57 protein-coding genes and 3 tRNA genes (2 of these 60 cut by a window edge) are annotated in these 56,145 nt (G+C 70.0%); 22 read left to right on the top strand and 38 right to left on the bottom strand.

Annotated elements, in window-relative coordinates:
- The 5 genes from AB0L64_RS05345 to AB0L64_RS05325 all read right to left on the bottom strand — a co-directional run.
- Nucleotides 1-1,152 carry the 5' portion of a peptide ABC transporter substrate-binding protein gene (locus AB0L64_RS05345; protein ID WP_363707916.1) on the bottom strand. 630 nt of this gene lie to the left of the window's left edge, so 1,152 of the gene's 1,782 nt are visible here — the first part of the coding sequence; its start codon is at nt 1,150-1,152; the stop codon falls past the left edge of the window.
- A gap of 134 nt (nt 1,153-1,286) precedes the next feature.
- Entirely contained in the window at nt 1,287-2,867 is a 1,581-nt protein-coding gene (gene aceB, locus AB0L64_RS05340; protein WP_363707914.1) for a malate synthase A, read from the bottom strand.
- A 49-nt stretch (nt 2,868-2,916) separates the two neighbouring features.
- Entirely contained in the window at nt 2,917-3,777 is an 861-nt protein-coding gene (locus AB0L64_RS05335) for an LLM class F420-dependent oxidoreductase (protein WP_363707912.1), read from the bottom strand.
- Nucleotides 3,774-4,331: a TetR/AcrR family transcriptional regulator gene (locus AB0L64_RS05330; RefSeq protein ID WP_363707910.1), complete on the bottom strand. Its 558-nt coding sequence runs from the start codon at nt 4,329-4,331 to the stop codon at nt 3,774-3,776. Before AB0L64_RS05330 ends, AB0L64_RS05335 begins: the two co-directional genes overlap by 4 nt.
- Nucleotides 4,332-4,374: 43 nt before the next feature.
- On the bottom strand, nt 4,375-7,254 hold the full coding sequence (locus AB0L64_RS05325) for a S8 family serine peptidase (protein ID WP_363707908.1): 2,880 nt from the start codon (nt 7,252-7,254) through the stop codon (nt 4,375-4,377).
- Nucleotides 7,255-7,358: 104 nt separating this feature from the next.
- On the opposite strand from AB0L64_RS05325, the gene AB0L64_RS05320 reads away from it, so the two are divergent.
- The 6 genes from AB0L64_RS05320 (at nt 7,359) to AB0L64_RS05295 (ending at nt 13,756) form a co-directional block, all read left to right on the top strand.
- Nucleotides 7,359-9,899: a LuxR C-terminal-related transcriptional regulator gene (locus AB0L64_RS05320; RefSeq protein ID WP_363707906.1), complete on the top strand. Its 2,541-nt coding sequence runs from the start codon at nt 7,359-7,361 to the stop codon at nt 9,897-9,899.
- A 103-nt stretch (nt 9,900-10,002) separates the two neighbouring features.
- A complete protein-coding gene (locus AB0L64_RS05315) occupies nt 10,003-10,662 on the top strand; it encodes a hypothetical protein (protein WP_363707904.1) in 660 nt (219 codons plus the stop codon).
- Nucleotides 10,659-11,288, top strand: coding sequence for a DUF2306 domain-containing protein (locus AB0L64_RS05310; protein WP_363707902.1), 630 nt, complete (start codon nt 10,659-10,661; stop codon nt 11,286-11,288). Before AB0L64_RS05315 ends, AB0L64_RS05310 begins: the two co-directional genes overlap by 4 nt.
- The gene (locus AB0L64_RS05305; protein ID WP_363707900.1) at nt 11,264-11,485 is read left to right on the top strand and encodes a hypothetical protein; all 222 of its coding nucleotides are present in this window, start codon (nt 11,264-11,266) and stop codon (nt 11,483-11,485) included. The genes AB0L64_RS05310 and AB0L64_RS05305 overlap by 25 nt, the downstream gene beginning before the upstream one ends.
- A gap of 77 nt (nt 11,486-11,562) precedes the next feature.
- A complete protein-coding gene (locus tag AB0L64_RS05300; protein WP_363707898.1) occupies nt 11,563-12,615 on the top strand; it encodes a glycosyltransferase in 1,053 nt (350 codons plus the stop codon).
- Nucleotides 12,533-13,756: a hypothetical protein gene (locus tag AB0L64_RS05295; protein WP_363707896.1), complete on the top strand. Its 1,224-nt coding sequence runs from the start codon at nt 12,533-12,535 to the stop codon at nt 13,754-13,756. The genes AB0L64_RS05300 and AB0L64_RS05295 overlap by 83 nt, the downstream gene beginning before the upstream one ends.
- A gap of 79 nt (nt 13,757-13,835) precedes the next feature.
- Here the strand turns inward: AB0L64_RS05295 and AB0L64_RS05290 are convergent, their stop codons facing one another.
- Nucleotides 13,836-14,405 carry a TIGR03086 family metal-binding protein gene (locus AB0L64_RS05290; protein ID WP_363707894.1) on the bottom strand — a complete coding sequence of 190 codons (570 nt, stop codon included), beginning with the start codon at nt 14,403-14,405 and terminating at the stop codon, nt 13,836-13,838.
- A gap of 185 nt (nt 14,406-14,590) precedes the next feature.
- On the opposite strand from AB0L64_RS05290, the gene AB0L64_RS05285 reads away from it, so the two are divergent.
- On the top strand, nt 14,591-15,541 hold the full coding sequence (locus AB0L64_RS05285) for an aldo/keto reductase (protein ID WP_363707892.1): 951 nt from the start codon (nt 14,591-14,593) through the stop codon (nt 15,539-15,541).
- The gene (locus AB0L64_RS05280; protein ID WP_359937207.1) at nt 15,538-15,882 is read left to right on the top strand and encodes a YciI family protein; all 345 of its coding nucleotides are present in this window, start codon (nt 15,538-15,540) and stop codon (nt 15,880-15,882) included. The genes AB0L64_RS05285 and AB0L64_RS05280 overlap by 4 nt, the downstream gene beginning before the upstream one ends.
- Here AB0L64_RS05280 and AB0L64_RS05275 read toward each other — a convergent pair.
- From AB0L64_RS05275 to AB0L64_RS05235, 9 genes are all read right to left on the bottom strand, one after another.
- Complete coding sequence (locus AB0L64_RS05275; RefSeq protein WP_363707889.1) at nt 15,879-16,310, bottom strand: GNAT family N-acetyltransferase; 432 nt, start codon at nt 16,308-16,310, stop codon at nt 15,879-15,881. The genes AB0L64_RS05280 and AB0L64_RS05275 overlap by 4 nt on opposite strands.
- Before the next feature lie 40 nt (nt 16,311-16,350).
- Complete coding sequence (locus AB0L64_RS05270) at nt 16,351-16,638, bottom strand: hypothetical protein (RefSeq protein WP_359937204.1); 288 nt, start codon at nt 16,636-16,638, stop codon at nt 16,351-16,353.
- Between the two features lie 13 nt (nt 16,639-16,651).
- A complete protein-coding gene (locus tag AB0L64_RS05265) occupies nt 16,652-17,800 on the bottom strand; it encodes a VWA domain-containing protein (RefSeq protein ID WP_363707887.1) in 1,149 nt (382 codons plus the stop codon).
- Nucleotides 17,797-19,965 carry a DUF5682 family protein gene (locus AB0L64_RS05260; protein WP_363707885.1) on the bottom strand — a complete coding sequence of 723 codons (2,169 nt, stop codon included), beginning with the start codon at nt 19,963-19,965 and terminating at the stop codon, nt 17,797-17,799. The genes AB0L64_RS05265 and AB0L64_RS05260 overlap by 4 nt, the downstream gene beginning before the upstream one ends.
- Nucleotides 19,962-21,041: an AAA family ATPase gene (locus AB0L64_RS05255; RefSeq protein WP_363707883.1), complete on the bottom strand. Its 1,080-nt coding sequence runs from the start codon at nt 21,039-21,041 to the stop codon at nt 19,962-19,964. The genes AB0L64_RS05260 and AB0L64_RS05255 overlap by 4 nt, the downstream gene beginning before the upstream one ends.
- Nucleotides 21,038-22,441: a DUF5691 domain-containing protein gene (locus AB0L64_RS05250; RefSeq protein ID WP_363707881.1), complete on the bottom strand. Its 1,404-nt coding sequence runs from the start codon at nt 22,439-22,441 to the stop codon at nt 21,038-21,040. Before AB0L64_RS05250 ends, AB0L64_RS05255 begins: the two co-directional genes overlap by 4 nt.
- Nucleotides 22,442-22,466: 25 nt before the next feature.
- A complete protein-coding gene (locus AB0L64_RS05245) occupies nt 22,467-23,756 on the bottom strand; it encodes an SWIM zinc finger family protein (RefSeq protein ID WP_363707879.1) in 1,290 nt (429 codons plus the stop codon).
- Between the two features lie 183 nt (nt 23,757-23,939).
- Nucleotides 23,940-26,252 carry an MFS transporter gene (locus AB0L64_RS05240; protein ID WP_363707877.1) on the bottom strand — a complete coding sequence of 771 codons (2,313 nt, stop codon included), beginning with the start codon at nt 26,250-26,252 and terminating at the stop codon, nt 23,940-23,942.
- A 287-nt stretch (nt 26,253-26,539) separates the two neighbouring features.
- Nucleotides 26,540-27,391, bottom strand: coding sequence for a LysR family transcriptional regulator (locus AB0L64_RS05235; RefSeq protein WP_363707875.1), 852 nt, complete (start codon nt 27,389-27,391; stop codon nt 26,540-26,542).
- A gap of 88 nt (nt 27,392-27,479) precedes the next feature.
- Between AB0L64_RS05235 and AB0L64_RS05230 the strand changes: the two genes are divergently transcribed.
- Complete coding sequence (locus AB0L64_RS05230; RefSeq protein WP_363707873.1) at nt 27,480-28,391, top strand: TIGR03564 family F420-dependent LLM class oxidoreductase; 912 nt, start codon at nt 27,480-27,482, stop codon at nt 28,389-28,391.
- On the opposite strand, the gene AB0L64_RS05225 is transcribed toward AB0L64_RS05230, so the two are convergent.
- The 4 genes from AB0L64_RS05225 to AB0L64_RS05210 all read right to left on the bottom strand — a co-directional run bounded on the left by AB0L64_RS05225 (nt 28,370) and on the right by AB0L64_RS05210 (nt 31,717).
- Nucleotides 28,370-29,086: an amidohydrolase family protein gene (locus AB0L64_RS05225; RefSeq protein WP_363707871.1), complete on the bottom strand. Its 717-nt coding sequence runs from the start codon at nt 29,084-29,086 to the stop codon at nt 28,370-28,372. The genes AB0L64_RS05230 and AB0L64_RS05225 overlap by 22 nt on opposite strands.
- The gene (locus AB0L64_RS05220; RefSeq protein WP_363707869.1) at nt 29,083-29,961 is read right to left on the bottom strand and encodes an SDR family oxidoreductase; all 879 of its coding nucleotides are present in this window, start codon (nt 29,959-29,961) and stop codon (nt 29,083-29,085) included. Before AB0L64_RS05220 ends, AB0L64_RS05225 begins: the two co-directional genes overlap by 4 nt.
- On the bottom strand, nt 29,958-30,689 hold the full coding sequence (locus AB0L64_RS05215; RefSeq protein WP_363707867.1) for an SDR family oxidoreductase: 732 nt from the start codon (nt 30,687-30,689) through the stop codon (nt 29,958-29,960). Before AB0L64_RS05215 ends, AB0L64_RS05220 begins: the two co-directional genes overlap by 4 nt.
- A gap of 95 nt (nt 30,690-30,784) precedes the next feature.
- Complete coding sequence (locus AB0L64_RS05210) at nt 30,785-31,717, bottom strand: LysR family transcriptional regulator (protein WP_363707865.1); 933 nt, start codon at nt 31,715-31,717, stop codon at nt 30,785-30,787.
- Between the two features lie 63 nt (nt 31,718-31,780).
- Here AB0L64_RS05210 and AB0L64_RS05205 point away from each other — a divergent pair, with 63 nt between their 5' ends.
- A complete protein-coding gene (locus AB0L64_RS05205; protein ID WP_363707863.1) occupies nt 31,781-32,842 on the top strand; it encodes a serine hydrolase domain-containing protein in 1,062 nt (353 codons plus the stop codon).
- A 22-nt stretch (nt 32,843-32,864) separates the two neighbouring features.
- Here the strand turns inward: AB0L64_RS05205 and AB0L64_RS05200 are convergent, their stop codons facing one another.
- Nucleotides 32,865-33,047, bottom strand: coding sequence for a hypothetical protein (locus AB0L64_RS05200; RefSeq protein WP_359937165.1), 183 nt, complete (start codon nt 33,045-33,047; stop codon nt 32,865-32,867).
- 248 nt (nt 33,048-33,295) lie between these two features.
- Between AB0L64_RS05200 and AB0L64_RS05195 the strand changes: the two genes are divergently transcribed.
- Entirely contained in the window at nt 33,296-33,787 is a 492-nt protein-coding gene (locus tag AB0L64_RS05195; RefSeq protein ID WP_363707861.1) for a DNA polymerase ligase N-terminal domain-containing protein, read from the top strand.
- Here AB0L64_RS05195 and AB0L64_RS05190 read toward each other — a convergent pair whose 3' ends face one another.
- The 5 genes from AB0L64_RS05190 to AB0L64_RS05170 form a co-directional block, all read right to left on the bottom strand.
- Complete coding sequence (locus tag AB0L64_RS05190) at nt 33,788-34,435, bottom strand: nitroreductase family protein (protein WP_363707859.1); 648 nt, start codon at nt 34,433-34,435, stop codon at nt 33,788-33,790.
- 13 nt (nt 34,436-34,448) lie between these two features.
- A complete protein-coding gene (locus AB0L64_RS05185) occupies nt 34,449-35,408 on the bottom strand; it encodes a penicillin-insensitive murein endopeptidase (RefSeq protein WP_363707857.1) in 960 nt (319 codons plus the stop codon).
- 79 nt (nt 35,409-35,487) lie between these two features.
- Nucleotides 35,488-36,105, bottom strand: a complete 618-nt coding sequence (locus AB0L64_RS05180; protein WP_363707855.1) for an L-threonylcarbamoyladenylate synthase — start codon at nt 36,103-36,105, stop codon at nt 35,488-35,490.
- A gap of 11 nt (nt 36,106-36,116) precedes the next feature.
- A complete protein-coding gene (locus AB0L64_RS05175) occupies nt 36,117-36,779 on the bottom strand; it encodes a class F sortase (protein WP_363707853.1) in 663 nt (220 codons plus the stop codon).
- An 11-nt stretch (nt 36,780-36,790) separates the two neighbouring features.
- A complete protein-coding gene (locus tag AB0L64_RS05170; RefSeq protein ID WP_363707851.1) occupies nt 36,791-37,606 on the bottom strand; it encodes a DUF4397 domain-containing protein in 816 nt (271 codons plus the stop codon).
- Nucleotides 37,607-37,824: 218 nt separating this feature from the next.
- On the opposite strand from AB0L64_RS05170, the gene AB0L64_RS05165 reads away from it, so the two are divergent.
- Nucleotides 37,825-38,589, top strand: a complete 765-nt coding sequence (locus AB0L64_RS05165) for a hypothetical protein (protein WP_363707849.1) — start codon at nt 37,825-37,827, stop codon at nt 38,587-38,589.
- Nucleotides 38,590-38,593: 4 nt separating this feature from the next.
- Nucleotides 38,594-40,072 (top strand): MFS transporter, encoded by a 1,479-nt coding sequence (locus tag AB0L64_RS05160; RefSeq protein WP_363707847.1) that lies wholly within the window; start codon nt 38,594-38,596, stop codon nt 40,070-40,072.
- 9 nt (nt 40,073-40,081) lie between these two features.
- Here AB0L64_RS05160 and AB0L64_RS05155 read toward each other — a convergent pair whose 3' ends face one another.
- Complete coding sequence (locus AB0L64_RS05155; RefSeq protein ID WP_363708099.1) at nt 40,082-40,789, bottom strand: DNA alkylation repair protein; 708 nt, start codon at nt 40,787-40,789, stop codon at nt 40,082-40,084.
- A 14-nt stretch (nt 40,790-40,803) separates the two neighbouring features.
- Entirely contained in the window at nt 40,804-41,547 is a 744-nt protein-coding gene (locus tag AB0L64_RS05150; protein ID WP_363707846.1) for an SDR family oxidoreductase, read from the bottom strand.
- 197 nt (nt 41,548-41,744) lie between these two features.
- Here AB0L64_RS05150 and AB0L64_RS05145 point away from each other — a divergent pair, with 197 nt between their 5' ends.
- Nucleotides 41,745-42,128: an STAS domain-containing protein gene (locus AB0L64_RS05145; protein ID WP_363707844.1), complete on the top strand. Its 384-nt coding sequence runs from the start codon at nt 41,745-41,747 to the stop codon at nt 42,126-42,128.
- 43 nt (nt 42,129-42,171) lie between these two features.
- Complete coding sequence (locus tag AB0L64_RS05140) at nt 42,172-42,900, top strand: polyprenol monophosphomannose synthase (RefSeq protein ID WP_363707842.1); 729 nt, start codon at nt 42,172-42,174, stop codon at nt 42,898-42,900.
- A gap of 2 nt (nt 42,901-42,902) precedes the next feature.
- On the opposite strand, the gene AB0L64_RS05135 is transcribed toward AB0L64_RS05140, so the two are convergent.
- The 3 genes from AB0L64_RS05135 to AB0L64_RS05125 form a co-directional block, all read right to left on the bottom strand.
- Complete coding sequence (locus AB0L64_RS05135; RefSeq protein WP_363707840.1) at nt 42,903-43,874, bottom strand: hypothetical protein; 972 nt, start codon at nt 43,872-43,874, stop codon at nt 42,903-42,905.
- Nucleotides 43,875-43,971: 97 nt separating this feature from the next.
- Entirely contained in the window at nt 43,972-44,322 is a 351-nt protein-coding gene (locus AB0L64_RS05130; protein ID WP_363707838.1) for a metallopeptidase family protein, read from the bottom strand.
- 17 nt (nt 44,323-44,339) lie between these two features.
- Nucleotides 44,340-45,290: a hypothetical protein gene (locus AB0L64_RS05125; RefSeq protein ID WP_363707836.1), complete on the bottom strand. Its 951-nt coding sequence runs from the start codon at nt 45,288-45,290 to the stop codon at nt 44,340-44,342.
- Between the two features lie 125 nt (nt 45,291-45,415).
- Here AB0L64_RS05125 and AB0L64_RS05120 point away from each other — a divergent pair, with 125 nt between their 5' ends.
- From AB0L64_RS05120 to AB0L64_RS05105, 4 genes are all read left to right on the top strand, one after another.
- Nucleotides 45,416-46,570: a hypothetical protein gene (locus AB0L64_RS05120; RefSeq protein WP_363707834.1), complete on the top strand. Its 1,155-nt coding sequence runs from the start codon at nt 45,416-45,418 to the stop codon at nt 46,568-46,570.
- Nucleotides 46,571-46,737: 167 nt separating this feature from the next.
- Nucleotides 46,738-46,810 (top strand) — tRNA-Glu (locus AB0L64_RS05115).
- 59 nt (nt 46,811-46,869) lie between these two features.
- Nucleotides 46,870-46,946, top strand: a tRNA-Asp gene (locus tag AB0L64_RS05110).
- A 46-nt stretch (nt 46,947-46,992) separates the two neighbouring features.
- Nucleotides 46,993-47,065: transfer RNA gene (locus AB0L64_RS05105), tRNA-Phe, on the top strand.
- 327 nt (nt 47,066-47,392) lie between these two features.
- On the opposite strand, the gene AB0L64_RS05100 is transcribed toward AB0L64_RS05105, so the two are convergent.
- Entirely contained in the window at nt 47,393-47,653 is a 261-nt protein-coding gene (locus AB0L64_RS05100) for a hypothetical protein (protein ID WP_363707832.1), read from the bottom strand.
- A 117-nt stretch (nt 47,654-47,770) separates the two neighbouring features.
- Between AB0L64_RS05100 and AB0L64_RS05095 the strand changes: the two genes are divergently transcribed.
- Entirely contained in the window at nt 47,771-48,346 is a 576-nt protein-coding gene (locus tag AB0L64_RS05095) for a hypothetical protein (protein WP_363707830.1), read from the top strand.
- Between the two features lie 119 nt (nt 48,347-48,465).
- On the opposite strand, the gene AB0L64_RS05090 is transcribed toward AB0L64_RS05095, so the two are convergent.
- The 4 genes from AB0L64_RS05090 to AB0L64_RS05075 all read right to left on the bottom strand — a co-directional run bounded on the left by AB0L64_RS05090 (nt 48,466) and on the right by AB0L64_RS05075 (nt 53,369).
- Nucleotides 48,466-48,801 carry a hypothetical protein gene (locus tag AB0L64_RS05090; RefSeq protein WP_363707828.1) on the bottom strand — a complete coding sequence of 112 codons (336 nt, stop codon included), beginning with the start codon at nt 48,799-48,801 and terminating at the stop codon, nt 48,466-48,468.
- 46 nt (nt 48,802-48,847) lie between these two features.
- Entirely contained in the window at nt 48,848-49,078 is a 231-nt protein-coding gene (locus AB0L64_RS05085) for a hypothetical protein (RefSeq protein WP_363707826.1), read from the bottom strand.
- A 411-nt stretch (nt 49,079-49,489) separates the two neighbouring features.
- The gene (locus AB0L64_RS05080; protein ID WP_363707825.1) at nt 49,490-50,107 is read right to left on the bottom strand and encodes a GNAT family protein; all 618 of its coding nucleotides are present in this window, start codon (nt 50,105-50,107) and stop codon (nt 49,490-49,492) included.
- A gap of 229 nt (nt 50,108-50,336) precedes the next feature.
- Nucleotides 50,337-53,369, bottom strand: coding sequence for a choice-of-anchor D domain-containing protein (locus tag AB0L64_RS05075; RefSeq protein WP_363707823.1), 3,033 nt, complete (start codon nt 53,367-53,369; stop codon nt 50,337-50,339).
- Nucleotides 53,370-53,747: 378 nt separating this feature from the next.
- On the opposite strand from AB0L64_RS05075, the gene AB0L64_RS05070 reads away from it, so the two are divergent.
- The gene (locus AB0L64_RS05070) at nt 53,748-54,782 is read left to right on the top strand and encodes a hypothetical protein (protein ID WP_363707821.1); all 1,035 of its coding nucleotides are present in this window, start codon (nt 53,748-53,750) and stop codon (nt 54,780-54,782) included.
- On the opposite strand, the gene AB0L64_RS05065 is transcribed toward AB0L64_RS05070, so the two are convergent.
- On the bottom strand, nt 54,772-54,933 hold the full coding sequence (locus AB0L64_RS05065; RefSeq protein WP_363708097.1) for a phosphoenolpyruvate hydrolase family protein: 162 nt from the start codon (nt 54,931-54,933) through the stop codon (nt 54,772-54,774). The genes AB0L64_RS05070 and AB0L64_RS05065 overlap by 11 nt on opposite strands.
- Between AB0L64_RS05065 and AB0L64_RS05060 the strand changes: the two genes are divergently transcribed.
- Nucleotides 54,853-55,056 carry a hypothetical protein gene (locus tag AB0L64_RS05060; RefSeq protein ID WP_363708101.1) on the top strand — a complete coding sequence of 68 codons (204 nt, stop codon included), beginning with the start codon at nt 54,853-54,855 and terminating at the stop codon, nt 55,054-55,056. The two genes, AB0L64_RS05065 and AB0L64_RS05060, sit on opposite strands and share 81 nt — an antisense overlap.
- Before the next feature lie 121 nt (nt 55,057-55,177).
- On the opposite strand, the gene AB0L64_RS05055 is transcribed toward AB0L64_RS05060, so the two are convergent.
- The gene (locus AB0L64_RS05055) at nt 55,178-55,834 is read right to left on the bottom strand and encodes a response regulator transcription factor (RefSeq protein ID WP_363707819.1); all 657 of its coding nucleotides are present in this window, start codon (nt 55,832-55,834) and stop codon (nt 55,178-55,180) included.
- On the bottom strand, nt 55,831-56,145 hold the 3' end of the coding sequence (locus AB0L64_RS05050) for a sensor histidine kinase (protein ID WP_363707817.1). Its footprint extends 828 nt past the window's final position; only the last 315 of its 1,143 coding nucleotides appear in the window; its start codon lies beyond the right edge, outside the window; its stop codon occupies nt 55,831-55,833. Before AB0L64_RS05050 ends, AB0L64_RS05055 begins: the two co-directional genes overlap by 4 nt.

The raw sequence follows: 56,145 nt of genomic DNA, 5'->3' as shown, positions 1-56,145 counted from the left end.
CTTCGCCTCGGCGAGGTCTTCCTTGATCGCGATGCTGTCGTCCCAGCCCGCGGTCCGGCTGGTGACCAGCGAGACGCCCGGCTGCTGGCCCGGCTGCACACCGGCCAGCGTCTTGCGGTCGAGCGCCAGCGAGAGGGCCTTACGGACCCGGACGTCCTCCATCGCCTTGTGCTGGCTGCGGAGCTTCGCCAGGTAGAGGATGCTGTAGTTCTCGGTCTGCTTGAGCTGCTTCGACAGGTCCGCGTCCTTCTGGAACCGCAGTACATCCGGTCCGGAGAGCTGGACCAGATCGGTCTCGCCGTTCTCGTACGGGACGGTGGCGGTCGCGGCGGCGCTCGGCTCGACCAGGTTGACCTGGATCCGGCCCAGCTTGACGTTGTCGCGGTCCCAGTACTTCGCGTTCGGAGTCAGGATCAGCCGCGAGTTCGCCACCCACTCGGTCACGGTGTAGGGCCCGTTGGACACGTAGTTCGGCGGGTTCTGCCAGTCCTTCGGCTTGCTCTCGACCAGGTCCATCGGCAGCGGCAGCATCGCCGGGTGGGTCAGCGCGAGCAGGAAGTCCGGGTTCGGGTTGGACAGGGTCAGCACGAGTTCGTGCTCCCCGGTCGCCTTCACGCCCACCTGCGCCCAGTCGGTCAGCACACCGGCCAGGAAGTCCTGGGCGCCCTTGATGCCGGTGGCGGTCTGATAGCTGTTGGCGCCGAGCGTCGTACCGCCCGCGGAGCCGCCGGCCGGAGTGAACAGCCGCTTGTACGTCCGCTCGAAGTCCTGTGCGACGACCGGCTTGCCGTCCGACCACTGGGCGTTGTCGCGCAACGTGAACGTGTAGGTCAGGTGATCGTCGGAGACCTTCCACTCGGACGCGACGGCCGGTACGACGCCGTCGCCCTTCTCGTTCTGGGCGACCAGACCCTCGGAGATCCCACGGCTGAGGATCCACATGCCGTTGGTGATCACCTGCGGGTCGAGCACTTCGACGGGTACGTAGTCGATCTTCAAGGTGGACTGGCCGTCGGCTGCCTTGCTGTCGTCGCCGAACAGGCCGCAGCCGGTCAGCGACCAACTGCCGCCGATCGCGGCCAGGGTCAGTCCGGACAGTCGCAGGAAGTCACGCCGGGTCTGACCGGCCAGGGGAACCGAGCTCGCGCGCAATGGAGTGCCGCCTTTCTGGCGTCCTCAACTCGACTTATGGCGCGACCGTAGGGCCGTCGGAGCGTCGATGTCAACGCTTTACGGCCATTACCGTAATTGATCCAGACCGGTCCTGCCTGCGCACGGCCTGCTGGTCAGCTGAAGCGTTCGTACGCCGGCAGTGTCAGGAAGTCGACGTACTCGTCGGCGAGCGCCACCTCCAGGAACAGCGCACGCGCCGCGTCGTACCGCTCCGGCGTACCGAGTTTGCCGATCTCCTCGTCGGCGATCCGCTCGACCAATTCGGTGCTGACCGTTTCCCCGGTGTCGATGGTGACCTGGTTGCGGCGCCACTGCCAGATCTGCGAGCGCGAGATCTCGGCGGTGGCCGCGTCCTCCATCAGGTTGAAGATGCCGACGGCGCCGGTGCCGTCGAGCCAGGCGGCCAGGTACTGGACGGCGACGCTGACGTTGCTGCGCAAACCGGCCTCGGTGATGTCACCCGGCGTGGCCGCAACATCGAGCAGTTGGTCCGCGGTGACCGCGACGTCCTCGCGGAGCTTGCCGACCTGGTTCGGCTGGTCGCCCAGGACCGCGTCGAAGACCTTCCGGCAGGTGTCGACCATCCCGGGGTGCGCCACCCACGAGCCGTCGAAGCCGTCGCCCGCCTCGCGGGTCTTGTCGGCCTCGACCTTCGCGAAGGCCTGTTCGTTCACCGCCGGGTCCTTGCTCGGGATGAATGCCGCCATCCCGCCGATCGCGTGCGCGCCGCGCTTGTGGCAGGTCCGCACCAGCAGCTCGGTGTAGGCCCGCATGAACGGCACCGTCATCGTCACGCTGTTGCGATCCGGCAGCTGGAAGTCCGTGCCGCGGGTCCGGTGCGTCTTGATCACGCTGAACATGTAGTCCCAGCGGCCCGCGTTCAGCCCCGCCGAGTGCTCGCGCAGCTCGTACAGGATCTCCTCCATCTCGAACGCGGCCGGGTACGTCTCGATCAGCACGGTCGCGCGGATCGTCCCGCGCGGGAGGCCGAGCACCTCCTGCGCCGTCACGAACACGTCGTTCCACAGCCGCGCCTCGAGGTGCGACTCCATCTTCGGCAGGTAGAAGTACGGCCCCTGGCCGCGGTCGAGCTGCAGCTGCGCGCAGGCGCTCAGATAGAGCGCGAAGTCGACCAGCGAGCCGGACGTCCGCTCGCCGTCGACGAGGATGTGCTTCTCCGGCAGGTGCCAGCCGCGCGGCCGGACGACGATCGTGGCCAGCTCCGCGTCCGGCTTCAGCGCGTAGCTCTTCGTGTCCGTGCTGAAGTCGATCCGCCGGGTGATCGCGTCCAGCAGGTTCAGCTGGCCGCCGACGACGTTCTCCCAGGTCGGCGTGTTGGCGTCCTCCTGGTCGGCCAGCCACACCTTGGCGCCCGAGTTCAGCGCGTTGATCGTCATCTTCCGGTCGGTCGGCCCGGTGATCTCCACCCGCCGGTCGACCAGCCCCGGGGCGGCGGTCGCGACCCGCCACTCCGGGTCGTCCCGGACGTCCTTCGTGTCCGCCAGGAATCCCAGCGAGGCCCCGGCCGCGATCTCCGCGACCCGCTGCTGGCGGCGCTCCAGCAACTCGCGGCGCCGCCCGTCGTACGCACGGTGCAGCGTCTCGATCAGGCCGAGCGCGCGCTCGGTGAGGATCTCGTCGTACCGCTCGCCCATCGGGCCGGTGACCTCGACTGCCACTGGGAACTCCTTCATCAACTACGTGATCGGTGATCCGGTCTACCCCGACCGTACTGCGGCGCCGTCAGTCGTGCAGGCGCGGTAGGACGTCGCGGAGGACCTGGGCGTGCTCCTCCGGCCGGGACAGCCCCATCTTCATCGTGTTCACGCCGAGGTGGGTCGCACCGAGGTCGCGCCAGCCGTCGGCGAACGCGCGCCAGTCCTGTTCCGGCACCGCCCCCAGGGTGAGGCGCGCCTCGATGCCGATCGAGGCGGGGTCGCGGCCGGCCTCTTCGGCTGCTTGCCGGATGCGGGCGATCTGGTCGCGCGCCGTCTCGTCCGGCGCCGACTGCGGCATCCAGCCGTCGCCGATCCGCCCGGTCCGTCGCAGTACGGCGTCCGCGCTGCCGCCGAACCAGATCGGGATCTCCCGGCCGGGCAGCGGGTTCAGGCCGGCCTCCTCGATCTCGTGGTACTTGCCGTCGTACGAGATCACCGGATCCGCCCAGAGCCTGCGCAGTACGTCGACCTGCTCCTCCAGCAGCGCGCCGCGCTGCCGGAACGGCACGCCCAGGGCCTGGTACTCGACGTGATTCCAGCCGATGCCGACACCGAGGCGAAGACGTCCGCCGCTCAGTATGTCGACCTCGGCCGCCTGCTTCGCCACCAACGCGGTCTGGCGCTGCGGCAGCACGAGCACGCCGGTCACGAGTTCGAGCTCGGTGGTGATGCCGGCCAGGTAGCCGAACAGTACGAGAACCTCGTGGAACAAGGACTTGTCGGTGTACCCGGTCCATCCGGGGCGGTTCGCCGGATCCGCGCCGAGCACGTGGTCGTAGGCGAGGACGTGGTTGTAGCCCGCGTCCTCCACCGTCGTCGCCCAGTCCCGCACGACCCTCGGGTCCGCGCCGATCTCGAGCTGCGGAAACACCGCACCGATCTTCATTTCGCTCCCAGCAGGTCGATCAGGCCCTGGACGGCGAGCTCGAACGGCTCGGTCGAGTCCGCGGCACGGGCGAGCACATACCCGCCCTGCAGTACGGCGGCGATCGTCGCGGCGGTCGGCCGCGGGTCGAGCCACTCCGGGAACTCGCCCGTACGCTTGCCGTCAGCAACCACCTCGGCCAGCCGGTCGCGCAACCACGCGAACGTCTCCGCGACCGGCGCCCGCAAGTCCGGATCCGCCACCACGTCGGGATCCGCCGCCAGCCGCCCGATCCGGCAGCCGCGCAGCACGTCCCGCTCCCGCCCGAGATACGCGCTGATCCGCTCGGTCGCGGTCCCGTCGGCCCCGAGTTGCTCCTCGGCCGCCGCCCGCAGCTCCGCTCCCGACCGCTCGATCGCCACCTTCGCCAGGTCCGCCTTGCCGGTGAAGTGGTGGTACATACTCCCCTGCCCGGCGTCGGCGGCCCGCTGGATCGCCTTGGGCGAGGTGCCGACGTACCCGCGCTCCCACAACAACTCCTGCGTGCTGCGAATCAACCGCTCCACCGTCTCCACCCACCTAACTGTACCCAGAGGTACAGTCAGGTGGGCGGGCCGCTCAGCTGACGGTGAGGATCTTGTTGACCGTGTACGCCGGGGCGTGGTCGGCGTCACCCGGGAAGTAGACGCGGTAGGCGATCTGCCCGCGCACCGCGGGCTTGATCCCGAACGCGTACTTCCCGGAGGTGCTCAGCTTGACCGACGCGATCGACTTCCACACCTTGCTGCCGTACTGCTGCAGGTAGACGGTCTGCCCGGCGTGCGCCGGAGTGACGTAACCGCTGAACGCCGTCGTGCCGCCGAGGCGGATCGACGCCGGCGACAGCGCGGCCGAGATCACCGGCCTGACCTGGACGGTGACGTCGGCGGTGCGGGTGCCCATCAGCATCCCGTTCCCCGGGAACGTCAGCATGTAAACCGACGACACGAGCGGCTTGTGCGTCAGCGACAGCGTCCCGGTCGACGAGGTCTTCAACGCCGCGAGCAGCGAGAACTTGGTCGAGTTCTTCGGCCGCACGTACACGTTCACCGGCAACCCGGCGTACGCCAGATTGTCGATCCGCACCGTGCTGCCCTTGATCGTGATCGCACCGCCGTAGCTGAGCAGCGTCGACGACACGCTGATGCCGGACTTCATCCCGAGCAGCTGCTTGACCGCGACCGGGCTGTAGTGACCCGCTCGGTCGACGACCCAGCCCGCGTACGTGTACGTCGTGCCCTGCGCCAGCCCGGTGTTCTTCACCGAGGTTCCGGTGCCCGCGTACACGAGCGTCCCGGTGGTCGGCGTCGGCGCCTTGCTGCCGACGTTGCGACGGATGATCACCTGGTCGAGGTCCGTGGTTGGCGGGATCGTCCACGTCAGGTTCGCTGCCAGGTAGGCGCCGACACCGACGAGCTGCACCGGTCCCGGAACCCGGTCCTCCGTACTGAACACCGAGCTGAACGGCACCATCGGCACCGTGGGATCGAGCGAGACGACACCGTCGGCGACGATCCGGAACGGCGTCGCCTCGGCCAGCGGGGCCGCGGGCGAGATCTCCGCCCGGCGGATGTCGTGGTCGTAGGTGACGGTCGCCGGGATCACCGCACCGGTCTTGCCGTTGACCAGTTTCACGCCGCCGTTGACGACGCTGTTCTCGTCGACGTTGCGCGGGAAGGTGAGCGTGGGCTTGGCCAGGATCGAGACACCGGAGGACAGGTCCCCGGGCACCGCGTCCAGGACCGGGTACGCGTTGATCGGCGCGGTGCCGACGGTCCCGTCCGCGTTGGTCACCTTCAGCGAGTACGCGCGGCTGTCCCGCGAGCCGTTGGCGTTCCGGACGGCGACGTACAGGGGCCCGGCCGGCACCGTGACGTACGTCGAGGCGGTCAGCGGCTGCGGGATCTCGTAGCCGGCGCTGTCGGTCGGAGGCTCCGGCTTCTGCACGAAGGCGAGCGGCTTGAGGTTCTCGTCGTACGCCGACACGACCGGACCGAAGTTCTGCGCGTAGGTTCCGGAGTCGAACATCGGCCCGGTGACGTCGATGCGCACCTGGTGGGCGTAGTCGGTCGGCAGCTTGTACCAGTCGACGTCGCCTTCGACGCTGATCGTCGAGGAGACAGCGACCCCGGCGATCAGCTCACCCGCGCGGGACGGCTGGTCGTTCTTGTCCGCGACGCCCTGGGCGAAGTCCGTGGTCCAGCGGCCGCCGAGGGCCTGGTAGGCGTCCAGGATGCCGGCACCGTAGTACGGGTCGTTGCCGCGCGGACCCGCGTCGCGGGCGGTGGCCTTCAGGCGGGCCATCACCTGGGCGGGAGTGAACGACGGCCACTTGTTGCGGACCTGGGCGGCGACGGCGGCGACGATCGGGGACGAGAACGACGTACCGGCGAGGCCTAGCCAGTACGGCTCGTACCCGCTCGGGGTCTGTGCGCGCGGCGCGGTGCTCGTGATGTCGTAGCCGGGGGCGGCGATGTCGACCGCGTCGCCGTAGCTGCTGAAGCTGGTCAGGACGCCGCCCGGGGTGGTGGCACCGACCGAGAGGACCTCGGGGTAGGCGCCCGGGAAGTGGTTCGACGAGTCGCCGCCGGTGTTGCCGGCCGCGGCGACCAGGACGACGCCCTTGGCGACGGCGTTCTGGATCGCCTGGTGCAGGACCGGGTTGTCGCCTTCGCCGCCGAGCGACATGTTGATCACCCGGACGCCGTTCTTGACCGCCCAGTTGATGCCGTTGATCAGGTTCGCGTCGTCGCCGCTGCCGTTGTCGTCGAGCACCTTGACCGGGCGGACCTTCGCGTTCCAGGCCACACCGGCGATCCCGATCCCGTTGCCGGTTCCGGCGGCGATGATCCCGGTGACCGCCGTACCGTGGCCGTCGCCGTCGTTCGGCGCCAGCGCCGTGTTGAAGGTGTTGTAGCCCGGCAGCAGGTGACCCGCGAGGTCCGGGTGACCGGCGTCGACACCGGTGTCCAGGACACCGATCGTCTGGGTCCCCGCGGTCTTCGAGAGGTCCCAGGCGCTGTTGACGCGGACGGTCGCCAGGTACTTCTGGTAGTTCGTGTAGAGCCAGTCGTTCGGCGTCGCGGACTTCTGCCGGATGTAGTTGAGCGAGGCAAGCTCGACCGACGGGTCGGCCTTGACCTTCTTCAGCAGGTCGGCCGCACCGGTGTCGCCGGTCACGGTGACCACGTCCGAGGTGACGGACACGTCCGGCACGCCCTTGACCTTGGCGAGCGCGGCCTTCCGCGCCGAGGTGGTTGCCTTCGGCTTGAACTTCACGATCACGGACTTCGCGTCGTACGCGGGTTCGTGGGCGGTGCTCGGCCGGAACTTCGCGTGCAGCACGTTCGGCTCGGCGGACTGGGCGGCGGTACCTGCCGAGCCGGACACGGTGACGAGACCTGCCGCGACCACGGCCGCGGGCACGGCCAGGCGCAGCAGTTGGGTGGGACGGGACAACGGGGGACCCCCAAGATCCTGAGCGGACCGACCACTTTCGGTCCTTGCCCTAAATCGTTGGAGCGGCCCTCGGCGTTACAGGTCGCCGGATCTATCATCCAGAGGTGTCGACGACAGTGCTCGCCACGAAGCTGTTCCCGCCCGCTCGGCGGTCCGGGCTGGTGGCACGACCGTGGCTGCTGGAGCGTCTGGACGGCGTCCTGACGCCCGGTCATCGGCTCGCTCTGGTCTCCGCACCGGCCGGGTTCGGCAAGACGACCCTCGTCGGTGAGTGGGCGGCGCGGCACGAGCGGGTGGGCTGGTTGTCGCTCGACGACGGGGACAACGCGCTGCCGCGGTTCCTGGCGTACCTCTGGGCGGCCCTGCCCGGTCTCCGGGTCGCACCGCCCGCGGCCGACGTACCGACGGTGGCCGCGCTGACCGCGGTCGTCAACGACTATGCGGACCGGGCCGACGGGCCGACCGTGCTCGTGCTGGACGACTATCACGCCATCGAAGCGCTTGACGTGCATGAGGCGGTGGCGTTCCTGCTCGACCACCTTCCGGATCAGCTGCACCTGGTCCTGTCGACGCGCGCGGACCCGCCGTTCCCGATGGCTCGGCTGCGTGCTCGCGGGCAGTTGACGGAGATCCGGGTCGACGACCTGCGGTTCGCCGAGCCGGAGGCAGGCGCTTTCCTCAACGACGTCATGGGGCTGCGGCTGGCCGGGGACGACGTACGGGCGTTGGAAGGGCGGACGGAGGGCTGGGTCGCAGGGCTTCAGATGGCCGCGCTGTCGCTGCGTGGCGCGCCCGACGTCGCGGGGTTCATCGACGCTTTCACCGGCAGCCATCGGTTCGTCATCGACTACCTGGCCGACGAGGTGCTGGCGCGGCAGCCTGCCGACGTCCGCGACTTCCTGCTGCGTACGGCGGTTCTCGACCGCCTCACCGGCCCGCTGTGCGACGCGGTCACCGGCCGCACCGGGAGCAGTCAGGTGCTGGACGAGCTGGACCGCGGCAACGTCTTCGTGGTCGCGCTGGATCCGGACCGGGTCTGGTACCGCTACCACCACCTCTTCCGGGACGTCCTGCGAGCCCGCCTGCTCGCCGAACACCCGGAGGAGCTGCCGCGCCTGCATCGTGCCGCGAGCGACTGGTACGCCGCGCAGCACCTGGCCCCTGAGGCAGTACGGCACGCGCTGGCGGCTGACGACCACGAGCGGGCCGGACGGCTGATCGAGGAAGCCCTGCCCGAGGTACGGCGGGCGCGGCAGGACGCCATGCTCCTCGGGTGGATCAGGTCGCTGCCGGAGTCCGTCGTCCAACGGAATCCGGTGCTGTGCATCGCGGCCGCCTGGTCGTCGATGATGGCCGGCGAGCTGGACCGGATGGCGCGTTGGCTCGACGCCGCGGAGGCCGCGCTGCAGGCCGGAGCGCGGGATCCGGAGCTGGCCGCGACCTGGGCGGACACCGAAGATCTGCGGACCGCCCCGGCGATGCTCCTGATCTACCGGGCCGCGCTGGCACAGGCACGGGGCGAGGTGCAGGCCACGGTGGAATCCGCGCGGGGCGCGCTGGATCTGGCCGCGGCCGAGGACCACTTCGTTCGGGGGGCCGCCGGCGGGTTCCTGGCGCTCGCGGCGTGGGCGGCGGGTGATGTGGAGGAGGCGCTGGCGACGTTCTCGACGGCGGTTCGCGAGCTGCACTCGGCGGGCAACCTGGTCGACGAGCAGGACAGCACGGTGGTGATGGGCGATCTCTGGCTCGCTGCCGGGCGGCCGTCGCGCGCGCGGCAGGGGTTCGAGCAGACGCTGGCGGCGGCGACCCGCAACGGTGAGCCGTATCCGCGGGTCACGGCGGACCTGCACGTCGGGCTGGCCGAGCTCGACCGGGAGCTGGACGATCTCGACAGCGCGGAGGCTCATCTCGAGACCGCGCGTGGCCTCGCCGCGCAGGGCTCGATCACCGAGAACCGGCACCGCTGGTACGTCGCGATGGCGCAGGTCAAGGTCGCGCGCGGCGACTTCACGGCCGCCCTGCAGTTGCTCGACGAGGCCGAGAAGCTGTACCGGCGCGGCTCGTATCCCGAGCTGCGGCCGATCGCGGCGATGCGCGCCCGGGTACACCTCGCGGCGGGCGATCTGGTCGCGGCCGAGGCGTGGGTCCGCGACATCCCGGACACGGTGTCGTACCTGAACGAGTACGGCCAACTCACCCGGGCGCGGCTCATGATCCGCCGCGGTGAGGACGTACAAGAGCTGCTCGATCGGCTCCAGGCCGATGCCGACGGCCGGCGCGCGGGCAGTCTGCTCGAGATCGGCGTACTGCGGGCCCTTGCCCACCAGACGCGCGGCGATCACGCGGCGGCTCAGGCCGTCCTGCGCGAGACGTTGGACGCGGCGCCGGAGCCGGAACAGTACCGTCGCCTGCTTCTCGACGAGGGGCTGGCGACTGCCCAGACCACCTTGATCGAACCGCTGACCGAGCGAGAGCTCGACGTACTACGTCTGCTCGACACCGAGCTCACCGGTCCGGAGATCGCGCGACGGCTGTACGTGTCGCTGAACACGCTGCGCACGCACACGAAACGCATCTTCACCAAGCTCGGCGCGACCAACCGCTCGGGCGCCGTACGCCGGGCCCGCGAACGCGGTCTGCTCTAGCTGTCACCACGTGAATCACCACATGTTGTGACGCCGGCTCACCATCTCGCGACCTACGTTCCGAACATCCGCAAGATCAAGCGCGAGCAGGGGGAGTTCGGACATGACCATCACCACCACCACACTGACCAAGGCCTCCGCGGCCGCCGCTGCCGCCGCCGGGCTGACCTTCATCGGCGTCCAGATCGGGCACCCGCACCTGGACCTCACCTCGATCGTCACGACCGAGCTCGCCGTCCGGAACACGCTGAAGCTCGTGATGGCGGCGCTGGCGCTGGCCGGGATCAGCGGGTTGTACCTGAGCCAGATCCGCCGTAACGGTCTCCTCGGGCTGATCGGGTACGTCGTCCTCGCCGTCGGCTACTTGTCGATCCTCTGCACGACCTTCGTGTCGGCGTACGTCCTGCCGACGATCGCGGACACGAACCCCGGCTACGTGCGCGACGTCCTCGAGGCGGCGTCCGGCGGTCACCCGGCCGGCGATATCGGCGCGCTGGCAACGGTGCTGCGCGTGCAGGGATTCGCATATCTGGCCGGTGGGCTGCTGTTCGGGATCGCGCTGTTCCGCGCGCGAGTGCTCGCTCGCTGGGCAACTGTGCTACTGGCCGTCGGTGGACTCGTCTCGGCCGCGCTCACCGTCATGCCGGACGCCTTCTACCGCCTGCTCGCCTACCCGAACGGGATCGCGATGATCGCGCTCGGCGTCTCGCTCTGGCGCACCACGACGATGTCGGCGCGGCAGCCGGTCGCGGTGACACGATGAGCGGGTACGCCGCGACGCGGGCGCGATCGGACGCCTGGATCCCGTTCGCGCTGGTGCTGCTCACGATCGTGCCGCTGGTCTCCGGGACGCTCCGCCTGGTGGAGATCGCCGGCGGGCCGGTCGTGATGCCGGACAACCCGCGCGTGGACGCCTCGCCGGCGCCCGTCGTCGTGCACGTCGCCGGCGCGGCGGTGTACGCGGTGGTCGGCGCCTTCCAGTTCTCGCGCCGGGTACGCCGTACGCAGATCGGCTGGCACCGGCGCGCCGGACGGGTCCTCGTCGCGGCCGGGCTGCTCGTGGCGGGCTCCGGGCTGTGGATGACGCTGTTCTACTCCGGCGCACCGGGAGGCGCCCTGCTGTGGAGCGTGCGGCTGGTCGTGGCGAGCGCGATGGGGGCCTCGATCGTCCTGGGCTTCGCCGCGATCCGCCGGCGCGACGTCGCCGTACACCGCGCCTGGATGATGCGGGCGTACGCGCTGGGGCTGGGCGCCGGCACGCAGGTGTTCACCCAAGGCGTCGGGCAGGCCCTGTTCGGGACCGGCGAGCTGAGCATTGCGGTCTCGGTCAGCGCCGGGTGGGCGGTCAACGCCGCGATCGCCGAATGGCTCATCCGGAGGCGGCGTTGACCGTGTACGAACTGAAGGTCGCCGGCCGGCTCGACCCCCGCTGGTCCGGCTGGTTCGCCGACCTCACCCTCGCCCCCGGCCCCGGCAGCACCACCGTCTTCCGCGGCCCGATCGCCGACCAGTCCGAGCTGTACGGCCTCCTCGCCCGAATCCGCGACCTCGGCCTCACCCTCATCTCCGTCGTACCTGTCGACTAGCGCCTTTCGCGATCGGGGCCGGATCTCACCCGCGTTGGACGAGCGGTTGTTGGGTGGGACCGATAGTCTCGGGCGCCATGAGCATGAGTGTCGCCATCGCGGTGATTACCTTCAGGCGACCTGCTCTGTTGCGGGGGTTGTTGACGAGTTTGCAGGCGCAGGAGCTGCCCGCGGATGGGGATTACGCGATCCGGATCGTCGTGGTGGACAACGACGCGGAGGGGTCGGCCGCGCAGGTGCTGGCGGAGTTCGCGGACGGTACGCCGTACCCGGTCGAGTCCGTGGTGGAACCGGAGCCGGGGATCCCCTTCGCCCGGGAGCGCTCCGTCGAGCTGTGCTGGAACGACGATGCGCTGATCTTCGTCGACGACGACGAGGTCGCCCCGCCCGGCTGGCTGCGGACGCTGCTGGAGGCGTGGGAGTCGACCGGCGCCGACGTCGTCACCGGCCCGGTGAAGGGCCACCTCCCGCCCGGCGCCCCGCCCTGGAACCACTACAGCGACGTCCACGACTCCACCGGTCGGCACACCACCGGCGAGGAGCTCCGCAAGGCGTACACGAACAACACCCTGGTCAGCCGCCGCGTCTACCACGCGGTCACCCCGGGCTTCCACCCCGCTTTCCGCTACACCGGCTCCAGCGACCTGCACTTCTTCCTCCGCGTGCACCGCGCCGGCTTCCGGATCGTGTGGTGCGAGGAGGCCTGCATCAGCGAGGAGGTCCCGGTCGGCCGCACCACGCTGCGCTGGCTGGTCCGGCGCGCCTTCCGCTCCGGCAGCGGGGACACGATCAGCCGGCTGCTGATCCGCCCTGGCGCGATCAGCTACGTCCTGGTGCTGGCCTATGCTTCCGCCCGGGTGATCTCGGCGATCGGGTTCGCCCTCGCCGGGCTGCTGCTCGGCCGGAAGACGCACCTGCTGAAGGCAGTCCGCCGGTTCTTCTCGGGCGTCGGTAGTCTCGCCGGGATAGTAGGGATCAACCATGACGAGTACCGGGAACGGCACGGTTCGGCCGACGGTAGCGGAGCTGTGCGCGGCGATCTGGACGGTGGAGAACGATCTGGATCTGCTCGGGTGGCAGGTCAAGGGGATGCATCCCTGGCCGATCATCCGGATGCGCGTCTTCCATGAGCTGAGCCGCCGCACCGGGATCCACGGCGCGTCCCATCCGGTCCGGCGGACGCCGTACGACAAGGCCGCGCTGGTCGGGAAACACGTCGCCGGCATCGTCAGCCGCACGCCGTTCCCCGGCCGGTACGACGCGCTCGTCGTACCGCACCCCCGGAAACCGAACGGTGTCGAGATCTACACCGATGAGCTCCGGGCCGCGCTCGGCGACCGCGCCCTGATCCTGGATTCCGGGATCAACGGCACGCCGCTGCCGGGCAGCAAGAACCTGGACTTCTTCACCTCCGCCGCCGGCGCGGTCCACCGCCGGACGGCCGACGATCGCGGTATCGCGGACGCACTTGAGAAGCTCACCCGTGTCCGGATCCCGGTCGGCGTGCTGCTGGCCCGCGAGGTCCCGAAGCACCTCCGGCTGCGCGCGCTCTACCGCGCGCTGCTCCGGAAGCACCGGATCACGACCGTGTACCTGGTTGTTGCGTACTTCCACCAGCACATCGTTGGCGCCGCCCGCGATCTCGGGATCCGGGTCGTCGAGCTGCAGCACGGGGCGATCAGCCCGTTCCACCTCGGGTACAGCTACCCCGGCCGGCCGGTGGTCGCGGACCAGCCGGACGAGCTGTGGTGCTTCGGGTCGTACTGGACCGGCGTCGCCGACCTGCCGGCCGGCATGCGGACCGAGGTGATGGGCGCGCCGTTCCTGCCGAAGCCCGGCCCGAAGGACCCGCGCCGCGTGGTGTTCCTGTCGCAGGGAACGATCGGCACCGAACTCGTGAAGGTCGCGGACGCGGTCGCCAAGGAACGCCCTGACCTGGAAGTCCTGTACCGGCCGCACCCGAGCGAACGTCCCGCGGACTACACGATTCCGTCCGGCGTGGACCTCTCCACCGGCGGCAGCACACTGGACCTGCTGGCGACCACGACGTACCAGGTCGGGGTGTCCACTACCGCGCTGTTCGAGGGGATGGCGCTCGGCTGCCGTACGGCGGTCGCGGACCTCCCGGGCCACGAGTACCTGGACCCGGCGATCGCGAAAGGCCACGCCCTCCTGATGCAGGACCCGGCGCAGCTCGCCGCGGCCCCGATCTGCCCCGACCCCGCGGCGTACTACGCCCCGACGACCCTCCGCTCCCATTTGCCTGGTTGACCCAGCAATTTGGGGGTTGTTCACCGTGATTCAGGGTGACGAACCCTCAAACTCGTGGGCCAGCCAGGCAAATGGGGCGTTACGGCTCGCGGCCGAGGAGTCCGAGCAGGCGGTCCTGCAGCGGAGCGTCCGGCGGCACGGGCACTTCGGCGCCGTACACCTCGATACCCTCGCCGAACGCGCCCGGCGTCCGGTACTTCGCCATCAGCTCCGGCGGGATCGCGACCGCGGTCGCCCAGAGCCGCTCAAGGTCGACCGGGTCGATCGTCTCGTCCTGCTCGGTGGCGCGCGCCAGGTCCCAGCCGTGCAGGACGAGATCGTCGGACACCACCTGGTCGATGTGCTGCTCGGTCGTCAGCCGCCCGCCCGGGGTGTCGGTCTCGGTCAGCGCGGCCACCGGATCGTCGAGGACGTCCTCGATCGCGGCCCGGGCCTCCTGGAACGCGGTCAGCGGGTCGTCGGCCGGCTCCAGCTTCCGCGCGACCGGCGTCAGCATCGTCCCGTGCATCGTGACGACATGCTCCACCACGTCCCGCGCGGTCCACTTCGCGCACGGCGACTGGTTCCCCCACTGGTCCGGCTGCACCGCCGCGACCTTCCGCTCGAAGGCCTCGGCCCGCCGCCGGTACCGCTCCGCGATCTCACCCATCTCCGCATGGTCCCGCGCCCGCGCCCGCCGAGGGAAGCCCCCACCTCCAGGGCCCGAACGACAGGACGTGTCGGTCTCCAGCCGGCTCGGGGCGGTCCCGGTACGCCTGGAGGCCGGTCCGATCGACGGATACCTCCTGTCGTTCGGTACCGGCTCTGTCGGTGGCGCCTTCTACGGTCGGGGTCATGCGGACGGTGGAGTTGGGGCGGACGGGATTGCGGGTCAGCGAGCTGGGGTTGGGGCTGGCCTCGATCGGGGGGATGTTCGCCGCGGTGCCGCAGGCACAGGCGGTGGCGACGATCGATCGGGCCTGGGAGCTGGGCGTGCGGCTGTTCGACACCGCCCCGGTGTACGGGTACGGGTTGTCCGAGCAGCGCGCCGGGCTGGCCTTGCGCGGGCGGCCGCGGGGCGAGTTCGTGCTGTGCAGCAAGGTGGGGCGGCTGATCGAGCCGGGCGGCCCGGACCTGCAGCCGATCTGGGCGGAGCCGCCGGCCGGGCTGGGGCCGCGGCTGGACTACTCGTACGGCGCGACGATCCGGTCGTTCGAGGCGAGCCTGGAGCGGATGGGGATCGACCGGATCGACGTCCTGCACATCCACGACCCGGAGCTGGACTTCCCGGCCGCCTCGACCGAGGCCTTCCGGGCGCTCACCGAGCTGCGCGGGCGCGGCACGATCCGGGCGATCTCGCTCGGCGTGAACCACGCCGACGTCGCGGCCCGCTTCCTCCGCGAGACCGACGGCGGCCCGGACATCGTCCTGCTCGCCGGGCGGTACACGCTGCTCGACCAGTCCGGCGCCGACGAACTGCTCCCGCTGTGCGAGAAGCTCGGTGTCGCCGTGCTCGCCGCGGGTGTGTTCCACGGCGGCGTGCTTGCCGACACCGCACACGGCGCCCCGAACGGGTACGAGCGCGTCCCGCGGGACGTGCTGCGACGCATCGACGTACTGCGTGAGCTCTGCGGCGCGTACGGCGTACCGCTGTTGGCCGCTGCGGCGCAGTTCCCGCTGAAGCATCCCGCCGTACCGGCCGTGGTGGTGGGCGCGCGCAGCCCGCGGGAGATCGCGGAGGTGGCGGCGTGGCTCGATCACGAAGTGCCTGAAGCGTTCTGGGGCGCACTAAGGTCGGCGCTATGAGGTACATGCTGCTGCACAAGACCAACGACAGCCTGGAGGCCGGCAACCCGCCGGATCCGGAGATCCTCGAGCGGGCGGACGCCGTCCTCGAGGAGATGCGTCAGGCCGGGGTACTAGTGCTCGGCGAGGGCCTGATGCCGAGCTCGCGCGGCGCCCGGGTCACGTTCCCGACGCCGGGTCAGCCGCGGGTGATCGACGGCCCGTTCGCGGAGACCAAGGAGCTCGTCGCGGGCGTGTCGATCATCCGCGTCGACAGCAAGGAGGAAGCCGTCCAGTGGGCCCTCCGCTTCGCCGAGGCCGACCCGTACACCCCGATCGACATCCTGGAGATCGCCGGCTAGAGCCGCAGGTGCAGGATCGGGTACGGCTTGCCGGTCGAGTCGTGCTCGCTGCGGGACGCAAACCGGAAGCCGTGGTGCTCGTAGAAGCCGACGGCCTGCGGGTTCTGTTCGTTGACGTCGACCGACGTGGCGGCGAAGTGCGCGAACGCGTGCTTCAGCAGCAGACTGCCGCCACCGAGCCCCCGGTACGCCGGGTCCAGGAACAGCATCTCGACATTCTCATCCTGCACGCCGATGAACCCGATCAGCAGCCCGTCGCCGGCCCGCAGCCCGGCCAGCTGGGCGATCTGACCGAACGACGCCCGGACCAGCGGCCGGAACACGTCCAGATCCGCCTCGGTGACGAAGGTGTGGGTCGCCCGGACGGAGGCCTCCCACAACTCGGCGGCCCGGTCGTACTCGTCCGGACGGATGTCGCTGATCTCCATGCCGCCACGGTCGCACCGCGGGCCGTGGGTGTCAGGCGAATTACGGGGCGCTGACGCCCTCTTCGGCGACGACGAGCGAGTCGATCGCTGCGAAGAACCGCGCGATACCCGGCAGGTTGGCGCCCTTGTCCCGCGACGCCGCGAAGTCCGCGGGCGTCGCCCAGTCGACGATGTCCAGCCACTGGTTGTCCGGGAGCTGCACGAGGCGCGCGCCCAGAAACCCGGCACGGTCGGCCTCGAAGTCCTTCAGCATGTCGGCCCGCGCCGCCAGCAGCTCGTCCGTGCGCTCCGGCAGGACACGGAAGCGGGTCAGTTCGACAGTCGACATCAAACAGGTCCTCTCAGGTGATGTTGGTCGCGGCCCAGCCGGCGATGTCGTCGTGGCGGATGGCCGCGGCCATCAGGTCGGGAAACTTGTCCGGGGTGCAGGCGAACGCCGGTACGCCGAGCTCCGCCAGCGCGGCCGCGTTCTCGGCGTCGTACGACGGCGAGCCCGAGTCCGCGAGCGCGAGCAGGGCAACCACCTGTACGCCGGACTCCACCAAGGAACGCACCCGCCGCAGCATCTCTTCCCGGATGCCGCCCTCGTAGAGGTCCGAGATCAGCACGAGCACGGTCTCGGCCGGCTTCGTGACCAGCTCCTCGCAGTACGCGAGCGCGCGGTTGATGTCCGTCCCGCCTCCCAGCTGGGTCCCGAACAGGACGTCGACCGGATCGTCCAGCTGTTCGGTCAGATCCACCACAGCGGTGTCGAACACGACCAGCGACGTGCGCAACGTCCGGATCGACCCGAGCACCGCACCGAACAGCGCCGCGTAGACGACGGACTCCGCCATCGACCCCGACTGGTCGATCGCCAGCACGACGTCCCGCTGCACGCTGTGGTTGCGGCGCGCATACCCGACCAGGCGATCCGGCACGATCGTCCCGAGCGCCGGCGAGAAGTGCTTGAGGTTCGCCCGGATCGTCCGGTCCCAGTCGATGTCGGAGTGCCGCGGCCGCGCCGTCCGGCCGGCCCGGTCGAGAGCGCCGGTCACCGCGGCTCTCGTCCGCTCCGCGAGCCGCGCCTCGAGCTCGGCCACCACCCGCCCGACCACGTCCCGCGCGGTCTGCTTGGTCTCCTCCGGCATCACCTCGTTGAGCGCGAGCAACGTGGACACCAGATGGACGTCGGGCTCGACCGCGCCCAGCAGCTCCGGCTCCATCAGCATCCGCGTGATCCCGAGCCGCTCGACCGCGTCCCGTTGCATCACCTGGACGACAGTGCTCGGGAAGTACTGCCGGATGTCACCCAGCCAGCGCGCCACCCGGGGCGCCGACGATCCCAGCCCGGCCGACCGCTGCGTCCCCGACTCGCCCTCGGCGGCGTCGTACAGCGCGGCCAGCGCCGCGTCGACGGACCGGTCCGCGCCCGCCAGCGTCGTACCGGTCTCTTCCTCCGCTTCACCGCCGAGCACGAGGCGCCACCGGCGAAGCCGCTCGTCACTCATGAGACCCCCAGGAGTCGGGCGACCACGGGCAGCGCGGTCGCGGCCAGCTCGGCGTCGAGGTCGTCATCATCGGCGACGACCGCAGCCGCCGGGTCGCTCAGGACGCGGGCCCGGGCACCGATCGACCGTCGCTCCGGTGCCGCGAACGTGCCGAACGTCCGCCGAAGCAGCGGCAGGACTTCGAGGAAAGCGTCGTCGGGGATCGCCGCCAGCCATCCGTCCACCATCGCGAGCAGCCGCTCGTCGTGGACCAGCAGCAACCCGCCGCCGGCCAGGAAGCCCTCGACGTACCCGGCCGCGTCCGCCGTCGGGGTGCCGGACGACAGCGAACGTCCCAGCCGCAGCGCGACCTCGTGATCCGGCAGCCTCGAGGTGTCCAGCATCAACCGCGTCAGTCGGCCCCGGATCAGCGGCGGCACCGAGGCGCGATCGCTCAAGCTCTGCAACGTGTTCAGCCACTCCGAGCGCACGTCGTCGGCCAGCAGCATCGTCGCGTCCTGCACGCCGTCGATCAGCTCCTGGACGGCGGCCGCCGCGTCCGGATCCAGCCCGTGCACGGTCCGGGCGAGACCGGCACACACCCGCGACACCATCCGGCCCGCGACCGAGGCCAGCCCGGCCGTGTCGGTCCCGCGGACGTCGCCGTACCGCGAGGCTCGGGCGAGCGCGGGCAGCGCTGCCATCAGATGCCCGACATCGGCATCGGCCGCCGCCCTGGTGTCGATGCCGCGCAGCAGCGGCGGCAGCGCCTCCGCGAGGTCGGCGAGCAGTGACTTCTCCAACGCGGCCGTGACGTCGGCCAGCGTCGGCGAGCCGGCGTCCTTCAGCATCACGGACGTCGCGGCGCCGAGCACCGTCGTACCATGGGCGCCGGCCGCGACCAGCTCGACCTCCAGGCCCGGATCCCAGGCCAGGCGCCACATCTCCCGGAACGTGCCCTGCGCGCGCCGCTCGTCGGTGGCCGGCACGCCCCACTGCACGCCGAGGATCCGCAGCCGGTGCAGGAGCCTGGACTTGTCCAGGTCGTTGGGCTTGCGCAGGTCGAGCTCGATCACGCGCTCGGTCGGATCCCGCTTCATCCGCAACCGCCGCGCCTGCGCCGCGAAGTCCGCGGCCACCGGCGCCTGCGGCGTCTCCCCCGGCACCGATCCGAGGAGCTCCCCGACGACGGCCTCGCGGGTCACCAGATCCAGCAGTACGTCGTTCCCGCCGCAGAGCACCGCCCGCGTCGCTTCGGTCACCTCGCTGAGCCCGGCGAGCGGACGTTCCCGTAGCGCCGCCAGTGTGTCGGCGAGCCGGACGGCCTCGATCACATGCGCGCTGGACACGGGCAGGTCCTCGTTGCGCAGTACCTCGGCCACCTTGGCCAGCCAGCGGGTCGTGATCTGGTCCGGTGCGGTGAAGAGGTGGTGGTACCAGCCAGGTGACGTGATGCCGGCGCCGTAACCGCTCGCCGCGGCCAGCCGGCCGTGCGTCCACGGGACCCAGGTGCAGGCGACCTTGCGTTTCGGCAGGCCCTTCAGGATCCGCTGATCATGTGTTGCCGGAGGCAACGGCAGCTCGAGCGCGGGAACGTGCCAGGCGCCGCAGACCACCGCGATCCGCTCGAAACCGTCCCGGATCGCCTTACGCAGAACGGTTCTCATGTACGCCTCGCGCTGCGCCTCCCGGCCAACCGCTTCCTCGCCGTGGCGCAGCTCCCGCATCGCGTCTGCGATCACCGTGAACGGTTCGGCGCCCCCGCGACGCGACTCGATCACATCGTCCCACCAGCGTTCCGGGTCGTCGTACCCGCCCGCCTCGGCCAGTGTCGCCAACGGGTCCATCGACACGGATCGGCCGCCCGCGGAGCCGAACTGCTGCGCCGCGGGCAGGTCGCAGAACCGCACCGGAACCCCGGCCGCCAGCCCGTGCTTGATCGCCTGCCATTCCGGGCTGAACACCGCGAACGGCCAGAACGCCGCCCGGGTCGAATCGTCCACCGCGTAGGCCAGCAGCGCGACCGGCGGCTCCATTTCCTCCGACGCCGCCAGCTCGACGATCTTGTCGGCCTCCGGCGGTCCCTCGATCAGGACGATGTCCGGCCGCAGCTCGGCCAGCGCGGCCGCCACCGCCCGCGCCGACCCCGGTCCGTGATGCCGGATCCCGAGCAGGTGAACGGTCATCCGGAGATCTCTCGGCAGGCGCGGTAGAACGGAGCCCAGTCGTCGCGTTCCCGGACGACGGTCTCGAGGTACTCCGACCACACGACGCGGTCCGCCGACGGGTCCTTGACCACCGCGCCGAGGATGCCGCCGGCCACGTCCGTCGGCCGCAGCACGCCGTCGCCGAAGTGCGCCGCGAGGGCGAGGCCGCCGGTGACGACGCTGATCGCCTCGGCGGTGGAGAGTGTGCCGGACGGGGACTTCACCGCGGTCCGGCCGTCCTCGGTGCGGCCGGAGCGGAGCTCGCGGAAGATCGTCACCACCCGGCGGATCTCCTCCAGCGCGTCGTCCGGCTGCGGCAGCTCGAGCGCCGAGCCGAGCTGGGCGACCCGGCGGGAGACGATCTCCACCTCGTCCTCGGCGGAATCGGGCAGCGGGAGGACGACGGTGTTGAACCGCCGGCGGAGCGCGCTGGAGAGTTCGTTGACACCCTTGTCGCGGTCGTTGGCGGTGGCAATGACGTTGAATCCCTTGCGGGCCTGGACCTCCGTGGCCAGCTCGGCGATCGGCAGCGCCTTCTCGGACAGGATCGTGATCAGCGCGTCCTGGACGTCGGACGGCATCCGGGTCAGCTCCTCGATCCGGGCGATCTTCGCCTCGGCCATCGCGCGCTGCACCGGGCTCGGCACGAGCGCCGCCTCACTGGGGCCCTGGGCAATCAGCTGCGCGTAGTTCCAGCCGTACCGGATCGCTTCCTCGGCGGTGCCCGCGGTCCCCTGCACCAGGAGGGTGGAGTCACCGCTGATCGCGGCCGCGAGATGCTCGCTGACCCACGTCTTCGCCGTTCCCGGTACGCCGAGCAGCAGCAGCGCGCGATCCGTCGCGAGCGTGGCGACCGCGACCTCGATCAGCCGGCGCGGGCCGACGTACTTCGGTGAGATCTCGGTGTCACCGGTCTTCCCGCCGAGCAGGTACGTGACCACGGCGGCCGGTGAAAGCTGCCACGCCGGCGGTCGCGGCCGGTCGTCCGTCGCGCGCAGCGCTTGCAGCTCGTCGGCATACTCGACCTCCGCGTGCGGGCGCAGTACTTCGTTCATGTGAGCTCCTCGTACATCTCGCGGCGGAAGGTCAGGGTCTCGACCAGGCGGCGAAGCCAGGTGTCTTCCTCGCCGGTCGGTTCGCGGGTGATCGGATGGTCGAGTACGTCGGGCGGCACCGCGCGGGCCGCGATACTGGCGAGGCGGGCCCAGGCGCGGTTGGTACCGACCTTGGCGAGCTGGTCGAGAATCATCCGGCCCAGCGGAGCCGGCCACGGTACGGGCAGGCCGCCCACCAACTCGGCGACGTCGACGGACTTGCGCAGTACGTCGACGGCGCTCGCCCACTCGTTCGGTGGCAGCAGACGGAGCAGCTCGGCCGGACCGCGGCTGCCGAGGTCGGCGTTCGCCAGCAACAACTCCCGCGCCCACTGCCCCGAACCCTCACGGACGGCGGCGTCGGCCCAGCCTGCCTGGAGAACCTCCAGGGCGCAGCCCTCGACCGGGGTGTGCAGCCAGGCGACATCCATTGCCTGCAAGGGTGTGTTGGCCACGATCTGCTGGAACCACCAGGCGCGTTTGCCGACACCTTCCGGGTTCTGCGAGTCGAGACCGTCGCGTTCCATCGACTGTGTCAGCCGGCGCGGCAGGTCGACCGCGAGCACGCCTTGGGCCGGAGTCAGGTGCGAGTGCAGCCGCTCGGTCATCCGGACGCCGTACTGCGATCCCGGCAAGCGGGCGAGCAGTCGCGCGGCCAGCCGCCGTACCTCGCGGGAACGGTCGTCGAGCGCGGACTCCAGGAACTCCTCGTCCGGCAGCGCGAGGTTGTCGGCGAACAACCCGAGGAAGTCGGCGCGCGTGCCGGCCGACTCGGCCGGCCAGACCTCGACCAGCGCGGCGCGGGCAGCGTCCGGATCCTGACTGCGGGCGGCGCGCAGCCAGGCCCGCCGCTGGATCGCGTTCCCGTGCGTCCACAACTCCAGGTCATTGCTCTCGGCAACCGCCGCGTGCAGGAACCGCCACTCGGGGTTGAGGTCCGCGAGCCAGCGCGCGCGACGCCCGGCCGCGGCGATGACGAGCGGACGATACTCGGCACGGTTGCGCGCGTAGTCGGCCAGCGCGGGCAGGTGTTCGGGCGGCACACCCCAGCCGTTGGTATCCGCGGCCCGCAGCCATTCACCCAGCGCGGACGTCTGGAATCCGCCGAGCATCGCGGCAAGTCGCCGCACTGCCCCCGGGCGCGGCAACGGCCGGTCCTCGCCGGGCGCGGCCGGGAGCGGTTCGAGAGCACGCAGAGGTTTGCGACCGGCCCGCTTGTACACGGTCGCGAGCGCGGCGGCGTCGAGCAGGTTGCCTTCCCCGAGGCGCGCCTGGATGTGCTCCGGCAGCTCCTCGAAGTGCACCGGCCGCCGGTCGGTGCCGAGCAACGCCGAACTGACCAGGCCGTCCCAGCCCTTCACCGCGCCTCCCCCGGATCGTCGTCGGTCACAGGATCACCGGCCGATCGTCACGCCAGCAGGTCATCGGGCGGAGGCCGGCGCGGTTCCATTCGCCGGCCACGGTGACCGGGTCGCCCGCCGACACGGCCAGCAGCTTCATCGGATCCCAGCCCGGCAGCAGTTCCAACCCGTCGCCGTCGCTGTCGACGAGCGCCCACCCGTCGCCGTACGGCGCCGGGCGGACGTCCCGCAGCACCAGCGGCCAGCGTTCGTTCCACGGGTCGGCGGCCAGGGACTCGACGTACGACGCCAACGCCTGGCGGACTGTGTGTCCAGCGGGGCGAGACGCCGGCCGGCGCGGATCGGTCTGGGTCAGGAGGGCGCGCATCGGCAGCGCCCCCGGGTAGAACGAGAGCGCGCCCGGAACATACTCGCCGGGGCGCGCGGGCAGCGGGTCCAGCGGTCGCCCGGCGGCTGCGAACGTCAGGATCAGCCCGATCCGCCCGGTCGTTGCCCCGCGCAACCACACCCGGCGGACCGTGAGCCGCTCGTCCGGCTCGACCACCCGCCCGAGCATCAGCCAGTCGTCCTCGACCTTCTCGCCGTCCGCGAGCACACGCGCGGTCTCGGTCGTCCAGCCGATGCGGCTCTGCACAGTGTCGGCGAGGGACGGCGGAAGATCCGCGAGGCGACCGTGCGCGGCAACGACGAGATGGATCAGGGACAACTCCTCGAGCAGCTCACCCGGCCAGCCGTGACCGCGTCCGACGGCAGCCGCTGCCCGGCGTACCGCTCCTGCCACTCCCGGCGCCTGCGCGTCGACCATGCGGGCCGCCAGCCTGCTCAGCTCGGCGTACGCCCGCTGGTCGAATCCGCCGAGGCCCTGCCGGACCTGGTCGTCCAGCCAGCCGGCCAACTCCGCCAGGCCCGCCGACACCCGGTCCGCCCGCCGGGCGGCCCGCTCCTGTGCCGCGACGGGGTCGGCGACCTCGCCCGGCTTCCGCTCCGGCCGCTCGGCACGCTGGCTGATCCAGGTCTGCACCCAGTCCGGCTCGTCCGCCGCCGGGACCTCGCCTTTCGCCCACAGCAACAGGAGCCCGAGCGCGTGCTTGCACGGAAACTTCCGCGACGGGCAAGAGCACTTGTACGCCGGGCCGCCCAGGTCCACGCCGGTCTGGTACGGCTGCTTCCCACTCCCCTGGCACAACCCCCAGACCGCACGATCCGTAGCCCCCGCGCCCGACCACTTCTCCCCCCGAGCCAACCCCTGCCCGGCCTTCACCGACGCGGCATCAGGCGCGAGCCCCACCACCTGCTCCACGTCCCACAACCCCACACCCGCTCCTCACCCGACGCCGTACCCCGAAGCATGCCACCCCGCTCCGACAGCCCACCCGCCCGGCCGCGCGACCGGTCTCCCGCGGAATTTGCCTGGCCCACCAGCGAAGTTGGGGGTTCCGCACCCTGAGTACGGGTGCAGAACCCCGCATTTGGCTGGTCAGCCAGGCAAATGGGCTGGTCAGCCGAAGGGTTGGCGGTGGTGGGCGTCCTCGGGGTAGCCGTTGCCGGAGGCGGGCGCGTGGGCGGGCGGGAAGGTCTGGTGCGCGGCCTCGCGACCGGGTGGCGCGGCCGGCGGGTGCGGGGTGCTGGAGAGGTTGTCGCGGATCGTGCCGAGCAGGCGGTGCTCGACGGCTTCGAGCTCGGCGATCCGGGCGCGGATCTCCGCTTCCTCCGAGCGGGCCTCGGCCAGCACCTGATCCGCCTCCGTCCGCGCGGTCGTCCGCAGCTGGTCCGCCTCCGTCCGCGCGGTCGCCCGCAGGTGGTCCGCCTCAGTGCGCGCGGTTTCGCGGAGGTGGTCGGCGGTGCGCTGGCTGGCGCTGAGGACGCTCAGCTCGTACCGGCGGAGCTCGTCGACGAGTTCGCCGGCCGGGCGCTGGGAGTCGAGGATCGCCGCCGCGGGGTGCGGGAGGTCCGCATCGGGGAGGGTGTTCTCGAGCGCGGCGATCTGCTGGTCCACCCGGGTGAACAGGTCCGCAACGTCGGTCCGCATCTGCCGGATCGTGTGCGCGGCGGCCTGCACCCGCTCGCCGGCCTCCCGCTCGCGTTCCCGCGCCGTGCGCTCCGCCGAGGTGATCACGTCCAGCGCGACGACGGCAGCCCGCTCGGCCGGATCGTCGGAGATCTCCTGGTACGGCGGGGCGCCGGCCTCGCCCTGGTCGTCATTCCGCATCGCCACCGTCTGTCGCAGCGGGACCTCGCGGATGAACAGCACCGCGAGCAGGCTCACCACAGCGGCCCCCGCGGCGATCACGAAGATCCGCCCGGTGGCGTCGCCGTACGCGTGCCGGACGATCTCCTGGACCGGGCCCGGCAACGAGTTGACGTCCAGCAGGCTGCCCGAGCCGCCGGAGGCCGCGGCCGGGCCGAGGTCGCGCAGGTGCTCGGTGATCAGATCCGTCACCCGGGTGGCGAGGATCGCGCCGAGCACGGACACCCCGACCGCGCCGCCGAGGCTGCGGCAGAACGTCACCGTCGCGCTCGCCGCCCCGACCTCGCTGACGTCCACCGTGTTCTGCACCGCGAGCACCAGGTTCTGCATCGTCATGCCCATCCCGATGCCCATGGCAAGCATCCCGAGCCCGACGTACCAGTACGGCGAGGTGTGGTCGATCGTCCCGAGCAGCCCGAGACCCGCGGTCAGGAACAGCGCGCCGATCACCAGGTACCGCTTCCACTTCCCGAACCGGGTGATCAGCTGCCCCGACCCGACCGACCCGAGGAACGAGCCGAGCATCATCGGGATCGTCAGCAACCCGGCCTCGGTCGCGCTGTACCCGCGGGCCACCTGGAAGTACTGCCCGAGGAACACCGCGCTGCCGAACATCCCCAGCCCGACCGCCACGCTGGCGACGATCGCCAGCGCCGTGGTCCGCTCCCGGACCACGCGCATCGGCACCAGCGGCTCGGCGGCCCGGGTCTCGACCACCACGGCCAGGATCGCGAGCACCGCCGTACCGCCCAGGTACGCGCCGGTCTGCCACGACCACCACGGGAAGTGCTCCCCCGCGAACGACACCCAGATCAACGGCAGGCCGGCCGCACCCGCGATCAGCACCGCGCCGAGATAGTCCATCCGGACGCGACGCTTCACCACCGGCAGCTGCAGAAACCGCTGCAGGACGATCAGCGACACGACGGCGAGCGGCACGCAGACGTAGAAGCACCACCGCCAGCCGAGCCACGAGGTGTCGACGATCACCCCGCCGACCAGCGGGCCGCTGACGGTCGCGAGCGCCATCACCGCGCCCATGTACCCCGAGTACCGGCCGCGGTTGCGCGGCGGGATCGCGGCGCCGACGATCGCCTGCGCGAGCGCCATCAGCCCGCCCATCGCGAGCCCCTGCAGGACCCGCGCCCCGATCAGGAACGGTACGTTGTGCGCGGCGCCGGCCAGCATCGACCCGATCACGAACAGGACGATCGCGAGCTGCACGAGCAGCTTCTTGCTGGCCAGGTCGGACAGCTTGCCCCACACCGGTGTGGACACGGTCATCGCGAGCAGGCTGGCAGTGACCACCCAGGTGTACTGCGTCTGCGTGCCTTCGAGGTCCGCGATGATCGTCGGGAGCGCGTTGCTGACGATGGTCGAGCTGAGCACCGCGGTGAACAGTGCGGCGAGCAGCCCGGCGAGGATCTCCAGGATCTCGCGGTGCGAGAGCTCGGGGTCACCGGACGCGGCCGGCTGTGGTGCGACCGGCGCGTCGTCGGCGTACCGCGAGCGGTACCGGGTCGGGGTGGCGCCGGGGGCCGGCGGGGTCTGGGTGGCAGACATCGGTTTCCGTTTCGTACGGCGGGAACGCTACGACCGGGGGCAGCGACGTGCGCTGTCCCCGAGGCGGAAACGGCTGACTTGGGGTCCTCACCCAGCCCGGCATTTGGTTGCGACTACCAACTTTAATCCCGCACCGTCAGCGATCGTGCACCGGGAGCCACCAAAAGTTCCCTGACCAATTATGAGACGGACCCTCCTCGGAACGCGATTTCCACCGTACGATCCGGTGCTTGTTGAGTAATCAACACCCGGCCTCCGGCGGAGCTGTCAGGGCCCGCCGGAGGTCCTCATCCGAACGCCGCGACCAGTACGTCGACGCACTCGGACGACTGCCCCGCCACCGTCAGCAGGTTCCCGGGGGCCGTCCTGGGCGGATCGAGCGGTCCCATCCACAAGGCGCCTTCGGCCGCCTCGCACGCCGTTCCGTACACCACGGTCCACGCCGGCGAACCCGTCGACATCTCCACGACCGCCGCCTCGAAGCCGTCGATCGGCCGCCCGATCCGCGGCTCGAACCCGGCCTCCCGACAGGCCGTCACGAGCTGGTCCTGCAGCCACGGGTCGTCGGGCAACCGCAGCGGTAGTCCGGCCAGGTCGATCAGCTTCACACCGTCGTCCGCGCGGTACGCCGTCGGGACCAGCACGGACAGCGGATCGCGCCAGAGCTCGATGACCCGCAGGTCCACGGCCGCGACCTCACCGCGGACGAACGCGACATCCAGATCCCCCGACCGCAGCGCAGTCAGATACTCCGCCGTCGCCCCGGAGCTCACCTGGATCTCGAGGTCCGGCGTGTGCGTGCGGAGGGTCCCGAGGCCGCGCTCCAGGCGGTCGCGAAGTCCGGGGGCGGCGCCGATCCGCAGTACGCCGGAACGCCCGGACGCCAGCTCCGCGGCCACCTCCGAAGCACGATCGGCCGCGGCCAGGACGGCCCGCGCCTCGCGCACCATCCGCTCGCCGTCGCCGGTCAGCCGGACGTGGCGCGACGAGCGGTCGAGGAGCCGCAGGCCCAGCTCACGTTCGAGCCGGGCGACCTGCTGACTGACGGCCGGCTGCACGATGCTCAGCCGCTCGGCGGCCCGTCCGAAGTGCAGTTCCTCGGCGACGGTGACGAAGTACCGCAGCTGCCGCAGCTCCATCGGACACCTCCGGCGATCACGATCCCTTATCGCTGCACAGCGTAACTGCGTCTGGGTCGGCGGCCGCCGCTTCCGTTGACTGGTGGACATGAGAATCGGACTGTGGATCGACGAAGAGGGCCGGGCCGTCGACGCGATCGGCGCCGCCGCGAAGGCCGCCGAGGACGCGGGCATCGACCGGATCTGGTTCAGCCAGCGGCTCGGGTGGGACGCGCTGACGCTGATCGCGGGCGTCGCGCCGTACACCTCGACCATCGGGTACGCCGTCGGCGTCGTCCCGGTGTATCCGCGGCATCCGCTCGCACTGGCGGCCCAGGCGCTCAGCGTGCAGGTGCTGACCGGCAACCAGCTGACGCTCGGCGTCGGCTCGAGCCACCCGCACATGGTGGAGGGGATGCTCGGCCTGTCGATGGACCGCCCGGCGGCGTACGTGCGCGAGTACGTCGAGGCACTCGGGCCGCTGCTCGCCGGTGAGCCGACCGACCATGCCGGCGAGCGGCTGACCGCGCGCGGCCAGTTGGACATCGCCGGCGCCGAGGCGCCCGAGCTGATCCTGGCCGCGCTCGGCCCGCGGATGCTGAAGACCGCGGGCGAACTGACCGCCGGTACGACGACCAGCTGGGCGGGCCCCGAGGTGATCGAGGACTTCATCCGCCCGACGATCGACCGGGCGGCGGCCGCGGCGGGGCGGCCGGTACCGCAGGTGGTCGCGGGCGTCTGCGTCGCGGTCACGGATGACCCGGACGCCACGCGGCAGTGGATCCGCGAGCGGTTCGGGGCCGCCGGTGACATGCCGGCGTACCGCGCTGTCCTGGACCGTGGCGGCAAGGCAGGCCCGGAGGACACCGCGGTGCTCGGTGACGAGGAGACGGTGGCCAAGGAACTGAAGCGCTTCGCGGACGCCGGGACCACGGAGTTCCTCGTCTGCCCGGTCGGGACGGACTCCGAGGTGGAACGGACCACCCGGTTCGCTCTCGACTACGCGACGGCGCAGCAGTAGCCGCTGCCGCCCGCCGGGCACAGTGGCGGCGTCGTCACCCCGGAGAGCCGCTCGATGCGTTGAGCCAGTGGGGCCAGCAGTTCGCCGTCGACCACGGTGATCTGGACGTCCGGGTGACGGGTGAGGACTCCGGTGAGTGCCAGGTCGGCGACTGCTCGCGCGATATCGAAGGGAAACTCGATCATCGCGCGGGGCCGGTCGAGGGCGACCTGGCGCCACTGCGGGGGCGAGGTCGGGTGCAGCAGCACCGTCGCGGACCTGTCGTTCAGCGTTCGCCACAAGGGTTCCCAGGAAGGATCGCCCGGGTACTGCCCGCCTGCGTTGCTGAGCAGGACGACGCCGTCGGCCTGCAGTGCGTCGTACGCGTAGTCGGCCTCGGCCACCGCGCCTTCGACGTCCGGCAACGGCAGACTGGCGTAGAAGCCGAACCGTCCCGGATGGTCGCGCGCCATCTCGGCCGCGGCCTCGTTCATCCTGCGGGACAGGACCTGGGCGCGGAAGTCGTCGCCGAAGTGGACACCAGGCGACGGGACCGACAGGACCGCCTTCTCGGTCCCCGCCGCGTCCATCGCCGCCAGGTGCTGCCGGACCGACCACTCCGGCCAGCGGGACATCCCGTCCGGCCGGAGGTGGCCCGCCCGCTCCGCCGCCGCGACGTACTCCGGCAGCAGGAAGTGGGCGTGCCGGTCGATCACGCGACCGGATGCAGCAGGTCGTCGAGGCCGACCCGGCGCAAGAACTCCGCACGGATCCGGTCGGCGACCGCGTTCACCACGATCGCTCCGTCGTCGGACGGGTCGTAGCTGACCCGGAACGGCCGCTTGCCCTTCTCGGTGCCGACCACCTCGGCGATCAGCGTCGCGACCTCGGCGACGTCCGACCACTCCGGTTCGAGCTCGGCCAGTCGCTGACCGACCTGGTCCATCAGTCCGGCGTACTGCGTCTCGTACGCCGCGACCACGTCGGTGTCGGCCGGCGTTCCGCTGTGCAGGAAGTGGTTGGTGCCGTGGGTGAACGCACCCGGGACGACGATCGTCGTCTCGATCCCGAACCGGGCGAGCTCCAGCGCGTAGCTCTGCGCCATGGCGTCCATCCCGGCCTTCGCGGCGAAGTACGGCGCGAGGTACGGCGGGGTGCCGCCGCGGGTGCTCGAACTGCCGACCCACACGACCAGACCGTCGCGCTGCTCGCGCAGCACCGGCAACGCGGCGCGGTTCAGCCGCTGGGTGCCGACGACATTGGTGTCGTAGAGGTCGAGCAACTGCTCCGGTGTGAAGGCCTCGGCAGGACCGGTGACCATGTGACCGGCGTTGTGGATCAGTACGTCGAGCCGCCCCTGCTCCCCGACGACGGTGCGGACGGCCTGCTGGGCGGACTCGTCCGAGCTCACGTCGAGCTCGATCGGCCGGAGGCCGGCGCTGTGCTGCTTGGCGTCGGCGGCGGCCGACGCGTTCCGGCCGGCGATGTCGCGCATCCCGGCGTACACGGTGTGGCCGGCGTCGGCGAGGGCCCGGGCGGTCAGGGCCCCGAAACCGCTGGACGCGCCGCTGATCAGAACGACCTTGCTCATGCTGCCGAACCTCCGTTGGCGTAGATGACCTGGCCGTTGATCCAGCGCGCCGGGCCCGCCAGGAACGCGATGATCTCGGCGATGTCCTCGGGCCGGCCGAGGCGCTCGAGCGGCGGCTCGGCGGTGATCCGGTCGATCAGCTCCTGCGGCTTGCCGTTCAGGAACAGCGGCGTCGCGGTCGGGCCGGGGGCGACCGCATTGACGGTGATGTTCCGGCCGCGCAGCTCGCGGGCCAGGATCAGCGTGATCGCCTCCACGCCGCCCTTGCTGGCGGCGTACGCCGAGTACGCCGGGCGCGCGAGCAGCGTCAGCGAGCTGCTGATGTTGACGATCGCGCCGCCGTCCCGGACCCGCCGGGCAGCCTGCTGGTCGACCACGAACGTGCCGCGCAGGTTGGTCCGGACGACCTGGTCGAACACGTCCAGGTCGAGCTCGGCCAGCGGCGCCAGCGGCATGATCCCGGCCGCGTTGACGACCACGTCGACACCGCCGAACTCGGCCTCGGCCCGGTCGAACAGCGCGCTCATCGCGGTCTCGTCGGCCACGTCGGCCTGCACCGCGATCGCGCTGCCGCCGGCCTGCTCGACCTCCTTGACGGTCTGCTCGGCACCGGCCCGGCTGCCGCCGTACCCGATCACCACGGCGAAGCCGTCGCGGCCGAGCCGGATCGCGGCCTCGCGGCCGATCCCGCTCGACGCACCCGTCACGATCGCCACTCGTTCAGTCATCGTTCCTGCTCCTGATCTCGATGTCGTTTGCTGCTGACATCTCGATCGTGCGCCGCCGAATGGATCAAATCCAACGAATCAAAACGATGCGAAGATCAATTCTGTTGATCCAAGTCCCGGCCGAGCTCGGTGCCGGGCGGCTGGTTCAGGTGACTGCCCACCAGGCCGAGCAGAGCACGCAGCGCGGCGGTCGGTTTCCGCCGCTTCAACGTCGCCATGTACAGCGACCACTGGAACGTCTCGTCCGCGATCGGCACGGCCCGGAGCGCGTCGACGTCCGCGACGGCGTACGCCGGAAGGATGCCGAGGCCGACGCCGTGGGACAGGAACTGCACACCGTTCTCGATGCCGATCGCCTCGACGACCACGCGCCGCTCGATCCCGGCGGCCTCGAACTTCTGGTCGATCAGCGTCCGCGTCCCGAAGCCCGGCGGGAAGTCCACGAACGCCTCGTCGGCCAGGTCGGCCACCCGCACCGACCGCCGGCGGGCCAGCCGATGCCCGACCGGTACCGCCAGCACCTGCGGAACCCGCAGCAGCTCCCAGGCGGTCAGCTCGCGCGGCACACTGCCCTGCGCGACGCCGAGAAAACCGACGTCGATATCGCCGTTCCGGAGCCCGACGACGACGCCGGCGGACCCTTCCGGCTCGACCCGCAACTGCAGCTCGACGTTCGGATGCCGGCGGCGGAACTCACCCGCGGCTGCCGGCAGGTCGATCAGCCCGAGCCCCGGCAGCAGTCCGACGCGCACGCGCCCGCGCATCCCGGCGCCCAGCTCGTCGACGACGTCTCGGGCGCCCTGGACCGCGTCGAGCACGGCGAGCGCCTCCGGGAGCAACGCCGTACCGGCCTCGGTCAGCACCACCCGCTGGGCGTTGCGTTCGAACAGTGTCACCTTCAGGTCCTTCTCCAGCGCGGAAATCGCTGCACTGACCGCGCTCTGCACCACGTGCAACCGGCGGGCGGCCAGCGTGAAGCTCCGCTCGTGCGCCACCGCCACGAAGTACTCCAGCTGCCGCAGTTCCACGAGCGCAGTGTGTCAAAAGTTCCGCCCGGTCTCCGACGTACCCGCGGGAGAGAGGATGGACGGATGGATCTTCAGGACCAGGTACAACGGCGGATCGACGAGCTGGCCGGGACCGAGCTCGGTCTGCAGGTCGCGGTGTACCGGCAGGGCGAGCTGGTCGTGGACGCGGTCGCGGGCGACGGCGTCACGCCCGAGACGTTGTACTTCGCCGCGTCCACCGGAAAGGGCGCGTCCGCGACGGTCGCCAATGTGCTGGTGGATCGCGGTGTCCTTGACTACGACCGGCCGATTGTCGAGATCTGGCCCGAATTCGGGGCGCACGGCAAGGACACTGCGACGTTGCGGCACGTGCTGACCCATTCGGTCGGCCTCCCCGCGCTGCCGCCCGGAACGACCCGGAAAACGCTGTCTGAACAGGCGGACCGCCTCGCCGCCACAGAGCCCTGGTGGGAGCCGGGCACGAAGATGACGTACCACGCCGAGACGTTCGGGGTCCTGGTCGGCGAGATCGTCCGGCGCGCGACCGGCCGGACGATCTCCGACGTACTGCGGGAGGTCCTGAACCCGCTCGGCATCGAGGAAAACGTGTTCTTCGCCCTGCCCGGGAACCAGCGGCACCGGCTCGCACAACTGGTGGAGCCCGAGGGCGCCGAGGAGACGTTCGCGATGCTGGCCGGAATGTTCGAGCAGGTCGTTCCGCGCGCGATGCAGCCGCGGGCCGCGGTGGTCAACCGGCCCGAGCTGCTCGCGATCGAGGACGCGTCGAGCGCGATCCTGACCGCCCGCGGGATCGCCAAGCTGTACGCCGCCCTGATCGGCGAGGTCGACGGAGTGCGACTGGTCCGGCCGGAGGCCGTGCCGGTGATCACCGGGCCGGCACTGGTCGCGCAGGACGAACTGCTCGGCAATCCGGCGACTCTGGCGCTCGGCTACTCGATCGGGCGGCTGGGGTCGAGCGCGGACGAGAGCCCGGCGACCATCGGCTGGCCGGGCATGGGCGGTAGCGTCGCCTGGGCGGACACCCGCTCAGGCGTCACGTTCGCGTTGACCCGGACGCTTTTCGACCCGAGTGGGTCGGCGTCCGCGATCGAGATCGGTAACCTGGTTGCGAAAGCTCTTTGCTGAAAGCCCTTGTTTGTCAAGGGTTTCAGCTTCGGGACTCGCGGACCTGGTGCTGGTCGATCCAGACGAGATGGCCGTGGTGACTGACGAGAACCTCGTCGGTCCCGGCCGCTCCGGTCCGGCGGCCCAGCTCCTGACCCGCGATCCAGCGTCCGCCGATGCGGATCTGTACGGCGATCGGCCGCGCCGGTGAGGGGGCTACGGGCATGGCACCTGCTTCGTGACAGGGGCGGATGATGGAGGAGAGTGTGGAGGGCTGGTTGCTCAGCCAGAGGCCAGCCTACAACCGCCAGATGACAGACCGTTAGCGGTAACTCGAATTCGTCAGGAGCCACCATTGGCTGTGCTGATTGCGGGCCTCCGGCGCGCTGGGTCATGGGGCTGTGACTCCCGTCCTTCCCTCGTCGCTCCGGTCGCTTCGCTCCCTCAGCTCCTCAGTCCAGGACGGGAGGCCCTATGACCAGGCCGATCTTCGTAGTGCAACTGCACGATGCCCGGCGCTTGCACTACGACGTACGGCTGGAGGTGGACGGGGTGCTCAAGTCCTGGGCGGTGCCGCGGGGGCCGTCGCTGGACCCGATCGTGAAGCGGCTCGCGGTGTTCACGAGCGACCACGACCTCGAGTACGCGTCGTACGAGGGTGTGCATCGCGACGCGCAGTACGGCAGCGGCGCGGTGATCGTCTGGGACGCCGGCGTCTACACGAACCTGACCCGCGACGACCGGCAGCAACTGGTCGACCCGGCCGAGGCGATCGACCGCGGACACTTGAAGGTGCAACTGCACGGCGTCAAGCTCAACGGCGCCTGGGCATTCACCCGCACGGGCGGCGACTGGCTGCTGGTGAAGGTGAAGGACGCCGACGCCGACCCGGATCTCGACCTGACCGTCACGGAGCCCCGGTCGGTGCTCAGCGGCCTGACCATCGAGGAGATGGCGGCGTCCTGATCACCAGCCGTCGATGTGCAGGCCGTCGTCGAGCGGCTGCCTGGCCGCGGGCTTGAAGCCGGTCCCGAGCGTGTACGCCGTCGGGATCAGCGCCGTCTGCCGGATCTCCTCGGGCAGCCCGAGCAGCTCGGACACCTCCTGCTCGTACGTCAGGTGCAGTGTCGTCCACGCCGTACCGAGGCCGCGGGCCCGCGCGGCCAGCATGTAGCTCCACGCCGACGGCAGGATCGAGCCCCACAGCCCGGCCTGGTTCCCGGCCGGCAGCTTCCGCACCTCCAGGCAGGGAATGACCAGCACCGGGACCTGCCCCATCCGCTCGCCCAGGTAGGCAACACTGTCACCGACCCGGCGCTGGACCGGCCCGCGCTCGGGGTCGTCGGCGTGCAGCTTGCCCGCCGCGCCCGGTCCGGCCAGGTACTGCTCGACGGCCCGCCGGTAGTACTCGCCGACCGCGGCGCGCTTCTCGGCGTCCGTGATCACCAGCCAGTGCCACGTCTGCCGATTACTGCCCGACGGGGCCTGCAACGCGATCTCGATGCACTCCCGGATCAGCTCCATCGGCACCGGCCGCTCGAGGTCGAGCCGCTTGCGGACGGTACGGGTCGTGGTGAGCAGCTCGTCAGGGTTCAGATCGAGGGTGTATGTCACGCCGGACAGTGTGTCAGCAGACGTAGGTGCTGTTCGGGTGGACCTTCTCGCAGTAGCGGACGTGCAGGTGGTTGTCGTGGGCCGGCCACTGCTGCGTCAGGCCCTCGCTGATCAAGGTCGGATCGTTGAACCAGATGTACTTCACATGGCCCGGCGCCGCGGCGCGGACGGCCTGGATCAGCTGGCGGGTAGCGGCCCGGTCGTACGTCGTCGACTCCCAGGTGATCCGGCCCGCGGTGCACTGGCCGTTGTCGGTGCGGATCGGCCAGATGTCGATGTCCATCCCGTTGTCGTGGCTGGCGTGGCCGGGGATGTCACCGCCGTGTTCGAAGCCCGCGTCGCCGTACGGGACCTTGCCTTGGCCCGTGGACGCGAACGAACGGGCCGCGGCTTCCAGCTGCGCTACCGGCGCAGCGGCTGCCCAGTTGGCCGCCGTACCGTTGCCGTCCGGGTCTTGGTCGCACAGGTTTGCGCTGAAGTCGGGGTAGTCGTAGTGCCAGGCCAGGTTGCGCCAGGTGATCGGGCCGACGATGCCGTCCGCGCCGATGCCCGCGTGCGACTGGAACGACACGACCGCGTCGCGGACCGCCGTACTGAAAACACCGTCGACCGGGAGGCTGAGGCGGCGCTTTGCGTTCAGCTCGACCTGCAACGCTTTCACCGCCGCGTTGCTGTCACCGGAGCGGAGCGTCGGCGTCAGCGCTCCCCACGTCTGCGGTCCGACGATCCCGTCGACGCCCAGGCCCTTGGCGGTCTGGAACGCCTTCGCGGCCGTGACCGTGGTCGCGCCGAAGACGCCGTCCGCGTCGACGGACTGCCCGGCGTACTGCAGCAGGAACTGGATCGCCTGGACGTCGGCGCCGCGGTTGCCGCTGCTCTGGGTCGGGAAGAAGGCGTTGGCGTAGGCCTGCGCGGAGGCCGGCATCAGCGCGGTGAGGAGCAGAACGGTCAGGGCGAGCAGAGCACGTCGCATGAGTCCCTCCGGGGCGGGTGAGGTAACTGACTAACGCTCACCCGCCACCATCAGGCAGTTTCTTGCGAATCGCAAGGGTTCACTCGAACGGAGCCGGGTCTCCCGAGCCCACCCGGACCACCTCGGGGCCGTCGTCGGAGAAGTCCACGACGGTGGTCGGCTCGGTGCCCGCCTCGCCCTCGATGACCGCGTCGATCTGGTTGTCGAGCTCTTCCTTGATCTCCCAGCCCTGCGTCATCGGCTCCTCGTGACCCGGGAGCAGCAGGGTGCTGGAGACCAGCGGCTCGCCGAGCTCGGCGACCAGCGCCTGGGTGACCACGTGGTCCGGGATCCGCACACCGACGGTCTTCTTCTTCGGGTGCAGCAGCCGGCGCGGGACCTCCTTGGTGGCCGGCAGGATGAACGTGTAGCTGCCCGGCGTGGCCGCCTTGATCGAGCGGAACACCGCGTTGCTGATGTGCACGAACTGACCGAGCTGCGCGAAGTTCTCGCACACCAGGGTGAAGTGGTGCCGGTCGTCCAGGTGCCGGATCGTGCGGATCCGGTCGATCCCGTCCCGGTTGCCCAGCTGACAGCCGAGCGCGTAGCAGGAGTCGGTCGGGTACGCGATCAGCCCGTCCTCACGCAGCAGGTCCACCACCTGCCCGATCGACCGCCGCTGAGGGTTCTCGGGATGGATGTCGAAATACCTGGCCATGACGGCCGAGCCTACTGCGCCAGGCCGATCGGCTCGGCGGTCACCACCAGGTTGTCCTCGTACCCGCCGCGGGAGGCGTCGTACGCGCCCGTGCAGGTGATCAGTACGAGCCGGTGGTCGACGGTCTGGTCGAAGGCGCCGCTCTTCGTCGCGAGCGCGTCCTTCCGGACGGACACGACCGAGACGACCCGGTACGACGCCGTGTGGCCGGAGCCCCGCAGTACGACGACCTCACCGCGCCGTACCTCGGGCAACCGGGCGAAGAACCCGAGCCCCTCGGTCTTGCTGTCGACATGCCCCGCCAGCACCACCGAGCCGAACGGATCACCCGCCTCGGCGCCGCCGTCCCACCAGCCGACATGCTGTGCCGTCGGCACCTGGAGTTGGCCGGCGACCGTCGTCGCCGGGAGAACGGACGCGTTCGCGCCGCCCGGCAACACGATCCGTTGCGGCACGAAGCGGATCCGCTGGCTCGGAGCCGGCGTGCCGATCCGCCCCGGTGTGGTCGACAGCGGTGTGGTCGACAGCGGTGTGGTCGACAGCGGTGTGGCGGGCTCGGCGACCGACGGCGGACGGCCGACCGTGAAGCTGAACGTGGCCGTGGGCGAAGGCGTCGCACTGCCCGCCTCGGCCGCACAGCCGGCCAGGGCGAAACAGCACAACGTCGTACACACCAACTTCCGCTTCAGCGACGAACCACCTTCCGGCCGGTGACGACCGCCACGCCGAGAGCGGCGAGGAACACGACGACCCACAGGCCGGACTGGCCGGCAGAGCTCTGCACCTGGTTGAGCCCTGCTGCCTGCCCGCCGGTTCCGGTGTTCACCACACCCGGTTTGTCCGACCCGGTGGCCGGAACCTTGATGGTGCCCAGAGCGACGGTCATCGTCTTCTGCGCCGGGGCGCCGATCGCGAACACCCGGGTCAGGTACCCGGCCTGCACCGGCAGGTCGAGCGGACCGAGAACCACCGGCGATGTCGCGCCGGTCGGCACGATGTCGACCTTGTAGGTGGCGGCCGGAACGACCACGTCCAGGGATTCCCCGTTCGCGACGTTCTGGAACAGCACCTTCCCGTTCACCCGGATGTCGGCCGGACCGACGGCCGCGTCGTGCGCGACCCGCAGACCGCCTTTGTCCTTCGGCACCGCGGTCAACTGGTTCACGTACGTCGTGATCAGCGGGGCACCCGTCGGCGACACCGGCTGATGGATGACGACGTCCAGGCTCGCCCCGGACCCGGCGGACACCTCGCGCTGGATCACCAGCTTCCCGTTCTGCCGGGCGGTGACCATCCGCTTCCCGGCGGCCACCCCGAACGGCCCGACGAGCTTCCCGCCGGCCACCCCGGTCGCGACCTGACGGCCGTCGACGCTGATGTCCAGGGTGCGTCCCGGCAGGCCCTGGACGAAGTAGAGGTTCGCGCCCGCGGCCGCCTCGGCCGGCGCCGTCAGCAGCGCCGGAGCCGCCGCGACGATGACCGCCAGCAGCAGCGGAAGCACCCGCCGAATTACCGGACCGTGAATTCTCGAAACACTTGTGTTTACCGCCCGGGATTGCCCGGGCACACTCCGTCCCCGCATTCTTCTCCCCCTCCGAAGTTCATCGGAAAATAGCGTCAAGAATTGCCCGCCCCCGAGAATTGGGGCGTATCGTATGCGGAAGTCCGACCCGATCGCCAGGGGAAACGGTCAGGTCCGTTTTGGGGGGCGGTGGCCGCGTGGCTGGAGAGGGGCGCTCCGGGTTCCTCCCGGCCAGCACATCGGGGGTGGAGGAACCCCGGCGCACCGGCACCAGATACCTGACGGTGGCCGCGCTGTTGCTGGGGTACGGCGCGATCGCAGCCTGTTCGGGCGGGTCCGTCAAGCCCGCCGCGCCGAGCCCGGGCCTCGGCACCTTGCCGCCGTCCGCCCCGGCCGCCAGGAACACAACGCGGACACCGGGCACCGGGCAGCAGACCGCCGGTATCAAGCTGACCGCCGTGCCGCGCCCGGACGGATCGTTCGACGTCACCGAAAACCTGATATTGCCCCAGGCCACCGACATTTTGCCGCTGCAGGTGCCGGCGACCGGTGAGCACCTGCCCGGAATGATGGCCCGGACGACGCCGCGGGTGACAAATCTGAAAGTGGTCGCCGACAACCAGTCGGTGCCGCTCGGGAACACCACACTGACCGCGTCCGACTACATTCCGTTGACGGTCGCGGCGACCCGGATCCAATTGACGTACCGGCTGTCCGGCTCGACGGTGCTCGCCAGCCCGTCGGAGCCGACCCGGGCCGGGGCGGCCATCCGGCCACTGACCGCCGGCGCCGAGAACACGCTGCCGACCGACCTCACCGTCACCAGCGGACTGCTCAACGCGGTGTGCCCGCTGCTGACCGAGACCCGGTGCGCGGTCGGCGATCCGCCGCACCTCGCGATCCGGTCCGGGATCCCGGCGGACAAGGCGCTCGTCGTACTGCAGCTGGATCTGCCACGCTGACCGTATGACTGAAGAGCGGATCGCGCTGGGTACCGCGCGGGGCCGGTGGGTGCTGGCCGCGACGGCGCTGGGCTCGGGGATGGCCTTCCTGGACGGGACGGTCGTCAACGTCGCACTGCCGGCGATGGGCGAGGACCTGAACGCCGGCATGGCCGGTCTGCAGTGGATCATCAACGGCTACATGTTGATGCTTGCCTCGCTGGTCCTGCTCAGCGGCTCGCTCGGCGACCGGCTCGGGCGGCGGCGGACGTTCGTGGTCGGAGTGATCTGGTTCGCGGCGGCCTCGGTCGTGTGCGCGATCGCACCGAACCTCGAGGTGATGATCGCGGGCCGCGTCCTGCAGGGCATCGGCGGCGCGCTGCTGACACCGGGCAGCCTGGCGATCCTGCAGACCACCTTCCAGCACTCCGACCGCGGCAAGGCGGTCGGCGCCTGGTCGGGCCTGACTTCGGTCGCGGCGGCCGTCGGTCCGTTCGTCGGCGGCACGCTGGTCGACCGCGGCTCCTGGCAGCTGATCTTCCTGCTCAACGTGCCGCTCGCACTGGCGACCGTGCTGGTGACGCTGCGCCACGTCCCGGAGACCCGCGACGAGGAGGCCGCCGGCAAGCTCGACATCAGCGGCGCGATCCTGGCGACACTGGGTCTGGCCGGGCTCACGTTCGGCCTGATCAGCGCCGGCGACCACGGGTTCGGCGATCCGATGGTGCTGACCAGCATGATCATCGGAGTCGTCGCGTTCGCGGCGTTCGTCGAGGTGGAACGGCGCGGTAAGTACCCGATGCTGCCGCTGAGCATCTTCGCCAATCGCCGTTTCACCGGCGCGAACCTGGTCACCGTCGTCGTCTACGGCGCGCTCGGCACTGCCACGTTCCTCCTCGTGGTCTACCTGCAGACCGCCCTGAACTACTCCGCGCTCTGGGCCGGCGCCTCGCTGCTCCCGATGACTGTTCTGATGCTGTTCCTGTCGGGGTACGCGGGCGGTCTGGCGGACCGGATCGGCCCGCGCATCCCGATGACCGTCGGGCCCCTGCTGTTAGCGGGCGGCTTCCTGCTGATGCTGCGGATCGACACCGGCACGAGCTACGCCAACGCCGTACTGCCCGCCGTCGTCCTGCTCGGGCTCGGCCTCGTCGCGACCGTGGCGCCGCTGACCGCGACCGTGCTGGCGTCGGTCGAGGACCACCACGCCGGGATCGCGTCCGGGGTGAACAACGCCGTGGCACGGACCGCGCAGCTGATGGCGGTCGCGGCGATCCCGATGGCGGCCGGCATCACCGGCGACACCTATCTCGATCCCGTTGCCTTCCACAACGGATTCGGCCGCGCGCTGTGGATCTCCGCCGGTCTCGCGGCGGCCGGCGGCGTGATCGCGTGGGTGACGATCGGCGACCGGGACAAGCCGCGCGAACCGCATCTCGTCGACCACCACGTGCATTGCGCGCTCGAGGCCCCGCCGTACGCCCACGGCCGGACGGAGAGCTGATTTGTCGACTTATCGCGCGAGATAGGCTTTCCGGCTGACCGGGTCGAGTCGCTCGATGGCGTAGCGGAGCATGGTGCGCGGCATGCGGGTCGCGTATCGGTCCAGGAAGGCGCGCAGTTCGTCCTCGGACACCCGCTTGCCTGCCTCCCGCAACATCCAGCCGGAGGCCTTGTGCACAAGGTCTTCGCGATCGTGGAGCACCTCGGCCGCCAGTTGGTAGGTGTCGGCGGTCTGTCCGGCGCCGATGAGGTACTGCGTGGCGATGAGCGCGATCCGGCGTTCCCAGAGCGAGCTCGAGCGAACCAGTGCGTAGAGCGGGTCCCGCGGCTTGTCGAGCAGGTACCCGCCGACGATCTGGGGAGCGCTGCAGTCCACGAGATCCCAGTTGTTGATATACGGCGTACTGCGTAAGTAGAGCTCGTAGATAGCGGCGAGTTCGTGCGGGTCCGCGGTCCGTGGCTTGAGACTGCGGGACGCGCGATCGGCCAGCAGGCAAAGGATCGCGAGGCGATGCTCGTGCACCGGGCTGGTCAGCGCCTGCTCCAGCTCGGGCAGCGGCAGACCGGCCCGCAGGTACGGCTTGAGAATGCCGCGGATGGTCGAGAGCTTCACGCCGATCATCCGGTCACCGTGACCGTACCCGCCGGGCTGGAGCTGGAAGTAGCGTGCGAGAACCTCCGCCACCGCGGGGTCCGCGGCGGCGTCGACCTCGGCGATCAGGCTCGTGGTCGTCAGACCAGCATCCCTCCGGTCGCGCGCAGGTTCTGCCCGGTCATCCAGCGGGCGTCCGGACCGGCGAGGAACGCGACCACGTCCGCGACCTCGGCCGGTTCGCCCATCCGGCCGAGCGCGGTGATACCGACCAGCGCCTCCTCGGCCGCGGGCGGGTTGTGGTCGTGGAACATGTCGGTGTCCGTCGCGCCGGGCGACACCGTGTTGACGGTGATCGCGCGCGGCCCGTACTCCCGCGCGGCGACCTTCACGAACTGCTCGAGCGCGGCCTTGCTCGCGGCGTACAGCGAGATCCCGGGGCCCGGCACCACGGTGTTCAGCGTCGACAGTGCGACGATCCGGCCGCCGTCGGGCAGCACCTGGCCGGCGCGCTGGATCGCGAAGTACGGACCTTTGACGTTGGTCGCGAACAGCTGGTCGTAGTCCTCGACCGTGACGTCGGCGATCGGCTTCACCAGCGCCTGCGCCGCGTTGCAGACGAAGACGTCCAGCGTCCCGGTCGGCTCGGCCGCCCGGGCGAACAGCTCGTCGATCCCGGACAGGTCGGCCTGGTCCGCCCGGACGGCGATCGCCCGGCCGCCGGCCGCCTTGACCTGCGTCACGACATCGGCCGCCGCCGCGTCACTGCTCGCATACGTGAAGGTCACCACGGCGCCGTCCGCGGCGAGCCGTCGTACGATCGCGGCGCCGATGCCCCGCGACCCTCCGGTGACCAATGCAGCCTTGCCATCCAGAACGCCCATACCGCTTTGTCTATCACCGTTGTAGGTCCGACGTTCGCTTCGATCCGGAGCGCCTGCATCCGGGAGGTCACGCTCCGGCGTCCATCGGTGGCAGAACCGTTGTGAGGCTCGCACGTTGGGGCATACGGTGGGAGCGCAGGGCAGTTCCATTTCCGCCAGGACCCGCGTTCGTGGCGCTACCCCGGGGGAGAACCCGCGTGACCAGCCACCCAGAGCCGCGGGACGGCGAGATGATCCGCACCACCTTCGACGCGGTCACCGAGGAACTGGCGCCCGACGTCCTGCTGGTCCGGATGTCCGGCGAGATCGACATCGCGAGCACCGACTTCGCCGCCGAGGCGATCCGCGCCGCGGTCGCGCCGCCGGCCCGGCTGGTCCTGATCGACGTGTCCGCCGTGACGTTCTGCAGCTCGGCCGGCCTCGGCAACCTCGTCGAGGCCCGCAACCTGGCCGGCGAGCACAACATCAGCCTGGCGCTGGTCGGCGTCGGCAGGCCCGTCGACCGCCCGTTGAGCATCACCGGGCTGGGCGGACAGTTCCAGATCTACAGCACCGTCGACGAGGCGCTCGCCCAGCTCTGACCGCGGATGCGGTAGCTTTCGGTGTCTCCGACGAAGGAAAGTCATGGGTGAGCTAGCCAAGATCGTGGTCGTCGTACCGACCTACAACGAGCGGGAGAACCTGCCCGTGCTGGCCGGGCTGCTGTCCGACCTGAACCTGCCCGGCCTGGAGCTTCTCGTCGTCGACGACAACTCCCCCGACGGTACGGGCGACGTCGCCGACGAGCTGGCGAAGGCGTCGCCGGAGACGGTCGGCGTCCTGCACCGGACCGTGAAGGACGGCCTCGGCCGCGCGTACGTCGCCGGGATCACCCGCGCGCTCGACGAGGGCGCCGACATCGTCATCCAGATGGACGCGGACCTGTCGCACCCGGCCTCGGTCATCCCGACCATGGTCGAGATGCTGCGCACCACCGACGCCGGCGTGGTGATCGGCTCGCGGTACGTGCCGGGCGGCTCGGCCGCGGCCGAGTGGGGCTGGCACCGGCGCGCGCTGTCCGCGTTCGCGAACGTCTACGTGAACGCGATCCTGCGGCTGCACGTGAAGGACGCGACGGCCGGGTTCAAGGCGTGGAAGGCGGACACCCTGCGCTGGATCGACGTGGCATCGATCCAGAGCAACGGGTACTCGTTCCAGGTCGAGATGAACTACCGCACGGTCAAGCGCGGCCTGAAGATCGCCGAGACGCCGATCCGCTTCGAGGAGCGCACCGAGGGCGTCTCCAAGATGAGCCTGAAGGTCCAGCTCGAATCCGCCCTGATGCCCTGGAAACTCCTCTTCGGCCGCTCCTAGGCCTAGATCGACCGGGCCAGCGAGGCGAGCATCCGGTCGCCGTCCCGGAAGACCGCCTTCTGCGCGTCCTTCCGGGCCGCGACGCACAGCGTGACAGTCACGTTGTGCACCGACTCGACGCCGGTCATCGTCGTACACCTGGCGACCATCGAGAAGACCGTGCCGTCCGGCGCGGTGTAGCGGCCGGAGTAGCTCAGCGCGGCCGCGGCGCCGATGTTCGAGTTCGCCGGGCTGATGGTCCGGACCGGGCTCTGCTTCACGGCCTTCAGCCGGTCGGCCTTGATCAGCGCCCGCGCAACCGCCGCGACCGCGGTCCGCGGGGCGATACCGGCCGGGTTGACCACCGCCATGGCGGCACCGGCCCTGGTCGTCGCGCCGAGCGTCACGGAGTACGTCGTCGAGCGGCTCTTGCGCCAGCCGGCGGCGGGGGCGACGTACACGTCGTCGTACACGAGGATGCCCTTGTCGACGTCCTTCAGCGTGCGTCGCCGTTCCGGAGTCGTTGGCGTGACCGACGGCGTCGTCGGTGCGGTGGTGGACGGGCTGGTGGACGGCGGTTCCGTCGACGGGTTCACTGTCGGGGTGGACACGCCGTCGGTGTACGTGGCGGTCGGGATAGGGGCGTCGGCTGCCGCGGTGTCGTCGCTGCGGGTCAGGAGGACGACGGCGCCTCCGACGAGCCCGAGCACCACGACAGCCGCGGCCGCGGCGAGCCAGGGGCCCTTGCCGCCCTTGGGCGGCTGGTGGTCGCGGTACGGGTCGTACTGCGGGCCGCCGTACTGCGGGGGTTGCGTGCCGTACTGCGGTGGTGGCACAGCGTGCTGGGGCGGAGGGTTGTACTGCTGGGGCTGGCCGTACTGCTGGGGCGGGCCGTACTGCTGTGGCTGGCCGTACTGGGGCAGCGGGGCGGTGTGGTCCTGCGGGGCGCCGTACGGGTTGTTCGGGTTCCAGGCAGGCGGTTGCTGATCGCTCACGGGCGAAGGCCTCACTAGATCGTTCAAAAGAGTAGGCGGACCGGTCCCCGAAACCGGCCGCCCGAGGCTACCCCACCGAACCGCGATCGGCCTACGGTCAGCCGTACCCGAGTTCGTGCAGCCGGGCGTCGTCGATGCCGAAGTGGTGCGCGATCTCGTGCACGACGGTGATGTTGACCTCGTCGACGACGTCGTCGAAGGTCTCGCAGATCGCCAGCGTCGGGTTCCGGTAGATCGTGATCCGGTCCGGCAGGACACCGCCGTAGTAGTGCCCGCGCTCGGTCAGCGGGATGCCCTCGTAGATCCCGAGCAGCTCCGGATCACCCGCGGGCGGCTCGTCCTCGACGAAGACCGCCACGTTGTCGATCAGCGCCGCCAGCTCCTCCGGCACCTCGTCCAGCGCCTGCGCGACCAGCACCTCGAAGTCCGCCCGGCTCATCTCGATCACGCTGCCAGCGTAGTGAGTCAGAGCCAGCCCTGACGGGACGCCTGAACGCCGAGCTGGAACCTGGTCTGGGCGCCCAGCGCCTCCTGCAGCCGACCGATCCGGCGGGCGATGGTGCGCTCGCTGACGCCGAACTCGCGGGCGATCGACTCGTCGGTGAGCCCCGCGCTCAGGTAGGTCAGCAGCCGTTTCGCCTCCAGGCTCGGACCGGCCGTCACGTCGTTCAGTTCGGTCCTGCTGGTGATCGGTACGGCGATCCGCCAGAGCGCCTCGAAGATCCGCTCCAGGCCGCCGAGCAGCGGTGAGTCGTGCACGACCAGCGCGACGAACTCGGGCCCCCGGCGTACCTCCGTCCGCGCGCCGACCAGCGCCCACCGCTCGTCGACGATCGTGATGTTGAGCGGTACGTGCGGGAACACCCGTGCCTGCTCCCCCGCGTCGATGCACTCCTGCACCAGATGCAGCGCGCCGGCGTCCTGGAGGACATGCGCTCCGTAGATGACGTCGTACCGAACGCCACGGCGCAGCGCGTCGAACAGGCCCTCCACGATCCGGAGCTCGCGAGCAGCGATGTTGCCCATCGTCATCGCCCGGACCTGCACCTGGGCGTCGGTCTGGACCAAGTTGAGCACGGACTGCGCGGCGTCGTACGTCGGCAGCACCTCGAGGTAGTCCTGCTTCCCGGCCGCCGTCTTCCAGAGCTCGGTGAGCAGATCGGCGCTCTCACGGGCCAGCGCGGCCCGGCTGATGTGCCGCTCCGCCACAGCGTCCATGGCCAGCCGGGGCGGGCGGACCACCAGTGAGCCGTCAGCCCGCTCCACCAGGCCCAGTGCGGTCAGCTCGGCCAGACAGGCCTCGATGTCGCCGTAGCGCGCCGTGAGCGCGTCCGGCGTGCTCCCCGGGTTCTGCAGGAGGTCGAGGTACAGCGTCTCGGCCGGGCCCGAGACACCCAACGCCTGGAGCGACTCCATGCCTCTGTGTACCAGCAGGCGACAGGTTCTCGCCATGCCGGATTCCGACAGGTTCAAGACCTCGTGACGGCCGCGGGCGGCTGCCAATACTGATGCCGCTTCCCCTCGGTCCCCTAGGAGTGTTCATGAGAAAGAGCTTGATCTGGTCGGCGGTCGTCGCCGTCGGCCTCTCACTCGGGCTGACGGCCCCGCCGGCCTCGGCTGCTGTTGCGGCGCAGACCCTGTCGCCTGAGGTCCAGCAGGTCGTCGACAACCTGCCTGCCATGCGAGAGCGCGCAGAGGCGGTCAGGGCCCAGCTCGGGCTGCCCGACAGCCCGGTCCGGGACGCCCTGCTCGCAGCCATCGACCCGACGCAGTACGAGTGCCCCAGCGCGACGCCGCCCGTGGTGGCGGCGATCACACCCGACGTCACGTCGTGGACCTTCGAGCAGCGCCTCGCCGTACTGCACGTGCTGCTGTTCGACATGGCGATGGTGGACGCCGTGTACTTCCCGCAGAGCGGCCCGTTCAGCTACGGCGTACAGGGTGAGTTCACTCACACCGTGGACAAGACGTTCGCGAAGTTGAAGGGGTTCTGGGACATCGACTCGAGCGACGTCGAGCTGGTGCCGGCGCACGGGCGGATCATGCTCGACGCCGAGCGGAACTACCGGGTGTTCACGGTCCTGTACAAGGAGGACCCGGCCGCCTCGCGGGTCTCGGCCGACTTGGTCGCCCGTGAGCTGAACAGCGCCGCCCTCGGGTACGGCGACCTGCCGCTGTTCACGTTCAACGCGTACGCCTCTCCTGGCGGCGAGAACACCCCGGGGTACGGCGCCTCACACCGGCGGATCGTGTTCGGCGACGGCGTCCTGGAGGGCTTCGCGAAGGTCGGACTGAGCGACGTCGCGCCGCAGGCGATCCTGGCGCACGAGTTCGGTCACCAGGTCCAGTACTCCGACGGGCTGATGCGGACCGACCTGCCCGCGCCGGAGTCGTCCCGGTGGGCCGAGTTGATGGCCGACGCGTTCAGTGCGTACTTCCTCACACACGCCCGCGGCGAGGCGATGAACTGGAAGCGGGTCCAGGCCTTCGGCCAGATGTTCTACCAACTGGGCGACTGCGGCTTCACCGGCGCCGGCCACCACGGCACCCCCAACCAACGGATGCGGTCCGCCCTCTGGGCCTACGGCCTCGCGGACGCGGCCCGGCCACAGGGCTTCGTCCTGCCCGCGCTGAGTTTTCACAGCCTCTTCTCCGCCCAGTACACGCAGCTGATCGCCCCTGACGCGACCACCTGACGTCGCGCGATCAGCTGTCCTGGCCGGCCAGTCCCACCCGGCCCGGGGCGCCGTACGCCGACCTCCTCCCCGGCGTACGGCGCCCTGTCAGGAACTCGTTTTGGAGCCTGACAACATGTCCTCTATGCTTACGGCTGTCCCTGGAGCTTCGGCTCCCGCGGGTCCGAGTCCCCATCGTCTAGTGGCCTAGGACGCTGCCCTTTCAAGGCGGTAACGCGGGTTCGAATCCCGTTGGGGATACGGTCGAAAGGCCGGTGCAAGAAGTACCTCGAAGATGCTGTAAGATCATCGAGTCGCGAGGCCCAGTGGCGCAGTTGGTTAGCGTGCCGCCCTGTCACGGCGGAGGTCGCGGGTTCGAGTCCCGTCTGGGTCGCCAGGAGAAGGCGGCGGTGTCCACAACACCGCCGCCGAATTTTCTCCCCGGTCAGGTAGCTCAGCTGGTAGAGCGTCCGCCTGAAAAGCGGAAGGTCGGCGGTTCGAGACCGCCCCTGACCACCCTTCTGACCTGCACATTTGCGTCGGAAACGATCCGAATCACCCACCTACTGCAGCAACGACGTTGCTGCAGTGGACCGCAGATGAGGGTTCCTGCAGCCGCCCGAGGGCTTCTCCTGCGGTGACGCGTGCGCACAGGGCGTCCGGTCTCCTTCAATGTGCGGTGCGGTCCGCGAGCTTGGCGCTCTCGACTCGAAGATCCTCGACCCAAGTTCCTCAGCGGCCAAGCCATGCGACTCATACACTGCCGCTCGCTGCGCGACGGTGATTTGGCGGCCCCTCGTTCCGGATCGCGGCAGTTGAGTGCGTTAGCCGCGCCCGAGCGGGTCAGTGCGTTTCGACGTGCGCGAGCAACAGCTTGGCCGCCTCTAGGAATCCCGACCCCTCGCCCGACCAATCGTCATCGAGGCAAAGCACGGTGACGGTCGAGCCGTCCTGCGCCGGAATGAAGTGAGCGCGAGCTCCCCGAGACTCGATCGCGTCGTAGGGAATGGACGTCTTCGAGCCGTTCGGCAGCCGCACCAGCGCACGACCGTTCCTATCCTCAATGAACGTCGCGACCACACGGCACAGTTGCCCAGGCTTCACGCCGCGACTCTCTCACGGTGCCGAGGCGCGTGCTCAACCATCGGCAGTTCCGAGCTTCTCCGACAGCGGCAGATCCGGACGTTTCGCGATGGCGCAGTCCACGGGCATGCTAGTGCGATGAGCGGGACTGAGGATCCGGCGGGTGACGGCCGACGCCAGGCCATCAAGGACGGGTTGGTCGACCTGCTCCGGTTCGATGACCACCGCCGCGGCCGGTGGCTGGACCGTCGTCAGCCGGCGCCGAATGAGCGAGCCAACTGGTGGCTGTATCTGTTGTTGGTCATCGATCAGCAGATGGATGGGCAGTCGCGCCGACGGGCGGAATGGACCGAACTGAAGCTCTGGCTGCTGCGCCAGGGGCAGGCACGGGCTGTGTTCACCGAAGCAGACAGCGCCGAGCAGCTTGCGTACTTCACGATGAGGATGCGGCGTGCGGGTATCAACTTGGCGGTGCTGCCATCGGCTGACGAGATCGTCCGGGCGTGCCTAAACGCCCTCCCGGTCCATCTGGACGAGGTCGCGTTACTTGCTGACCGGCGCGACCTGAGCGGCCTTGACCGTGCGCAAATGCGCCAGTCCCGGCAGGCGAAGAAGCTGGTCAGCGCCGCCCAGTGGCACCTGGACGAAGTCCAGGACGCGGCGCTCGCCTCTCTCCTGCGCGAATGGATCGGCGTCAAGTCGCAGCTCGTATAGCGACCCGCGTCGTCCGAGCACCTTCAACGGGAGCCCTCGTCCTGGTAAGGCGCACGATTGGCTTCGAGCGTCCCGCTCGCGCGTGATCCCGTCGCACTGTCTGCGGCAGCTCCGGACGTTCAGCGCTGGCGCCGCGCACGCTTGAAGTCGGCACGGGCGTCGCGTCTCCGCTGCTCGTCCTTCGCCCGCTTTTCGGCGCGATCAGGCATCGTTACGTGGTCGACCTCGGCGTCTACATCGAAGTCAGGGTAGGCAGCCGCTAGGGCAGGACGCACTAACTCAAGCTGAGCACCCTGACGTAGCAGCCACCAGAGCACATCCTCCGGGGCGACGTAGCCGGAGCCTCGGTCGACACAAGCGAAGGATGACCAGCCATCGGCCCGGCGCCAACTGATCAGCACCCGGTGTTCGTTCTGGGGCGAGACTCCGACTTCATCAACGTTCGTCAGGTCCACGCAATGACTCTACTGGTGCCGCGAACGCCTGCCGGCGGAAGCGCGATCATCGGCTGATCCGGACGAGTGCTGTAGCCCTCAATCTCCTGGGTACTTCTCGTCGGTCCGCTCCGGGTGCGGCGAGTTGGTCGGCGGCCGGACACCTGAGGTTCTCCATGCGCTGGAAGTCGTCGCTTGCGAACCGGTTCGGGATCCGGGCTTGGACAGCCTTGACGACCTGGGTCGGGCCCAGTTCGCCAGCGCGAACGACGTTGCGCACGCGCTCCTTGATGATCACGTTGCCGCCACCCTCGCTCCCCCCTGTGTTCCAGCCGTCGCAGACCAAGGGCTGGAACACAGGGGGAGAGGTGAGCGGCGGGTGTAGCAGCTGGTGCAGCAACATAGGGCTACTGCTGCCCCTCTTCATGACCACCCAGCGACCGCGGCCGCAGTCATCGCCGAGATGGTGCGCCACGGTTTCGCGACCTGAAAAGCGGAAGGTCGGCGGTTCGAGACCGCCCCTGACCACTATCACCCTCTCCGTCCAGCGGGGAGGGATTTTTCTTTTCCAGCGTGAATCGGGCCGAACTGGCCCAACCCCGCCAGTCCCCGTGAATCCCCCTGAACGACCATCCGTAGTTGCACGGATGTTGCACACGCCTCCGATCGACAGGCGGTGGCCACAAACCGGCTCCGATCGCGTTGCACATCACGCTGGTTCGTGCGGCTCGCGCATCGCCCATTCGAGCGGCAGCGCCGCAAACCACATCACGTCGATCCGCTCACCCTGCCACACGCTGTGTGCGCGCATCGTTCCCTCGTGCACGAACCCCGCTCGGCGGGCCACCGCAGCCGACGCTTCATTGTCCGCCTCGACCGTCAGGAAGGCGCGAGCTGCGCCGAGCTCGAACAACCACCGTGTGAGCAGAACCACCGCCCGAGTCGCGTACCCGCGCCCTCGCGCGCCCGGCCCGATCCAGTAGCCAAACTGCGCTACGTCTGCCTGCGACCAGTCATCGACGCCGCAGCAGCCGACCAGGCCGCCAGAGGTTGCGTCCGTGATCGCGAATGCAACACCTGATGGTGGCTCCGCCGCGACGAACGCCCGCCAGCTCGACGCGAACTCGTCGATGATCGCTTCAGCACCCTCGATCGAGAGCGGCGGACCCGGTCGTCCGAGTCGGTCATGGGGCCCGTTGTAGCGTCGGATCGACGGATCGACGAATGCTTCCGCCATGAACCCGGCGTCAGCTTTCGACCAAGGTCGGAGAGTGACCACGCCATCCGAGAGCGACACGACCGGAATATCGGCATCCGCCTCACGCACGTCTATCGGCACCTTTCGCTCAAAGTTGCTGATCGGCCGTCGAAGGTCGCCACTCTGGCACACTCGAGACATGGATCCTGACAACCGCCGGGCCGCCATGCGCGACGAACACCAGGTACCGCGCGACGCGTTCTGACCTCGCCGTTCGATGAATGGTGCGGGACGTCCGTGCGTGCTCCCGGAGGACGTCGGGAGAGCGCGGCCTCTCCCGACGGTCTGCGGAGCTCGGTCACGTCTGGCGGATCGCGACACCGTCGATCTGAACGAGCCTGCCGGTGGACCTGGCGGCGATCCGTAGTGTGCCGCTGATCGCCGAGGTCTGCGCCGGAATGCCGATCAGCACTTGACGCTGAGTCGTGGCGGCGTACAGGTTGACCGTCGTGAGGTACCGGGTGCCGAGATACACCGCCACGACTCCGCAAGTGGAGCACTTCGTGGCCAGCAGATAGCCCCGCTTCATCTTGATGGTTCGGACCAGGGACGCGTCGTACCTGACGCTCGAGGTTGAGGTGCTGTAGTACAGGCCGGCCGCCGTACCGCGGACCCAGCCGGTGCCGGCACTCAGCGAACGGTCGTCAAGCGGCCTGGAAAAACATCTCTCGGCGGTCCAGGCCGACGTGTTGCCGACAAGATCGCGGGCGCGGACGGAAACGCAGTACTCATATCCGCCTGCCAATGCGAGGACGTAGGTGCGTGCTGTGGTTCCGGTCTTCGGATACACGTAGTTGCTGAAGGCACCGGACGACGATGCCGTCCGATAGCGCAGGTCGTACGACGCGACTCCCGAGGCGTCGGTTGCCAGGTAGGTCACGGTGGCGCTCGACGCGACGGTCGCCGCGAAGGTCGGGGCTACGATGCGCGCCGCGGGCGGGGCCGCGTCAACCGTGAACGCGCGCGCCGCGACGACCTTCCGGCCGTCGAACGTCTCCCCACCCGGCTCCTGGGCGATCACGCGCAGGGTGTGCGGTCCGCTGGTCAGACCGGTCGGGCGGTACGGCGACGCGCAACTCACCGGAGCGCCTTCGTCGATCTGGCAGGTGATGGCCGATCCGCTCTGCAATCCACTGGAATCGAACGCGATCGACGGCGACGGACCCGTGACGCCGGGCGTCGGCTTGATGTAGGTGGCGAGACCTTGCCATTGGAGGTCGTGGATCGTCTGGCCGGAGACCGACTGCAGCAATTGCCTCGCCGTACCCGGGACACCGGCCGACATCGAAAGGACATGGAGGCGGTCGACACCTGACTCACGGCTGAGTACGGCGATAACGTTCGCGTCAGGCCGCCACGACACTCGCAGAATCGACGACGGCGGCAGCTCCGCACTGAGCCGTGCCGTACCGCCGGTCAGGGGCATGACGCCGATGCGGTTCGGCTGATCGGCAGGCACGAACGCGAGCCATCGACCGTCGGGGGATGCCGCGGCGTGCGTGGCTCCGTTCGCACCGGCCAGGACTGCGATCCGGGTGCCGTTCGTACGGGCCGCCAGCCGGGCCAGTGGCGCTCCGCTGATTCGGGAGTCACGGACGATCAGAGACTGTGCGTCGGGATGCCAGACCGGAAAGTCGAGGGAGCACCCGACCCGAGCCGGGACGCCGCCCGTGGCGGGAACGATGTCAACGCAGGAAGCCGTGCCTTCCTTGGTCGTGTAGGCGATCCGCGTACCGTCCGGTGACCAGGTCGGCGTGTGGATGGCCGCGGCGGTCACGACTCGGGTGACCGGCTGGCTGCCCGGCCCGTCGGCTCGGCGGGTCCAGAGCACGCTGTTGCCGCCCTCGTCGGTCGTGTAGGCCACGCTCCGGCCGTCCGGTGACACACCCAGCTCGGCACGGTTGGAGGAGGGTGCGTCGGGGCCGAACGGAACGATCTGGGTCCCCCAGATACCGACCGCGCCGAACGTCGAGTCCGCACCCGTCGGCCCGCTGAAGACCGCGAGCTGTTCCCTGGCCGGCGCCGGCTGGATCGGGAAGCTCGCAGGTCCCTGTCCGAGTTCGTTGACAGCGGCCACCGAGTAGAAGGCGCCTGGTGTCGGCTCGGGATCGATCCACTGGTGGCGGTCGGCGGGCAGCTTGTACTCGGTGATGGCGTTGTCGACATGACGACGTACGACGAAGCCCTGCACCGGCCTGGCGCCGTCCTGGCTCGGACCGGTCCACGAGAGGTCGACGCCGGTGAGTGTCGCCACCGCGTCGACCGTATCCGGAGCCGACGGAGGGGACTCGCCGGCTGCGACGGCCTTGACGTTCCGGGACTCCCGGCGAGTGGAATCGACGATACGGATCCACGCGTTGAGCGGGTACGTGGTGGCGGCCTTGAACGTGATCGTCATCGTGCAACTGGACGCGGGGGGCAGCGGCGCGCTGCAGTCGTTCGTGAGTCCCCATCGCGTCGAGTCACCGTCGATCAGCTCGGTCCGCGCGATGGTCAGATCAGTTGTCCCCGCGTTCGTGATGGTGATGGAGCGTTCGGCGGTGGTTCCGACCAGCACCCGGCCGAAGTCGACGCTGTCGGAACTCACCGAGGCCGCCGAGTAGGGCTTGGTGCTGTTCACCCGAATCTCACCGACAACCGTGTGACTGTCCGCACCGCACGGCCAGAATGAGAAATATCCGGTCATGAGGGCGATGTCGAGATCGTCGGTGTAGGCCAACTCGGTGAGCGTGAGCTGCGCGTTGCCGGGCACACCACAATCGACGTCGCCCTGGCGCAGCCGGAAGACGGGAAAGTAGGTGCGGGGTGCCTCCAGCAGTGCGGGCAGAGTGATCTGGATGTCGCCCGCCGACAGGGTACGGGTCGCCCCCTCGGGTCGACCTACAGTGACTGTGGTCGCGACCTCGTTGGTGAGGGGCGAGGGCCCGTTGAACCCCCGGCTCACATCCACGGTGAGCGCGTTGACCGACCCGGTCGCGGGATCCTGCAGCGGCCGGGTCGCGGTGGCGATGCCGCTGCCCGAGCTCGCCCCGACGTCGTTCCTCGCCTCGACGTAGTACTGGTGACTCTCACCGGGCTGCAGCGTGGTGTCGATCCAGTGCTGGGTCGACGGATCGACGGAGCCGGAGACGTCCTCCCACTGTCCGTCGTCCCGCTGCCGCATGACCACGTAGCTCTCAGGCGGGCTGTCGAGGTTGTCGGTCGGCGGTTCCCACTTCACACCAGCCGCGCCGACCACCGGGAACGACGTCACCGACTGCGGCACTCCGGGGACGCTGGTGGCGGCCTGCGCCCCGCGGAATCCCGGCAAGAGCGTAGCGAGAGTCGCCACGATGATGAGCACAGCCACGAGTACTGCCTTGCGCTTCAAGAGCCCCCCAGGCATCACAAGCGGCCCCGTCGCGGGCGGGTCCTCGACGGCGGCCGATAGTGCAGAGAAGCTATCGCACCACCGCGAAGATTTCATCAGGCTTAGCGGCCGTGTGGCTGGACTCGCCGATCTTCGCCGGCACCTTGGGCGGCTTCCGGTGTACGAGCAACAGGCGGCCCGCCCGCGACTTCCTGCGACACCGGACGAGACCTGCGCCCTTGAGTCAGTTGATCTGCGAGATGACTTCAACCTCCTGCGAATTTCTGAGGTCTGGAACAGGCAGGAGGCAGGCGGCGGTGTAGCAGCCAGCGCAGCAACATGTCGCTACAGCCGCCACACTTGGCAGGCGTCGAGCACCGGCTCGTGCGCTCGGTAGCAGAGCCGGGTGCGACATTCCAGCGAACTGAAAAGCGACAGGTCGGCAGTTCGAGACCGCCCCTGACCACCTCTCTGCTGCGGTTTTGTCGATCCAAGAACCGCCGGTCCTCCCGCAATGACCGCAACGTCTGTTCGGTTTCTCCTGATCGGGAAGCGCAGCCGGCGTGGAAGACACCGGGCGGTGACCTGGTGCCGCAAGCTCAGCCCACACAAGCGTTTGTGGCGCGCGCGGGAGTGGTGGCGCGTGCCGTGCGGGCGGCGGGGATTCCGGCGCCGGTGACCGGGGTCTTCTTGTACTCGACGCGGACGCCGGGGCTCGGGTTCGACACCTGGCAGCAGAAGAACTCGTGGTCGTCCGGGCGGGTTGCCTTCGCGGACGGGGTCCAGTTCGCAGAAGGTGGTACGACGCGGGTCGATTTCGCAGATGGGTCGAACGAGACGATGCAGGTGCTCGAAGCTCAGCAAGCTCTGACCGAGGCGATCGGGCCGCCGAACGACATCTGCGAGAGGATGCCGAGCTGCGAAACGCTTACGATCACCGGCGGCTCCTTGACGACGACCGACGTGGAGACCAGCCATGGCCGGGCGACCGTGCCGGCTTGGTCCTTCACGGTGCAAGGCCTGTCGAGACCTGTTGTCGCCGTCGCAGCCCCCGCGGGCGTGCTCAAGTCGCTGCAGTGGCCCGACCCGCTACCCGGTCTCGCCCGGCTCGAGCAGGGCCTGCTCCGCGTCGGCGTTCTCGACTGGGTCGACGGCAAGACCCTCAGTTTCGAGGTCAGCCACGGACTCTATGAGACCGACCTCCGGGCCCACGTCGTCGAGTACGACGATCTGGTGGTCATCGGCGGCAGTCACGGTCCATTGCTCCCGGGCGGTGCGGACGTCGGGAAAACATCGACCGGGGTCGTCACCCTCGGCAAGCCGCTCGGCGACCGGGCCGTCATCGCCGAGGACACCGGCGTACGTCTCACGCCGTACCCGTACCTCAGAAAGTAATGGAGGTGAAGGCTCGGGTTTGGTCGGTGAAGGGCTCGTTCGACGGGGAGGCGTCTAGGGAGGAGGCGCCGTGGAAGCGGTGGATGCCGGTGGTTTCGCGGTGGACGCACTCGACGTCAGCGGGTTCGGCGACCTGGCCGCCGTAGACCAGGGCTCGGATCTGATGACCACAGCCGGGACCGCAACAGGTGGCGACAGCAACCATCCGAGCCGACCGATGAGCCTTGCGCTACAACACCGGTTCCATGGAGCCCAAGGGCCGCTGTCGAACTGAAAAGCGCAGGTCGGCGGTTCGAGACCGCCCCTGACCACTATCACCCTCTCCGTCCAGCGGGGAGGGATTTTCTTTTCGGCAGGTATGCGGCGTCTGCGGGCTTGGTGCCCGGTTGTGGCGCTCAGGGCTTGATGCGGCCGGTTTCGTAAGCCCAGATGGCGATTTCGACTCGGTTTCGGGCGTTGATCTTGCCCATCACTGCGGTCAGGTGGGTCTTCACGGTGCTGAGGCTGATGTGCAGGTCGGCTGCGATCTCGGCGTTGGTGCGGCCGGTGGCCGCGGCGATCAGGACCTGTTCCTCGCGGGCGGTCAGCGGCTCGACCGGTTGGACTGCCGAGCGGCCGGTCGGCGGCTCGGAGAACGCGGCCAGCAGCCGTGCGGTGATCCTCGGGGCGATCAGTGCGTCGCCGTTGGCGGCGGCGTGGATCGCCTGGACCAGAAGGTCCGGCCCGGCGTCCTTGAGCAGGAATCCACGCGCTCCGGCCTTCAGAGCGCCGTACACGTACTCGTCGAGATCGAAGGTGGTGATCACCACGATCGGCAGCGGGTCAGCGACGCCGGGTCCGGCCAGTTGGCGGGTTGCCGCGATCCCGTCCAGCCCGGGCATCCTGATGTCGAGCAGACACACGTCGGGCCGCAGCCGGCGAGCGAACTCCACGGCTTCCAGACCGTCGGCCGCCTGACCGACCACCTCGATACCGGGCTGGGCATCGAGGATCATCGCGAGTCCGGTCCGGACGAGGTCCTGGTCGTCGGCGACGAGTACCCGGATCGTCATCGGCCGCCCGCCTTGCGGGGCAGCACCACGTCGACGGACCAGCCCCGGTCCGGGTCAGGGCCCGCGGCGAGCGTGCCGCCGAGCAGCGTCGCGCGCTCGGCCATCCCCACCAGGCCGTAGCCTCCCGGGTTCCTCGAGGTCGTTTCCCCGTTGTCGCGGACGGTCAGCTGGACGGAGTCGTCGGACGACGTCAGCCGGACGTCGATGCGCGTCGCCTGCCGGGCATGCCGGACGGCGTTCGTGATCGACTCCTGCGCGATGCGGTAGATCGCTGCGCCCACCGCGCCGTCGAGATCACCGAGGTCGCCCGA

The sequence above is a fragment of the Kribbella sp. NPDC051936 genome, assembly GCF_040680955.1.
Taxonomy (GTDB): domain Bacteria; phylum Actinomycetota; class Actinomycetes; order Propionibacteriales; family Kribbellaceae; genus Kribbella.
The sequence above is the reverse complement of the archived record's forward strand: the minus strand, read 5'-3'. Positions and strand labels throughout refer to the sequence as shown.

Bases quoted from the DNA above. Each gene is read 5' to 3' on its own strand.
- AB0L64_RS05240 (WP_363707877.1), bottom strand. From the start codon at position 26,252: ATGTCTGCCACCCAGACCCCGCCGGCCCCCGGCGCCACCCCGACCCGG.
- AB0L64_RS05280 (WP_359937207.1), top strand. From the start codon at position 15,538: ATGAGGTACATGCTGCTGCACAAGACCAACGACAGCCTGGAGGCCGGC.
- AB0L64_RS05215 (WP_363707867.1), bottom strand. From the start codon at position 30,689: ATGACTGAACGAGTGGCGATCGTGACGGGTGCGTCGAGCGGGATCGGC.
- AB0L64_RS05305 (WP_363707900.1), top strand. From the start codon at position 11,264: ATGGCTCATCCGGAGGCGGCGTTGACCGTGTACGAACTGAAGGTCGCC.
- AB0L64_RS05275 (WP_363707889.1), bottom strand. From the start codon at position 16,310: ATGGAGATCAGCGACATCCGTCCGGACGAGTACGACCGGGCCGCCGAG.
- AB0L64_RS05205 (WP_363707863.1), top strand. From the start codon at position 31,781: ATGGATCTTCAGGACCAGGTACAACGGCGGATCGACGAGCTGGCCGGG.
- AB0L64_RS05095 (WP_363707830.1), top strand. From the start codon at position 47,771: ATGAGCGGGACTGAGGATCCGGCGGGTGACGGCCGACGCCAGGCCATC.
- AB0L64_RS05185 (WP_363707857.1), bottom strand. From the start codon at position 35,408: ATGCGACGTGCTCTGCTCGCCCTGACCGTTCTGCTCCTCACCGCGCTG.
- AB0L64_RS05180 (WP_363707855.1), bottom strand. From the start codon at position 36,105: ATGGCCAGGTATTTCGACATCCATCCCGAGAACCCTCAGCGGCGGTCG.
- AB0L64_RS05120 (WP_363707834.1), top strand. From the start codon at position 45,416: ATGAGAAAGAGCTTGATCTGGTCGGCGGTCGTCGCCGTCGGCCTCTCA.
- AB0L64_RS05195 (WP_363707861.1), top strand. From the start codon at position 33,296: ATGACCAGGCCGATCTTCGTAGTGCAACTGCACGATGCCCGGCGCTTG.
- AB0L64_RS05315 (WP_363707904.1), top strand. From the start codon at position 10,003: ATGACCATCACCACCACCACACTGACCAAGGCCTCCGCGGCCGCCGCT.
- AB0L64_RS05310 (WP_363707902.1), top strand. From the start codon at position 10,659: ATGAGCGGGTACGCCGCGACGCGGGCGCGATCGGACGCCTGGATCCCG.
- AB0L64_RS05160 (WP_363707847.1), top strand. From the start codon at position 38,594: ATGACTGAAGAGCGGATCGCGCTGGGTACCGCGCGGGGCCGGTGGGTG.
- AB0L64_RS05200 (WP_359937165.1), bottom strand. From the start codon at position 33,047: ATGCCCGTAGCCCCCTCACCGGCGCGGCCGATCGCCGTACAGATCCGC.
- AB0L64_RS05290 (WP_363707894.1), bottom strand. From the start codon at position 14,405: ATGGGTGAGATCGCGGAGCGGTACCGGCGGCGGGCCGAGGCCTTCGAG.
- AB0L64_RS05125 (WP_363707836.1), bottom strand. From the start codon at position 45,290: ATGGAGTCGCTCCAGGCGTTGGGTGTCTCGGGCCCGGCCGAGACGCTG.
- AB0L64_RS05270 (WP_359937204.1), bottom strand. From the start codon at position 16,638: ATGTCGACTGTCGAACTGACCCGCTTCCGTGTCCTGCCGGAGCGCACG.
- AB0L64_RS05235 (WP_363707875.1), bottom strand. From the start codon at position 27,391: ATGGAGCTGCGGCAGCTGCGGTACTTCGTCACCGTCGCCGAGGAACTG.
- AB0L64_RS05055 (WP_363707819.1), bottom strand. From the start codon at position 55,834: ATGACGATCCGGGTACTCGTCGCCGACGACCAGGACCTCGTCCGGACC.
- AB0L64_RS05300 (WP_363707898.1), top strand. From the start codon at position 11,563: ATGAGCATGAGTGTCGCCATCGCGGTGATTACCTTCAGGCGACCTGCT.
- AB0L64_RS05265 (WP_363707887.1), bottom strand. From the start codon at position 17,800: ATGAGTGACGAGCGGCTTCGCCGGTGGCGCCTCGTGCTCGGCGGTGAA.
- AB0L64_RS05220 (WP_363707869.1), bottom strand. From the start codon at position 29,961: ATGAGCAAGGTCGTTCTGATCAGCGGCGCGTCCAGCGGTTTCGGGGCC.
- AB0L64_RS05335 (WP_363707912.1), bottom strand. From the start codon at position 3,777: ATGAAGATCGGTGCGGTGTTTCCGCAGCTCGAGATCGGCGCGGACCCG.
- AB0L64_RS05230 (WP_363707873.1), top strand. From the start codon at position 27,480: ATGAGAATCGGACTGTGGATCGACGAAGAGGGCCGGGCCGTCGACGCG.
- aceB (WP_363707914.1), bottom strand. From the start codon at position 2,867: ATGAAGGAGTTCCCAGTGGCAGTCGAGGTCACCGGCCCGATGGGCGAG.
- AB0L64_RS05260 (WP_363707885.1), bottom strand. From the start codon at position 19,965: ATGACCGTTCACCTGCTCGGGATCCGGCATCACGGACCGGGGTCGGCG.
- AB0L64_RS05140 (WP_363707842.1), top strand. From the start codon at position 42,172: ATGGGTGAGCTAGCCAAGATCGTGGTCGTCGTACCGACCTACAACGAG.
- AB0L64_RS05255 (WP_363707883.1), bottom strand. From the start codon at position 21,041: ATGAACGAAGTACTGCGCCCGCACGCGGAGGTCGAGTATGCCGACGAG.
- AB0L64_RS05150 (WP_363707846.1), bottom strand. From the start codon at position 41,547: ATGGGCGTTCTGGATGGCAAGGCTGCATTGGTCACCGGAGGGTCGCGG.
- AB0L64_RS05285 (WP_363707892.1), top strand. From the start codon at position 14,591: ATGCGGACGGTGGAGTTGGGGCGGACGGGATTGCGGGTCAGCGAGCTG.